This window comes from Kitasatospora sp. NPDC028961, assembly GCF_055564815.1.
The window spans coordinates 96573-150764 of the sequence record NZ_JBVHVO010000016.1; the positions used below are offsets into that span (position 1 = coordinate 96573).

Consider the following 54192-nt stretch of genomic DNA (forward strand, 5'->3'; position numbering starts at 1 on the left):
AAGGAAGAGGGGGGGGGGGGGGGGGCGGGGTTCTGGGGTATTGTGGACCTTTCCCCCCCCCCCCCCCCCCCCCCCCCCGGGGGGGGGGGGGGGGGGCTCCCCCCCCCCCCCCCCCCCGACCGGCCGGCCGCCCAGAGCCGGGCACGGGGCAGGGACGACGGGTCGGAGGCGCGGACGGTCGGGCACGCTTCGTGCGCGGGCCTGTGCTTATCGTCAGAGAGACGACTATGATCGTCGCCATGTCGCGTTATGACCCGTCGGCCTTCCCCCCGTTCGCTGTCACGGTTGACCTGGTGGTCCTGACGGTGCGGGACCACGCGCTGTGCGCCCTGCTGGTCCGACGGGGCGAGCCCCCCTTCCAGGGCTACTGGGCCCTGCCGGGCGGCTTCGTCCGCCTGGACGAGGGCCTGGCCGAGGCGGCGTCCCGGGAGCTGGCCGAGGAGACCGGTCTGCGCGCCTACTCCGCTCCCGGCCAGGACGCGGCGGGCCCCGGTGCGGCCGGCGCCCACCTGGAGCAGCTCGCGACCTACGGCCACCCACAGCGCGACCCCCGGATGCGGGTGGTCAGCGTGGCCTACCTCGTCCTGGCGCCCGACCTGCCGACCCCGCGGGCCGGCGGCGATGCCAGCGGCGCCCGCTGGGCCCCGGTCGCCGAACTGCTCGGACCGAGCCCGGTCGACGGCGTCCCGCTCGCTTTCGACCACGGGCTGATCCTGGCCGACGGCGTGGAGCGGGCCCGGTCCAAGATCGAGTACTCCTCACTGGCCACGGCGTTCTGTCCGCCCGAGTTCACCGTAGGCGAGCTGCGCCGGGTCTACGAGGCGGTCTGGGGCGTGGTGCTCGACCCGCGGAACTTCCACCGCAAGGTCACCGGCACGCCCGGCTTCCTGCTGCCCTCCGGCGGCACCACCACGCGCCAGGGCGGCCGCCCCGCGCAGCTGTTCACCCCCGGCGGCGCCACCGTGCTCAACCCGCCCATGCTGCGTCCGGAGTCCTGAGCGGGCATCCCGTCCAGCCCCGCGCCCGCGCCCACGCCCGCCATCCCGGCCGCCGGGCTACCGGTGCTCGCGGCGCCCGACATCCGCTGTGCCCGACATCTGCAGTGCCCGACATCCGCGGCGCCCGACATCCGCTGTGCCCGGAACAACCGCAACGCCCGGAACCGCTCGCCCGATCGGCGCGACGGTGACTCCGTCGCAGGATCGGATTGTCCCCTGATCGGGTGAGGTGCGTGGGCGGCAGGCCCGTGCCGCTCCCGTAATGCCCGGAATCGCCGCTCCGGCCCCCTAATGTGCTGGCGCGGGGCCGTGCGGGCACGGCCCCGTGTCGCGCAGACCAGGTCGGCCGAGGGCACGGGAGCAGCCAGCGATGATCCAGATCACCGGACTGACCAAGGTCTACCGCAGGGGTGTCCCGCCGGCGGTGCTCGACCTGACCTTCGACGCCCGCCCCGGCTCCGTGACGGCACTGCTGGGCCCCGAGGACGCGGGCAAGTCAACCGCGTTGCGGCTGATGCTCGAACTCGAACGCGGCCAGGGCGTCACGCTCTTCGACGGCCGCACCTACCGTCGGCTCCGCCGCCCGGAGCGCGAGGTCGGCGTACTGCTGCCGGGCCCGGGCGGTGCCGGCGGCGCGGTCGCCGGGCACCCCGGCCGAAAGGCCGTCAGCCACCTCCGGATGCTGGCGGCGGCGGTCGGAGTCCCCGCCCGGCGGGCCGACGAACTGCTGGAGCAGACCCGGCTGGCGGCCGTGGCCGGGCAGCGGCTGCGCAGCTTCTCGCCCGGCATGCACCGGCGGCTCGCCCTCGCCGCGGCGCTTCTCGGCGACCCGGGCACCCTGATCCTCGACGCGCCCACCGAGGGGCTCTCGCCGCGCAATGTGGAGTGGTTCCACTCCTTCCTCCGCTCGTTCGGGGTCGCCGGCGGCACGGTCCTGGTCACCACCCGCACGCCGCAGGAGGCCTCCCGGCTCGCGGACCGGGTGGTCACGCTCGACCAGGGCCGCCTGGTGGCCGATCAGCCGGTGGAGGAGTTCTGCCGCACCCGGCTCAGCCCCGAGGTCGCCGTGCGCGGGCCGCAGATGGCCCGGCTCGCCGATCTGCTGGCGGCCCAGGGCGCGGCGGTGCGCCGGGACGGCGGGGCGGGCCTCGCGGTGGCGGGGATCGATCGTACCGAGATCGGTGAACTCGCCTACCGGCACGGCATCCTGCTGCACGAGCTCGCCGACCAGGTGGTCGAGCAGCCCGCTCCCCGCGCCACCCTGCCCACGGCCTCGGGGCGGTCGGGTCGGCTCCGGGTCAGGTCGGCGCAGGCCGAGGACCGCCCGACCGATCCCAGGTCCGGGCGCCTGGCGGAGCCCCGCCCGGCGGAGGCGGCGGCGGAGCCCGAGGCCTCCCCGAGCGAGTCGGCGCAGGTGCCCAGGCCGGCCGCGAGCGCGGCGGGCACCGGCGCGCTGCCGGTCCTCGCGCTGCCTTCGTCGTCCGCCGCGGCCGCGGCCGCCGGTACCGTCGCGGTCGCCGCCGCGACGGCCCTGTCGGCGGTCGCCGCGCGGGCCACCCGGCGCACGCCCCAGCAGGGCCAGCAGGGCCAGCAGGGCCAGGAAACCCGGCAGGGCCGGGAAGGCCGGCAGGACGGGAAGTCACGGTCGCCCCGGGACCCCCACCCGCCCCGCCGACCCGAGCCGACAACCGCCGAAGCTCCGAACACCGGCCGCACTCCCGAGGGCGCCGACACCCCCGCGACCGCCGGTACCCCCAACACCGCCGGCACCCCCGCAACCGCCGAGACCCCCGACACCGGTGGGGTCATCGAGAGCGCCGACACCGCGCCGACGGTCGTCGTGGACCGCCTCTTCCGGGACGGCCTCCGCGGACTGGCCCGGTCCGGCAGCGCCCCGGACCCCGGTGCCCGCGCCCGGCGCGAGGACGCCGGTGTCGGCGACCTGATGACCGCCGACACCGTCCGGCTCGGCCGACCACTCCCGGGCACCGCCCCGGACACCCCCACCACCCCCACCACCCCCACCACCCCCGACCACCGGAGCGAGTGAACCGTGCGTGTACTGGCCTACGAGCTGCGCCGGCTGCGCGGCCTGCGCTCCACCTGGCTGCTCCTCACCGCCGTGCTGCTCTGCGACGCCGCGGTGGCCGCGGTGCTGGCCGCCCAGACTCCCGCCGGGCCGCTGGCCGGGTCGGCCGGCGTGCGGCTGCTGACGGCGACCGTGCCGCTGATCCCGCTGCCGTTCGCGGCGCTCGGCGCCGGGTTGCTGGGCGCGCTCTCCTACGGCCACGAGGTGCGCCACCCGGGGCTGGCGGCCTCGCAGGTGTCGTATCCGCGCCGGGTGCGGCTGCTGCTGGCCAAGCTGGTGGTGATCGCCCCGGTGGCCGGGCTGCTGGCGCTGGTCACCCTGCTGATCGACATCGTGGTCGTGCACTTCGCGCTCCCGGACGGGGTGGCGGTGGCCGCCTGGTCGGAGCCGGCCGCCCTGTCGGGCCGGGTGTCCGAGGCGCTCGCCTCGGCCGGCTTCAGCGGGCTCGCGGACCTGCCCGGGGCTTTCGCCCCCGCCGCCCTCGCGGCCGGCCAGGGGGTGCCCGCCGCCCTGCTGGCCTTCGTCCTGCTGGTGGTCGTGGCGGGCTGGACGGGGGTGCTGACGGCCTCGCTGACCCGCAGTGCCGCCGCGGGGGTGCTGCTGCTCTGCGCGTTGCCGCCGCTGCTGGAGTCCGGGGTGGCCCTGGTGCTCCGGCAGACCGGCACCGCCTGGCCGGCCCGCGCGACCGAACTGCTGCCGTTCCAGTCCGGCGTCGAGTGGGCGTACGGATGGGTGTACGGCGGGGACGACCGGGTTGCGGAGGGCGGTTCGGTGCTGACCGACCCGGCGCTGCTGGCAGCGGTCGCGGCGCCGGCGCTGGTGCTGCTGCTCGTCTCGCTCCTGGTCCAGGCCCGGCGGCGGGCGCTCTGAGGCGACGGGCGGGCGTGCGGACCGGTCGGGAGCCCGCCCGCGCGGCTCCCGGCGGAGCCCGGTCGAAAGCCTCGCCGAGGGCCGGGAAGCCACCGGGAAGCCACCGGGAAGCCCCTCGCAAGGCCCGGACCGTCGCTGACGGTCTGCCAAGATCGACCAGCAGTGGCCGTAATGTGCGGTTCTTCCTGATAAGAAGTCAATTATCCAGTCACGGTCGATCACCCTTTCGTGTGCTTTTCACGAGAATTCTCAAGCTGCGCCCGCCGATCGCCGACAAAGGACTTGTGAGTACCCTTGCGCACCCCACCATGACCCCCGCCCGTTCCGCCGAAGGTGCCATCCCCGGCGCCGGCGACCTGGACCGCTTCTCGTACGCCGACCGGCCGACCCCGCCGGCGCCCCGCTGGGAGGGCGCCGAGTCGGATCTGGGCCGGGTCGGCCGCAAGACCACCAGCAGTCGTGGCCGAGGCCTGCACGGCCAGCTCGTGCAGCAGCTCGGTCAGATGATCGTCTCGGGCGACCTCGGTGCCGACCGCCCGCTCGTCCCCGAGGAGATCGGCCAGCGCTTCGAGGTCTCCCGCACCGTCGTCCGCGAGTCGCTGCGCGTGCTGGAGGCGAAGGGCCTGGTCAGTGCCCGGCCGAACGTCGGCACCCGGGTCCGGCCGGTCGGCGACTGGAACCTGCTCGACCCGGACATCATCGAGTGGCGCGCCTTCGGCCCGCAGCGCGACGAGCAGCGCCGGGAGCTGTTCGAGCTCCGCTGGGCGATCGAGCCGCTGGCCGCCAGGCTCGCCGCGGGTCACGGCCGGGAGGACGTCCAGCAGCGCCTGGTCGAACTGATCGAGATCATGGGCCACGCCGCCGCCCAGGCCGACCTCTCCACGTTCTCGCGGGCCGACGCCGAGCTGCACGCCCTGGTCCTGCAGATGGCGGGGAACCGGATGCTGGAGCACCTCTCCGGGATCGTCTCCTGCTCCCTCCAGGTGTCGGGCGGCCCGCCCACCTCCTGCGAGCGCCCCTCGGAGGCCTCGGTCAGCCTGCACGCCCGGCTGGTGGACGCCCTCGGCACCGGCGACGGCACGGCGGGCGAGGCCGCGGTGCGGGCGCTGCTCACCGTCCACCCGGAGATCGAGCCGTCCGTCCCCGCTCCCCGGGAGCACTGAGTCGCCCACCCGGCGATCGAGCGGCCCCGCGAACTCCCGGCCCTCCGGCTGCACCGCACGGCGCAGCCGGAGGGCTTCTTCACGCCCGGGCCCGGCCGTCGGACGCCCGCCCCGCCGTGAACCGCTGTGTTTCGCCGTGAACCGCCGTGATCCGGCATCCGCACGCCCTGCGGCAGCTGCCCCGGCCGCGGTGGTCTGCCCATGCCAAGAGCTCGGTCGCGAGTGAGGGATGATGGAAGTCGGCCCCGGGCCGCGGGCGCCGAGTGGTGTGACCCGCGACACGAAGGCCATGCGTAACACTTGACGAGTAGCAGCGATGTGTCCTGAGCGGAAGCAGCTCCGGAATACCCCAACATGTCAGAATGCTGTGTTGGTCTGCGGCGCTGCTGCCGTCCTGCAAACCCAGTCCTCAAGCCCGAGTCGGTCGGAATCGACACCGCGCGTCCGACGCGCGATTTCCTTCCCCGCCCGCTCGGGCGGCCGGTACGGGTTCGAGTCCACTCATCGTCCGAGAGGTTGTTCGTGTCGGCCAGCACATCCCGTTCGCTTCCCCCCGAGATCGCCGAGTCCGCGGCTCTGCTGGCGCTCATCGAGCGGGGCAAGGCCCAGGGGCAGATCGCCGGTGACGACGTGCGCCAGGCGTTCGAGGCGGACCAGATCCCGGTCACCAAGTGGAAGAACGTCATGCGCAGCCTCAACCAGGTTCTGATTGAGGAGGGGGTGGACCTTATGGTCAGCGCGGCCGAGCCGGCCGGTGCCAAGCGCAAGAGCGTCGCTGCCAAGAGCCCCACCAAGCGCACTGCCACCAAGGCGGTCACCACCCGGAACCCGGCCGCTCCGGCGGCCCCGACCAAGCCCCCCGTGCGCATCGCGCCCGGCGCGACCATCTCCGTTCCGGCGGTCGCGGCCGCCGCGGCGTCGGTCGGCACGGTGTCCGCCGAGATCACCGAGGCGGGAGCCACGCTCTCCGCCGAGGCGAAGGCGCCTGCGGCGAAGAAGGCCGCCCCGGCGAAGAAGGCGGCCGCCAAGAAGACCGCCGCGCCGGCCAAGAAGACCGCTGCCAAGAAGACCGCCGCCGGTAAGGCGGGCAAGGGCGACGAGGAGGTCGGCGGCGAGGAAGAGCTGATCGAGGACGTCGCGCTGCCCGGCGACAAGGCGGGCGAGGAGGCGGAGCCCGAGGAGGAGTCGCAGGGGTTCGTCCTCTCCGACGACGACGAGGACGACGCGCCTGCCCAGCAGGTCGCCGTCGCCGGTGCCACCGCCGACCCGGTCAAGGACTACCTGAAGCAGATCGGCAAGGTCCCGCTGCTCAACGCCGAGCAGGAGGTCGAGCTCGCCAAGCGCATCGAGGCCGGCCTGTTCGCCGAGGACAAGCTCTCGGCCGCCGACAAGCTGGCGCCGAAGCTCAAGCGCGAGCTGGAGATCATCGCCGAGGACGGCCGCCGCGCCAAGAACCACCTGCTGGAGGCCAACCTCCGCCTGGTGGTCTCGCTGGCCAAGCGCTACACCGGTCGCGGCATGCTCTTCCTGGACCTCATCCAGGAGGGCAACCTGGGCCTGATCCGTGCGGTCGAGAAGTTCGACTACACCAAGGGCTACAAGTTCTCCACCTACGCCACGTGGTGGATCCGCCAGGCGATCACCCGCGCGATGGCCGACCAGGCACGCACCATCCGTATCCCGGTGCACATGGTCGAGGTCATCAACAAGCTGGCCCGCGTCCAGCGCCAGATGCTCCAGGACCTGGGCCGCGAGCCCACCCCGGAGGAGCTGGCCAAGGAACTCGACATGACCCCCGAGAAGGTCATCGAGGTCCAGAAGTACGGTCGCGAGCCCATTTCGCTGCACACCCCGCTGGGTGAGGACGGCGACAGCGAGTTCGGTGACCTGATCGAGGACTCCGAGGCGGTCGTGCCGGCCGACGCGGTCTCCTTCACCCTGCTCCAGGAGCAGCTGCACTCGGTGCTGGACACCCTGTCCGAGCGCGAGGCGGGCGTCGTCTCGATGCGCTTCGGCCTGACGGACGGTCAGCCGAAGACGCTGGACGAGATCGGCAAGGTGTACGGGGTCACCCGTGAGCGCATCCGCCAGATCGAGTCCAAGACCATGTCGAAGCTGCGCCACCCGTCGCGCTCCCAGGTGCTGCGCGATTACCTGGACTGATCCGCGACCGGCGGGACCGCCGCCGGACCACCCGGTCCGGCCCGGTCCGGCGATCCGCACCGTGAGAAGGCCCGGAGCACTGCGCTCCGGGCCTTCTCCGTGTCCGGCGTGACTCGGGGGGGGGGGGGGCGATAGAGCGACAGGGCGATAGGGCGCGTCAGCGTCCGGGTGGCTGTTGTCGCTCGTCCGGGTGGCGGTGCGGCGGTAACCGGTCGCGGAACGTAGCCGATCACCTACGCTGTGCCGGTTGCCCGCTACCGAGCCAACTGGAGACACGGTGCTGCCCAACCCGGATCGCGCGGACCTGCCGACCGTCGCCTCGCCCTCGGCCTGCCCGGCCACCCGGCCGGTGCGTCGCCGCTACCGGGCGGCCGTCCTGGGCCTGCTCGCCGCGCTGCCCGCGACGCTGGTCGCGTTCGGCCCGGCCGCACCGGCCGAGGCCCAGCGGCGGGTGATCGGCGGCGCCGTCGTGAGCACCGCCGACCATCCGTGGATGGTGGCGGTCGCCAGCCGCCAGCAGTTCGGCAACGGTCGCTCGGGGCAGTTCTGCGGCGGTGCGCTCGTCACTCCGACCAAGGTCGTGACGGCGGCGCACTGCTTCTACGACGAGGCCAAGGGCCGGCGGGTGGAGCGGCCGGGGCTGAAGGTCGTGGTGGGCCGGGACGACCTGCGCGGCTCGGCCGGCCGTGAGGTGCCCGTCGAGGCGGTCTGGATCCACCCCGACTACGCCTTCGCGGCCAACATGAACGATGTGGCGGTGCTCACGCTCACCGAGTCGCAGGGTGCCCGCCCGGTGATCGACCTGGTCGGCCAGGGGGACACCGAGCCGTACCGGGAGGGGAACCGGGCGCAGGTCTACGGCTGGGGGGACACCTCGGGCAAGGGCGACTACTCGCCCACGCTCCGTGGCGTCGACGTGTCGGTCATCCCCGACCGGACCTGTGCCCAGGCCTACCCGGGTGGGTCGGACGGGCACTTCGACGCCCGCGGCATGGTCTGCGCCGGGGCGGAGAAGGGCGGGAAGGACGCCTGCCAGGGGGACAGCGGTGGCCCGCTGGTCGTCGCCGGACGCCTCGCCGGGCTGGTCTCCTGGGGGACGGGCTGCGCGGAGGCGGCCCACCCGGGTGTCTACACCCGCGTCGCCGCGGTCGCCGACGCGGTACGCTCCGTCCTGTAGTCGCACGATCACGTTCTGACGTCGCGTCGCCCGGACCGTCGGGCGGCGCGACGGCCCGTACCGAAACCGCGGTGGGCCCGGCCGGATCGCAGCCGGCCCGATCGCGGCCGGAAACAGCAGAGCCGGACGACCGGCCCCCGTCAGGGGACCCGCCGCCCGGCTCGCCGGTCGCGCGCGGTGCGCGGCCGGACACAGCTCGTTGGCCTGCTGTTGCTGGGGCGCCCGGTATCAGCGCTCTTCGTCGGCGGCCGTGGCGTTGGTGCTGAGCCGGCCGCTCTCGTCCTGTATCTCCACGGCGATCTTCTTGAGCTCGGGCTCGAACTTCCGGCCGTGGTGGGCACAGAAGAGCAGCTCTCCGCCGCTGGCGAGTACGACGCGCAGGTAAGCCTGGGCGCCGCAGCGGTCGCAGCGGTCAGCCGCGGTGAGCGGGCTCGCAGGGGTCAGAACAGTAGTCACGTCGCCTCTTCTCTAGCTCGACGAGCTGTCGTACCAGGGTCAACATCCAACCAGGCCGAAAACGTTCCCGCTCGTGGCTTTTCTTCTTTGAGGATTCTGCTGTGTTGATGAGGACGTGCCCCGGGGGCCGGTGGTTCATGCGTACCGAATCCCAGGATCCGCCTGTCCCTCGAACGCCCGATCGGGACGGGGTGCGAGGTCCGCGTAGCATAATCCTCTGCTGGGTTGGAGCATAAGCCCCGTCCTGGGCCCCGGTAGCCTGCATAACGGCAGTTCCGGAGCCTGTGCCCGGTCCCACGATCCGCCAGGACCGGTGGTACCGGGAGGAGATGGCGCTCCGGTGCGCGGAATCCGGCGCGGTGCGTGTTCGCGCAGCGCGTACAAGCTGCGCGGGACCGGCTCGTCGTGCTGTGACCCAGCGCAGGGGCGTGCACACGTGGCGGAGCTGTTGTCGGTGCGGTGTGCTGCACTGGCGGACGTTCCGGCTGTGCCCGGATGTGACCGATGAGACAGAACTTCACCGAGGAGAGTGCCGCGTGAGTGCCGAATCGACCGTGCCGTCCGCACTGCTGGCCGGGGACGACGGCTCCAACTACACCGCTCGGCACCTGCTCGTCCTGGAGGGCCTGGAGGCGGTTCGCAAGCGCCCCGGCATGTACATCGGCTCCACCGACAGCCGGGGCCTGATGCACTGCCTCTGGGAGATCATCGACAACTCGGTCGACGAGGCCCTCGGCGGCCACTGCGACCGCATCGACGTCGTCCTGCACGACGACTCCTCGGTGGAGGTGCGCGACAACGGCCGCGGCATCCCGGTGGACGTCGAGCCCAAGACCGGGCTCTCCGGTGTCGAGGTCGTGATGACCAAGCTGCACGCCGGCGGCAAGTTCGGCGGCGGCTCCTACGCGGCCTCGGGCGGCCTGCACGGCGTGGGCGCGTCCGTCGTCAACGCCCTCTCGGCCCGGCTGGACGTGGAGGTGGACCGCGGCGGCCACACCCACGCGGTCAGCTTCCGCCGGGGCACCCCGGGCATCTTCACCGAGGGCGGCCCGGACGCCCCCTTCGAGCCCGCCAACGGCCTCAGCAAGGCCCGCAAGGTGCCGAAGGCCCGCACCGGCACTCGGATCCGCTACTGGGCCGACCGGCAGATCTTCCTCAAGGACGCCCGGCTCTCCCTGGAGCACCTGCACAACCGGGCCCGGCAGACCGCCTTCCTCGTCCCCGGCCTCACCATCGTCGTCCGTGACGAGCGGCTGACCGAGAGCGACGTGGTCGAGGAGTCGACCTTCCACTACGACGGCGGCATCGCCGAGTTCTGCGAGTTCCTCGCGCCGGACAAGCCGGTCTGCGACGTGCTGCGGCTGCACGGCGAGGGCACCTTCAAGGAGACCGTCCCCGTCCTGGACGAGGTCGGCCACATGACGCCCACCGAGGTCACCCGCCACCTCGGCGTGGACATCGCGCTGCGCTGGGGCGCCGGCTACGACACCACCCTGCGCTCCTTCGTCAACATCATCGCCACCCCCAAGGGCGGCACCCACGTCACCGGCTTCGAGCGCTCGCTCGCCAAGACCGTCAACGAGGCGCTGCGCGCCGCCAAGCTGCTGCGCGTCGCCGAGGACGACATCACCAAGGACGACGCCACCGAGGGCCTCACCGCCGTGGTCACCGTCCGGCTCGCGGAGCCGCAGTTCGAGGGGCAGACCAAGGAGGTGCTGGGCACCTCGGCGGCCAACCGGATCGTCGCCGCGGTGGTCGCCAAGGAGCTCAAGGCCTTCCTGACGTCCGCCAAGAAGGACGAGAAGCTCCAGGCCAGGGCCGTCCTGGACAAGGTCGTCGCGGCCGCCCGCACCCGGGTCGCCGCCCGCCAGCACAAGGAGGCCCAGCGCCGGAAGACCGCGCTGGAGACCAGCTCGCTGCCGGCCAAGCTGGCCGACTGCCGCAGTGACGACGTCGAGCGCAGCGAACTCTTCATCGTCGAGGGGGACTCCGCGCTCGGGACCGCCAAGCTGGCCCGCAACTCCGAGTTCCAGGCGCTGCTGCCGATCCGCGGCAAGATCCTCAACGTGCAGAAGGCGTCCGTGAGCGACATGCTCAAGAACACCGAGTGCGCCGCGATCATCCAGGTGATAGGGGCCGGTTCGGGCCGCACCTTCGACATCGACCAGGCCCGTTACGGCCGGGTCATCTTCATGGCCGACGCCGATGTCGACGGCTCGCACATCCGCTGCCTGCTGCTGACGCTCTTTCAGCGCTACATGCGGCCCATGGTCGAGCAGGGCCGGGTCTTCGCCGCCGTCCCGCCGCTGCACCGGATCGAGCTCACCAACCCCAAGCGCGGCCAGGACAAGTACCACTACACCTACTCCGACGCCGAGCTGCGCTCCACCCTGCTGGAGTTCCAGCGCAAGAACATGCGCTGGAAGGACCCGGTCCAGCGGTACAAGGGCCTCGGTGAGATGGACGCCGACCAGCTGGCCGAGACCACCATGGACCCGCGCCACCGCACCCTGCGCCGGATCAACCTGGGCGACCTGGAGCAGGCCGAGAAGATCTTCGACCTGCTGATGGGCAACGACGTCGCCCCCCGCAAGGAGTTCATCGTCGACTCGGCGGCCACCCTGGACCGCTCGCGCATCGACGCCTGAGCGCACCGCCGCACGGCAGGGGCCCTCCACCCTCGGGTGGAGGGCCCCTGCCGTGCCGGCTCCACCCCCGGTCCACCCCGGCGCCGATCAGCGGGGGGCGCCGGATCCGTAGCGTCGGAGAGGTCAGCAAGCCCTCCTGTCGGAACGGAGAATCCGATGACCGGCCTCGTCAACGTCCTCGTGATCATCGCGGTGGTCGCCCTGGTGCTCCGCCGCCAGCTGAGCCCGCAGCGCCTCGACACCGAGCGCCGGTTCTGGGTGCTGCCGCTGGTCCTCGCCGTGCTCGCGCTCCGCGACCCGGGCCTGGTCGACGGCGCCCACCGGGCCCTCTCGATCGGGCTGACCGCCGCCTCGCTGCTGGTGGTGCTGGCGATGGGCTGCGTCTGGGGCTGGACCGTCCGGATCTGGCGCGGCGAGGACGGCGCGCTCTGGACCCGCGCCACCAGGGCCACCGGGGCGGCCTGGGCCGGCATGATCGCCGTCCGGATCGGTCTGTACGGACTGGGCGCGGCGCTGCACGTCCACCAGAGCGGTAGCGCGCTGATGCTCGGGCTCGCCGCGCTGCTGGTGGTTCGGACCGTCGTGGTGAACTGGAGGGCGCGGGAGCTGGCGACGCCGTACCGCGCCGGCGTGGCCGGCTGACCGGCCGGCCCGCACGTGACCACACCGAGGAGAGGGAGGCCCGTGCCCGGGTGGAGCTGGACCGGCTGGCCGGCCCGCGAGGGGCTGGAGAGGGACGCGGAGAGTCCGGCCCGGCGGGTCCTGACGCTGATCGGCCGGACGGTCCTGCTCGTCACCCTGGGCTGGGGGACTTTCTCCCGCGGCGGGTACACCGGCTGGGCGGTGGCCGCGGCGGCGGCCGGGCTGGCCGCGGTGGTCCTGCTGACGGCCGCCTTCCTGCGGGCCGCCCGCGCGCAGCTGCTGCGGCCCGCGCTCGCCCTGGCCGCCGCCCTGATCGGCACCGCCTGGGTCGCCGAGTGGGGGAGGGCCCACCTGCTGGCCGACTTCGTCTGGGGCGGGCTGGCCCTGACCGCGCTGGTCCGGCTGCCCGCCGGTGCCGCGCTGGCGACGGCGGCGGCCGCGTTCGGCAGTTACACGGCCGCCAGCTGGGAGAGCCGGCTGGGGATCCTCGCCACGGTGGGCGGCCTCACCCTGCTCGGCTACCTACTGCGGATGGACGGCGAGGCACGTGGCACCGCCCGGCGGCTGCTGGCCCAGGAACGGGCCGCGCGGGCCGCCGAGGCGGAGAGCGCGGCGCTCGCCGAGCGGGCCAGGATCGCCCGCGAGATCCACGACGTCCTGGCGCACAGCCTCTCCGCGCAGCTCGTCCACCTGGAGGCGGCCCGGCTGATGCTGGACGCGGGCACCGACCGGGAGCAGGTCCGCGAACGGGTGGTGGCGGCGCGGCGGATGGCGCAGGACGGCCTGGCCGAGACCCGGCAGGCGCTTTCCGCGCTGCGCGGCGAGTTCACCCCGGTCGGCGAGTTCCTGGTGGAGCTGACCGGGCGCGAGCGGGCGGCGTTCACCGTCACCGGGACCCCGCGCCCGCTCCCCGCCGAAGCGGGGCTCGCGGTCCGGCGCACAGCGCAGGAGGCTCTGACCAACGTGCGTAAACACGCCCCCGGCGCACGCTGCGCGCTGGAATTGCGCTACCTGCCCGACGCGGTGGAGCTGGAGGTGCGCAACACCCGCCCGGGCCGCGGCGAATCGGCCGGTGGGCTGGCGGCCACCGGCAGCGGGTACGGTCTGCTGGGGATGCGCGAACGCGCGGAACTGCTCGGTGGCACCCTGCTGGCGGGCCCGGACGAGGGAGGGTGGCGCGTGCTGTTGCGGGTGCCGGTGTGACCGGGGCGGAGCCGACCAGGGTGCTGGTCGCGGACGACCAGACGGTGGTGCGCGAGGGCATCGTGATGCTGCTCGGCCTGCTGCCGGGCATCGAGGTGGTGGGCGCCGCCGCCGACGGCGAGGAGGCCGTCGAGCTGGTCGAGCGGCACCGCCCGGACGTCGTCCTGATGGACCTGCGGATGCCGCGCTGCGACGGGGTCGAGGCCACCCGCCGGATCCGGGCGGCGCACCCGGAGACCGAGGTCGTCGTGCTCACCACCTACGCCGACGACGAGTCGCTCTTCCCCGCGCTGCAGGCCGGGGCGCGCGGCTACCTCACCAAGGACGCCGGCGGCGACGAGATCGCCCGGGCCATCGCGGACGTCCGCTCGGGCGCCGCCGGGCTCTCGCCGCAGGTGCAGCTGCGCCTGCTGGAGCGGCTGGCGGGCGGTGCGCAGCAGGCCACCGCGCCGGGCGGGTGGGACGCGTCGCACGGCGGCGGGCGTGGCGGTGGCGGTGGTGCGGGCCGGTCCGGTCCGGCCGGGCCCGGAGCGGGGCGCCCGGCGGAGCTGCCGGACGGGTTGACCGCCCGCGAGGCCGAGGTGCTGGCACTGATCGCGGAGGGCCTCTCCAACACCGAGATCGCCCGTCGGCTCTTCGTCAGCCCGGCCACCGTGAAGACGCACATCAACAATCTGTTCGCCAAGACCGGGGTGCGGGACCGCGCCCAGGCGGTCGCGTACGCCTTTCGCCACGGGTTCACCGGTACGCAGCAGTAGTCGGATGAGCACCTGTCGGATCATCGATCACCTCATCGAGTGAACGTATCTGCAATGGGAGTTGGCGGGCTCCGCGGGCCTCCATCATGGGTTCGGTCAGAGCCCCGCCGGTCCAGGAGCAGTAGTGCCACAGCAGCAGACGAGCAGTCCCGGACAGGGGCAGCGATTCGACTGGTGGGCCGCTCCCGCCGCGGCCCCCCAGCCCGACCGGCCCGCGCCGCCGGCCCCCGCCGTGCCGCCGCCGGCACCACCGGTGCCGTCCGCGCCGCCCGCGGCCCGGATGGAGGCCGCCCCGCCCGCCCGGCCGCTCGCGTCGGCTCCCGTGCCGCCGGTCGAGGCCCCGTCGGCCGTCGACAGCAGCGAGGTGTACCGCGCCGTCCAGGGCAGCGACGCGTTCCAGGAGATCAAGCGCAGCTACCGGGCCTTCGTCCTCCCGGTCAGCGGGGCGTTCCTCGGCTGGTACCTGCTGTACGTCGCCGCCCAGGCAGGCGCGCCCGGGCTGATGCGCAGCCAGGTCGCCGGCCCGGTCAACGTGGCCTGGCTGCTCGGCCTGCTGCAGTTCGCCTCGACCTTCCTGCTCACCTGGCTCTACGCCCGCAACGCCCGCACCAAGCGGGACCGGGCCGCGCTGGGCCTGCGCTGGGACACCCAGGACCAGCTGCGATGAGGACCGCGACCCCGCCTCCCGTCGCCCCCGCCGGCGACCACCACGACCTGGCCATCGTGCTCTTCGCCGTCATCGTCCTGGTCACCCTGGGCATCACCCTCTGGGTGGGCCGCCGGGGCAGCGCCGCCGAGGACTTCTACGCCGGCGGCCGTGACTTCACCCCGCTGCAGAACGGCTTCGCGCTCTCCGGCGACTACCTCTCCGCCGCCTCCTTCCTCGGCGTCGCCGGGCTGATCGCGCTTTACGGCTACGACGGCGTGCTCTACAGCATCGGCTTCCTGGTCGCCTGGCTGGTGGTGCTGATGCTGGTCGCCGAGCTGGTCCGCAACGCCGGCCGGTACACCCTGGCCGACGTGCTGGCGCTGCGCCTGCGGCGGCGCAAGGTCCGGGCGGCGGCCGGCGGCGCCAGCGTCGTCGTTACCCTGCTCTACCTGGTCGCCCAGATGGTCGGCGCGGGCAGCCTGGTCGCCCTGCTGCTCGGCACCAGCAGCACCCAGGCCCGGACCTGGACCATCGTGGCGGTGGGCGGTCTGATGATTGTCTACGTCACGGTCGGCGGGATGCGGGCCACCACCTGGATCCAGATCGTCAAGGCCTTCCTGCTGATCGCGGGCTCGGTGCTGCTCACCGTGCTGCTGATGGTCCGCTTCCACGGGGACGTCGGTGAGCTGATGCGGCAGGCCGCCCAGCACAGCGGCGCCGGGCAGCGGTACCTGGAGCCGGGGCTCAAGTACGGGGCGAGCTTCACCAGCCGGCTGGACTTCTTCAGCCTCGGCCTCGCCCTGGTGCTGGGCACCGCGGGCCTGCCGCACATCCTGTCCCGCTTCTACACGGTGCCCACCGCCCGGGCCGCCCGGCGCTCGACGATGTGGGCGATCGGGCTGGTCGGCGGCTTCTACCTGATGGCCATCGCGCTCGGCCTGGGCGCCACCGCGCTGGTCGGCTCGGCGGAGGTCCGGCACGCCAACGCGGCGGGGAACACGGCCGTCCCGCTGCTGGCCCTCGTCCTCGGCGGCGGCAACGGCAGCACCGGCGGGGTGGTGCTGTTCGCGCTGATCTCGGCGATCGCCTTCGCCACCATCCTGGCCGTGGTCGCCGGGCTGACGCTCGCCTCCTCGGCCGCGTTCGCCCACGACATCTGGGCGGGCGCCTGGCGGGGGCGCCCGCGCCGTCGGCGGGGCGGCGTGCCGGCCTCCCGGCGGGCCCGCCGGGAGGCGTCCGAGCGCGAGGAGGTGGGCGTCGCCCGGATCGCGGCGGTGGGGATCGGGGCGGTCGCGATCGCGCTCAGCCTCTTCGCCCAGCAGCTGAACGTGGCCTTCCTGGTCGGCCTGGCCTTCGCCGTCGCCGCCTCGGCCAACCTGCCGGTGCTGCTGTACACGCTGTTCTGGCGGCGGTTCACCCCGCGCGGCGCGGTCTGGTCGGTGTACGGCGGGCTGATCCCGGCGATCGTCCTGGTGACCTTCTCGCCGGTGGTCTCCGGCACCAAGGTGGCGCTCTTCCCGGGGGTGGACTTCCACTGGTTCCCGCTGGAGAACCCGGGCATCGTCTCCATCCCGCTGGGCTTCCTGGCGGGCTGGATCGGCACCCTCACCTCGCCCGAGCCGGCCGACCCGGACCGCTACGCCGAGCTGGAGGTCCGCTCCCTCACCGGAGCCGGCGCGGCCTGAGCCGCGGCGGGCGCCGCGCGGCGCGCACGGAACCCCGACGGGCCTGGGACCCGTCGGGGTTCCGCCGTGAACGGCAGCGTTCGGCCCGGGGCGGCCCTCAGGCCCGGACGGCCAGCACGTAGCGGTGCTCGGGCCGCCCGGTGTCGCCGTAACGCAGGGTGAGCCGCAGCCGGCTGTCCCGCTCCAGCTGCTTGAGGTAGCGCTGCGCGGTGGAGCGGCTCAGCCCGGTGGCATCCGCGACCTCCTGGGCGCAGAGCGGGCGGCCCGCGCGGCGGAGCACACCGAGCACCAGGTCGGTGGTGGGCGCCGAGTGGCCCTTGGGCAGGGCGGCCGCGGGGGCCGCCGTGCCGCGCAGGGTGGCGAAGAGCCGGTCCACCTCGTCCTGGCCCGCCTCGCGCGCGGCCGGTCCGGCCAGCGCGTGCCGCAGCTGCGCGTAGGCGACCAGCTTCTCCCGCAGCCCCGCGAAGCTGAACGGCTTGACCAGGTACTGCAGGGCGCCGTGCTGCATCGCGGCGTGCACCGTGGAGACGTCCCGGGCGGCCGTCACCATCATCACGTCGCACGCCACCTGCCGTTCACGCAGGCGCCGCACCAGGGCGAGGCCGGTCTCGTCCGGCAGGTGGTGGTCGAGCAGCAGCAGGTCCACCGGGCGGCGTTCCAGCGCGGCGAGCGCCTGGCCGGCCGAGTGCGCGGTGCCGGTGACCCGGAAGCCGGGCACCTTGGCCACGTACGCGGCGTGCACGTCGGCGACCCGGAAGTCGTCGTCCACCACGAGTACGTCGATCATCGGGCCTCCACGAGCGGTGCGGGGACGGGCGGTGCGGGGACTGGTGGTGCGGGGGCGACCGCGGCCGGGGGGTCGTCGTGCAGGGCCTCGGGGAGCTCGACGGTGAACCGGGCGCCGCCGAGCGGCCCGGTATCGAGCACGATCCGGCCGCCGGTCCGTTCGACCAGCCGCCGCACCATCGCCAGCCCCAGCCCGCGCGGCCGGTGCGCGGGCGCGTCCTTGCTGGTCCACCCCTCCTCGAAGACCCGCTCGCGCAGGGCCGCCGGCACCCCCGGCCCGCTGTCCGCGACCTCGGCCAGCAGGGTGGACCCGGCCGCCGCCAGGGTCACCGCCACCTGACCGCCGCCGCCCGGAGCCACCGCGTCGACGGCGTTGTCGATCAGGTTGCCGAGCACCGTGACCAGCGCCCGGGTGTCCACCACCGCGTCCGGCAGGTGCGCCGCCGGGGCGACCGCCAGCCGGACGCCGCGCTCGGCCGCGACCGCCGCCTTGCCGGCCAGCAACGCCGCGACGTGCGGGTCCCGCACCCGCTCGCCGATCCGGGCCACCGCCGCCGCGTGCGAGCCCGACTGCTCGGAGATGAACGCCACCGCCTGGTCGTGGCGGCCGAGTTCCAGCAGGCCGAGCAGGGTGTGCATCCGGTTGGCGTGCTCGTGGTCCTGGGCCCGCAGGGCCTCGGTGAGGCTGCGGGTGGTGTCCAGCTCACGGACCAGGGACTCCAGCTCGGTGCGGTCGCGCAGGGTCACCACCGCGCCGCCCTCGGCCGTCGCCATCCGGTTCACCACCAGCACCCGGTCGTCCCGGACGGCCGGCAGGTCGGCGCCGGTGATCCGCCCGGCCAGCACGTCGGCCAGTCGGCCCGGCGGCAGCACCTCGTCGATCGGCCGCCCGGCGAACTCCTCGGGGAGGCCGAGCAGCCGCCCCGCCTCGTCGTTGGCGAGCCGGATCCGGCCCCGTTCGTCCAGCGCCACCATGCCCTCCCGGATGCCGTGCAGCATCGCCTCCCGCTCCACCAGCAGCGCCGAGATGTCGGCCAGTGCGATGTTGTGGGTGCGGCGCTTCAGCCGGCGGGCCAGCGCCAGCGTGGCGACGGTGCCGGCGGTCAGCCCGGCGCCCGCGCAGAGCAGGATGCCGGTGAGCATCTTCAGCAGCCGCCGACGGATCGAGTCGTCGCTGATGCCCACCGAGACCTCGCCGACGATCCGCCCGTCGGCGACCCGCAGCGGGACCTTGCCGCGCGCGGTACGGCCCAGGGTGCCCTCCTGGATGGCGGTGACGCTGCGCCCGGCGAGGGCGGGCTCGGGATCGGTGGAGACCCGCTGGCCGATCCGGCCGGGATCGGTGTGCGAGAGCCGGATGCCGTCCAGGTCGGTGACCACGACGAAGCTGGCGCCGGTGGCCGTCCGGATCTGCTCGGCGTTGCGCTGGGCGGTGGCGGCGTCGCGGACCTCGGCGGCCCGGGCGATCGTCTCGTCGCCGGCGGTGGCCTGGGCGATGGACAGCGCGCGCTGCATCGCGTCGTGGTCCAGTTCGGCGCTGACCGGTGCCAGGAACAGGCCGGCGGTGAGGACGGTGACGCCGACGGTCACCACGGTCTGGCTCAGCAGCAGCTGGGCGAAGACCCGGCGGGGCCAGTGGGGGTGTTTCATCCGGGCCTCCTCTCGGGGGCGTCCGACCGGCCGCGGTCGACGGGCGAGGGGGATCAGGGCGGGGCGGGGAGTCGGGGGGATCGGGCGGGGCGGGGGGATCGGGCGGAACCGGGTGGGTGGCGGGTCGGTGGTCGGCACACCCTATGTTTCCGGGGTGGTTCTGTCAGCCGTGCCCCCGCTGTTGTAGCGGAAGCAAAACGAGCAGAACAGCCCTCAACGCGGAGAACCCGCAGTTCGCCGAGAAGTCTCCCGCCGCCGCCCCCGCCGCTCCTAGCCTCCCGGGGCAAGCACAGAGCACCCCGGGAGGTTCCATGAGCACAACCCCGGCGACCGGGCCGGCGCCGGCCCCGGCGATCGAGTTGACCGGCGCCACCAAGCGGTTCCGCACCCCGTCCGGCGCCCTGCACACCGCCGTCCGCGACCTCGACCTGACCGTCGCGCAGGGCGAGTTCGTCGCCGTCGTCGGCCCCACCGGCTGCGGCAAGTCCACCACGCTGACCCTGGTCAGCGGCCTGGAGGAGCCCACCGAGGGCGAGGTCCGGGTGTACGGCCGGCCGGTCGACGGTATCGACCGGAAGGTCGGCTTCGTGTTCCAGCAGGACGCCGTCTTCCCCTGGCGGACCGTGCTGTCCAACGTCATGGCCGGCCCGCGCTTCCGCGGCGTGCCGGCCACCGAGGCCAGGGAGCGGGCCCGCGACTGGCTGGCCCGGGTGGGCCTCGGCGACTTCGAGGACCGCTACCCGCACCAGCTGTCCGGCGGTATGCGCAAGCGCGTCGCGCTCGCCCAGACCTTCGTCAACGACCCCGGCATCCTGCTGATGGACGAGCCGTTCTCGGCGCTGGACGTGCAGACCCGCGCCCTGATGTCCGACCAGCTGCTGGAGTTGTGGGCCGGCACCGGGTCGTCCGTGGTCTTCGTGACCCACGACCTGGACGAGGCGATCGCGCTGGCCGACCGGGTCGTGGTGATGACCGCCGGACCGGCCACCGTCAAGGAGGTCTTCACCGTCGACCTGCCCCGCCCGCGCACCGTGGAGGCGGTCCGGCTGGAGCCGAGGTTCGTCGAGTTGTACCGGGAGATCTGGGCGTCGCTCGGCGAAGAGGTGCGCATCACCCGGGAGAGAGGAGCGGGTCGTGCCGCTTGAGACCGCGCCGGCCGTCGCCGGAAAGGCCCCGGTGGCCACCGCCACCAGGACGGAAGCCCGCGAACGGGCCGCCCGGAGGCGAAGGCTGGGCATCTACGGAGCCCGGATCGCGGTGCTGGTGGCCTTCCTCGGACTCTGGGAGCTGTGCGCCCGCACCGAGGTCGTCGATCCGTTCAACTTCTCCCAGCCGACGAGGATCTGGGACCAGATCTGGCAGTGGATCACCCACGGCACGGCCCAGGGCTCGCTTGGCGAGCAGATCGGCTACACCCTCTACGAGGCCCTCACCGGCTGGGTGATCGGTGTCACCGGAGGCGTGCTGCTGGGCATCGCCCTCGGCCGGATCCGCTTCCTGGCCGACGTGTTCGGGCCCTACATCAAGGTGCTGAACGCCATCCCGCGCATCGTGCTGGCCCCGATCTTCCTGATCTGGTTCGGCCTCGGCCCGGCCTCCAAGGTGGCCTCGGCGGTGGTGCTGGTGTTCTTCCCGGTCTTCTTCAACGCCTTCCAGGGCGCCCGCGAGGTCGACCGCAACCTGGTCGCCAACGCCCGCATCCTGGGCGCCGACAACCGCCGGGTCACCCTTCAGGTGGTCATCCCCGCCGCCACCACATGGATCTTCACCAGCCTCCACGTCAGCTTCGGCTTCGCGCTGATCGGCGCCATCGTCGGCGAGTACATCGGCGCCACCAAGGGCCTCGGCCTGCTGGTCGCCGCGGCCCAGGGCACCTTCAACGCGGCCGGTGTGTACGCCGCGATGACCATCCTCGCCGTCGTCGCGCTGTTCACCGAGGGGCTGCTGACCTTCGCCGAGAAGAAGCTGTTCCGCTGGAAGCCCGCCGACTCCGGCGACGGCCGCTGACCCCCACCCCGTTCCACCGCAGAGAGGCACCCCCACCCATGCGCCCGAACCCGACCGGCAGAGCTGCCGCCGCCCTCGCCGCCGTCCTGCTGTTCCCGCTCGCCGCCTGCGCCAACGACGCCGCCTCCGTCTCCCACAGCGGAGCCGCCCCGGCCGGGCAGAAGGTCGACGGCCCCAAGGTCAAGATCATGGTCGGCGGCCTGGACAAGGTCATCTACCTGCCCGCCATGCTCACCCAGCGCCTCGGGTTCTTCGCCGAGGCCGGGGTCAACGTCGAGCTGCTGAGCGAACCGGCCGGCGTCAACGCCACCACCGCGCTGCTCGCCGGGGACGTCCAGGGCGCGGTCGGCTTCTACGACCACACCATCGACCTCCAGGCGAAGGGCAAGAACGTCGAGTCGGTCGTGCAGTTCTCCCAGGCACCGGGCGAGGTCGAGATCGTCTCCGCCAAGCAGGCCGACGCCATCACCTCGGGCGCCGACTTCAAGGGCAGGAAGCTCGGCGTCACCAGCATCGGCTCCTCCACCGACTTCCTCACCAAGTACCTCGCCGTCAAGAACGGCACCGCGGTCAGCGAGTTCAGCCCGATCGCGGTCGGCGCCGGCCAGACCTTCATCGCCGCGCTCCAGCAGGGCAGCATCGACGCCGGCATGACCACCGACCCGACCGTGGCCGCCGTTCTCGACAAGGGCCTCGGTAAGATCCTCTACGACATGCGGACCCCCGAGGGCTCGCGCGCCGCACTCGGCGGGCTCTACCCCTCGTCCTCGCTCTACATGAGCTCCGAGTGGGTGGAGAAGAACAAGGACACCACCCAGAAGCTCGCCAACGCCTTCGTCAGGACGTTGAAGTGGATGGCCGCGCACACCCCGGCGGAGATCGCCGAGAAGATGCCCGCGGACTACGCGCAGGGCGGCGCCGAGCAGTACGCGGCGGCGATCGGGGCGACCCTGCCGATGTTCACCACGGACGGGGTGATGCCCGCCGACGGGCCGAAGACCGTCCTCGCGGTGCTCGCCGCCTTCCACCCGGACGTCAAGGGCAAGGAGGGCTCCATCGACCTGGCCCGCACCTACACCACGGAGTTCGTCGGCAAGGCCGCCACGGGCTGACCCCGCGCCGGCGGTCCCGCGCCCACCCCCACGGGCGCGGGGCCGTCACCGGTCCTGGACCGACAGCGCCCGGACCGCCGCCACGTCCATCCGCGACGGCGTGCCCGCCGCCTTACCGCAGCTCTCCGGGCGGGCCGGCTCGCTCGCGCCCTCGACCACGTCCACCTCCCAGGCCCGGCCGTCCCGGTGCCGCACGGTCACCAGCCAGCGCCCCGCGCCGGCGGAGCGCTGGCTCAGGGTCAGCGCGTCCACCTCGGTCTCGCCGGTGGCCAGCCGGACGGCGTGGTCGGCCGCCTGGCCCGGGCGCTCCCAGCCCGAGCAGCCCCGCGACCACTCCGGCACCATGTGCCCGGACGCCGTCGCCGCCAGCACCTCCTTGGCGCTCTCCGCCGTCAGCCGCCCGTAGGCGAAGCCGTACGGCAGCACCAGCATGGTGGGGGAGAAGCGGTGCCCGCCCAGGTGGGTCACCTCCCACACCTCGCTGTGCCCGGCCGCCGTCAGCTGGGCGGCCAGCGGCCGGCCCAGCAGCGCGCAGCAGCGGTCCCGTCGGCCGTTGGTGCACACCAGGGCCACCGGTCCGCCGACGTGCTCCGCGCCGAACCCGCCGTGCTCGCCCGCCCCCAGCGCCCCGAAGTCCAGCCCGAGCAGCTCCGCGGGGTCCGTGACCGCCCCCCGGCGCACCCAGCCGCGACCCGGCACAGTGTGCGCGAGGAACACCTCGTGCCGCGCGGTCGGCAGGCAGTCGGCGTGCCGGCCCGGCCGCCGGATCAGCGCCACCCGCACGCCCGTCCCGGCGGCGGCCGCCTCCAGGGCCCGCCCCACCGCGGCGTCCAGATGGCTCTCCGCGAGCGCCTTCGCGCCCCACGGCCCGGTCTGCTCGATCAGCAGCCAGGTGGTGGCGGTGGCCGCCGTGGCGGCCAGCGGCTCCGACAGTTCACGCGACACGGTCGCACAGGTGCTCACGCAGGCAAGGCTACCCTTGGCCCCCCGGGCCACCGGGGCTTGGCACCCGCTTGGCCCCCTCGGCTCCCCGGGCTCCCCGTTCGCGGCTCCTGCGACCCGGCCCGGACGCGAGAGAGGGGCGCCGGACTCCGGCACCCCTCCCACGACCTGCGGCCGGCCGCTGTCACACCGGGCCGCCGTTACACCGTTCCGCCCTTACACCGGGCCGGCCACCACACCGATCGGCGCCGTCACCGGCGTGCCGGAACCGTCACGACGCGGGTCGCGCTCCGGCAGGTCGACCGGAGCCCCCTTGGCGCCGGCCGCGCGGGCCGGCGCGGCACCCGCCCAGGCGAAGGACAGCACGTCCTCGCCGCGCAGGAACCGCTGGCAGCGCACGCCACCGGTGGCCCGGCCCTTGCGCGGGTACTGCTCGAACGGCGTGACCTTCCAGGAGCTCTGCTCCTCGCCCGTCAGCGTGCCCGAGGCACCGGCCACCGAGACCACCACCGCGTCCACGGCCGGGTCCACGGCGGTGAAGGAGAGCACCCGGGCGCCGTCCGACAGCTTGATCCCGGCCATGCCGCCCGCCGGTCGGCCCTGCGGACGCACCTGGCCCGCCGGGTAGCGCAGCAGCTGGGCGTCGGAGGCGATGAAGACCAGGTCCTCCTCGCCGGTGCGCAGCTCGACCGCGCCGACCACCTCGTCACCCTCCTTGAGGGCGATCACCTCGAACTCGTCCTTGTTCGCCGGCCACTCCGGCACCACCCGCTTCACCACACCCTGCGCCGTGCCCAGCGCCAGACCCGGCGAGGACTCGTCCAGCGTGGTCAGCGCCAGCGCCCGCTCGCCCGTCTCCAGCCGCAGGAACTCGCCCACCGCGGCGCCGCCAGCCAGCGTCGGCGACGGCGTCGGCGGCAGCGCCGGCAGGTCGATCACCGGCAGTCGCAGCACCCGGCCCGCCGACGTCACCACACCGATGTCCGCCCGCGCCGTGGCCGGCACCGCCGAAACGATCACATCGTGCTTGGAGCGCTTCTCCGACACCTCGAACGGCTCGCCGTCCGCCGTCCGCGCCAGCAGGCCCGTCGAGGAGAGCAGCACCCGGCACGGGTCGTCCGCCACCTCCAGCGGAACGGACAGCGCCGCCGACGGGGCCGCGCCCGCCTCCAGCAGCACCGTCCGCCGCTCGGTGCCGAACTGCTTCGACACCGCGGCCAGTTCGCCCGACACGACGTTGCGCAGCCGGGTGTCCGACTCCAGGATCTCGGTCAGCTCCGCGATCTCGGAGTTGAGCTTCGCCTGCTCCTCCTCCAGCTCCACCCGGTCGAACCGGGTCAGCCGGCGCAGCGGCGTGTCCAGGATGTACGCGGTCTGCGTCTCCGACAGCGAGAAGCGCTCCATCAGGCGCTCCTTCGCCCGCGCCGCGTTGTCGCTCGACCGGATGATCGCGATGACCTCGTCGATGTCGATCAGGGCCACCAGCAGGCCCTCGACCAGGTGCAGCCGCTCCTGGCGCTTGCGCCGACGGAACTCGCTGCGCCGGCGCACCACCTCGAAGCGGTGGTCGACGTAGACCTCCAGCAGCTCCTTCAGACCCAGCGTCAGCGGCTGGCCGTCCACCAGGGCCACGTTGTTGATGCCGAAGGTCTCCTCCATCGGCGTCAGCTTGTAGAGCTGCTCCAGCAGCGCCTCCGGCACGAAGCCGTTCTTCACCTCGATCACCAGCCGCAGCCCGTGCTCGCGGTCGGTGAGGTCCTTGACGTCCGCGATGCCCTGCAGCTTCTTCGCGTTGACCAGGTCCTTGATCTTCGAGATGACCTTCTCCGGGCCGACGTTGTACGGCAGCTCGGTGACCACGATGCCCTTGCGGCGGGCCGTCACGCTCTCGATCGTCGTCGTCGCACGGATCTTGAAGGTGCCGCGGCCCGACTCGTACGCGTCCCGGATGCCCGACAGGCCGACGATCCGGCCGCCGGTCGGGAGGTCGGGGCCGGGCACGAACCGCATCAGCGTGTCCAGGTCGGCGTTCGGGTGCTTGATCAGGTGCCGGGCCGCCGCCACCACCTCGGACAGGTTGTGCGGCGGCATGTTGGTCGCCATCCCGACCGCGATCCCCGTCGCGCCGTTCACCAGCAGGTTCGGGAAGGCGGCCGGCAGCGCCAGCGGCTCCTGCTCGCTGCCGTCGTAGTTCGGGCCGAAGTCGACGGTGTCCTCGTGGATCGACTCCACCATCGCCATCGAAGCCGCCGTCAACCGCGACTCGGTGTACCGCATCGCGGCCGGCGGGTCGTCGTTGCCCAGCGAACCGAAGTTCCCGTGCCCGTCGATCAGCGGCAGCCGCATCGAGAACGGCTGCGCCATCCGGACGACCGAGTCGTAGATCGACGCGTCACCGTGCGGGTGCAGCCGGCCCATCACCTCGCCCACCACACGGGCGCACTTCACGTGCGCGCGGTCCGGCCGCAGGCCCATCTCGTTGGCCTGGTACAGGATCCGCCGGTGCACCGGCTTCAGGCCGTCCCGTGCGTCGGGCAGCGCACGCGAGTAGATCACCGAGTAGGCGTACTCCAGGAAGGAGCCCTGCATCTCGTCCACGACGTCGACGTCGAGGATCCGCTCCTCGAAATCTCCGGGCGGCGGGGTCTGCGAACTGCGGCGGGCCATCGCGGCGGGGCTCCCTTACGTCTCGCTTGCGTCTCGTCGTCGTCAGTCGTCGTCTGCGTCTGCCGTCGTGTGCTGTCCTCGTCGGCTGTCGTCAACAGGGCCCAGCGCCCCCATTGTGGACCCTCGCGCCGACACTCCGAGCCAGCGCCCCTCTTCCGCCCCTGGCGAACGCCCGGTCCGCGCGGACACATCCGAGCCCTCCCCGCGTTGCACCACAATGGGGGACGCCACACGAACCCCCGACATCGACGACGGGAAGGACCCGAGCGCATGGCCAACCCGGCCCCCGCATCCGCCTCCACCGGAGGAACTGGCGCTGCCATCGCCATCACCGAGCACCGCCTGGCCAACGGCCTGCGCGTCGTCCTCTCCGAGGACCACCTCACCCCGGTTGCCGCCGTCTGCCTCTGGTACGACGTGGGCTCCCGCCACGAGGTGAAGGGCCGTACCGGTCTGGCCCACCTGTTCGAGCACCTCATGTTCCAGGGCTCCGCCAGCGTCTCGAACAACGGCCACTTCGAGCTCGTGCAGGGCGCCGGCGGATCGCTCAACGGCACCACCAGCTTCGAGCGCACCAACTACTTCGAGACCATGCCCGCCCACCAGCTGGAGCTCGCCCTCTGGCTGGAGGCCGACCGGATGGGCTCGCTGCTCGCCGCCCTGGACGACACGTCCATGGAGAACCAGCGCGACGTCGTCAAGAACGAGCGCCGCCAGCGCTACGACAACGTGCCCTACGGCACCGCCTTCGAGAAGCTCACCGCGCTCTCCTTCCCCGACGGCCACCCGTACCACCACACCCCCATCGGCTCCATGGCCGACCTCGACGCCGCCACCCTGGAGGACGCCCGCGCGTTCTTCAGCACGTACTACGCGCCGAACAACGCCGTCCTCTCCGTCGTCGGCGACATCGACCCCGAGCAGACCATCGCCTGGGTGGAGAAGTACTTCGGCTCCATCCCCGGCCACGACGGCAAGCAGCCCCCGCGCGACGGCACCCTGCCCGACACCTTCGGCCGGGAGATCCGCGAGCACATCCACGAGGACGTCCCGTCCCGCGCCCTGATGGCCGCCTACCGGCTCCCGCACGACGGCACCCGCGAGGCCGACGCGGCCGACCTGGCCCTCACCATCCTCGGCAGCGGCGAGTCCAGCCGCCTCTACAACCGCCTCGTGCGCCGCGACCGCACCGCCGTCGCCGCCGGCTTCGGCCTGCTCCGCCTCGCCGGCGCCCCCAGCCTCGGCTGGCTCGACGTCAAGACCTCCGGCGACGCCACCATCGAGCAGATCGACGCCGCCGTCGACGAGGAGCTCGCCCGCTTCGCCGCGGAGGGGCCCACCGCCGCCGAACTGGAGCGCGCCCAGGCCCAGATCGAGCGCGAGTGGCTCGACCGGCTCACCACCGTCTCCGGCCGCGCCGACGAACTCTGCCGCTACGCCGTCCTGTTCGGCGACCCGAAGCTGCTGGGCAGCGCCCTGGCCAAGGTGCTCGACGTCACCGCGGAGGAGGTCCAGGCCGTCGCCCAGGCCCGCCTGCACCCGCGCAACCGGGCCGTCCTGGTCTACGAGCCCACCACCGGCGACGACACCGACGCCGACGAGACCGCCACCGACGCCACCGAAGAGGAGGGCGCTGCCGCATGAGCACCGACTACGTCCCCGCCATGACGTTCCACCCCAAGCCCGAGCCCGGCACCGCGGAGCCGTGGGCGTTCCCCGCCCCCGAGCGCGCCGCCCTCGGCAACGGCATCACCGTCCTGCACTGCGACCGCCCCGGCCAGCAGCTCGTCGCCGTCGAGGTCCAGCTCGACGTCCCGCTCGCGGCCGAGCCGGAGGGCCTCGACGGCATCGCCACCATCCTGGCCCGCGCCTTCAACGAGGGCACCGACACCCTCACCGCCGAGGAGTTCGCCGCCGAACTGGAGCGGGCCGGCGCCACCCTCGACGCGCACGCCGACCACCCCGGCCTCCGGGTCTCCCTGGAGGTGCCGGCCTCCCGGCTCCAGCGCGGCCTCGGCCTGCTCGCCGACGCGCTGCGCGCGCCCGCGCTGCCCGAGGACGAGATCGAGCGCCTGGTCGCCAACCGGCTCGACGAGCTCGTCCACGAGGCGGCCAACCCCGCCCGCCGCGCCGCCAAGGCCCTCTACGCCGAGCTCTTCGACGGCGCCGACCGGCTCTCCCGCCCCCGCGGCGGCACCGCCGACACGGTCAAGTCCATCGACCGGGCGGCCGTCAAGGCCTTCTACGACGCCCACGTCCGCCCCTCCACCACCACCGTCGTGGTGGTCGGCGACCTCACCGGCACCGACCTGCCCGCGCTCCTGGAGGCCACCCTCGGCACCTGGACCGGCACCACCGCGGAGCCCACCGTGCACGCCCCGGTGACCGGCGACGACACCGGCCGCGTCGTCATCGTCGACCGCCCCGGCTCGGTCCAGACCCAACTGCTCATCGGGCGCGTCGGCCCGGACCGCCACGACCCGGCCTGGGCCGCCCAGATCCTCGGCACCTACTGCCTCGGCGGCACCCTCACCTCCCGCCTGGACCGCGTCCTGCGCGAGGAGAAGGGCTACACCTACGGCGTCCGGGCGTTCGCCCAGCCGCTGCGCTCCGCCGCCGACGGCTCCGGCCGTGCGCTGATCGCGATCAGCGGCTCGGTGGACACCGCGTCCACCGCGCCGGCGCTCGCCGACACCTGGACCATCCTGCGGACCCTCGCCGCCGAGGGCCTCACCGACGCGGAGCGCGACGAGGCCGTGCAGTTCCTGGTCGGCGTGGCCCCGCTGAAGTACGAGACCGCGGGCTCCGTCGCCGGCACGCTGGCCGACCAGGTCGAGCAGGACCTGCCGGACGACTACCAGGCCGAGGTCTATCGCAGGCTCGCCGAGCTGCCGACGGCGGAGGCCACCGAGGCCGTCGTCGCGGCGTTCCCGGCGGACCGCCTGGTCACCGTCCTGGTCGGCGACGCCGCCACGATCGCCGACCCGGTGCGCGAGCTGGGCATCGGCGAGGTCACCGTGATCACCGCCTGATCAGCGCCTGATCCCCCCGGTACGGGCTGGGGCCCGGTGGAGCACTCCGCTCCACCGGGCCCCCGCGTTTTATCCCGTTGCGGGCCCCGGGCGCCGCGTGGGTAGATGTTCCCCGGCACACACGAACGGGAGGAGGCGGTCACCATGCGGGTCGAGCGAACTGCACGACGCTCCCCAAGGCCGTTCTCCCGCTGTGCCCAGGGCGTCTGAGCCCCACCCCCGGAACTTCCCCGAGCCGCGCCGGGACTCTTCGCGCGGCACCCCACCTAGGCTTGAACCAGCCGACCTTTGGAGGTCGTTCAACCATGTCGTACACCGAGGTACCCGGCGTCCGCGTGCCGATCCGGATGTGGACCGACCCGGCCACCGTCGAGGGCCAGGCCATGCAGCAGCTGCGCAACATCAGCTCGCTGCCCTGGCTGCACGGCCTCGCCGTGATGCCCGACGTCCACCTGGGCAAGGGCGCGACGGTCGGCTCCGTGATCGCGATGAAGGGCGCCGTCTGCCCGGCGGCCGTCGGCGTCGACATCGGCTGCGGGATGAGCGCCGTCAAGACCTCGCTCACGGCCGGGGACCTGCCCGACGACCTCTCGCGACTGCGCTCCAAGATCGAGCAGGCCATCCCGGTCGGCCGCGGCCTGCACACCGACCCGGTCGACCCGACGAAGCTCCACGGCTTCGCCACGGCGGGCTGGGACGACTTCTGGGAGCGGTTCGACGGCGTGGCCCACGAGGTCAAGTGGCGCCGCGAGCGGGCCATGCAGCAGATGGGGACGCTGGGGTCCGGCAACCACATGATCGAGCTGTGCCTCGATACGACGGGCGCGGTGTGGCTGATGCTGCACTCCGGATCGCGAAACATCGGCAAGGAGCTGGCCGAGTACCACATGGGTGTGGCCCGTTCGCTCCCGCACAACCAGGGTCTGGTCGATCGAGACCTTGCGGTGTTCATCGCGGACACCCCGCAGATGGCGGCCTACCGGCAGGACCTGTACTGGGCGCAGGAGTACGCGAAGAACAACCGCGCCGTCATGATGGCGATGTTCCAGGACGTGCTGCGCCGAGAGTTCGCCCGGAAGAAGGTCGCTTTCGACGGGGTGATCAGCTGCCACCACAACTACGTGGCGGAGGAGCGGTACGACGGTGTCGATCTGCTGGTCACCCGTAAGGGGGCGATCCGCGCCGGGAGCGGCGAGTACGGGATCATCCCCGGCTCGATGGGGACGAGTTCCTTCATCGTCCGTGGCCTCGGGAACACGGCGGCGTTCAACTCGGCCTCCCACGGGGCCGGTCGCAAGATGAGCCGCTCGGCGGCGAAGAAGCGATTCACCGTCCGGGATCTGGAAGAGCAGACCCGGGGAGTGGAGTGCCGCAAGGACAGTGGCGTCGTCGACGAGATTCCCGGTGCGTACAAGTCGATCGAAAAGGTCATGGAGCAGCAGCGCGACCTGGTCGAGATCGTCGCCCAGATCAAGCAGGTCATCTGCATCAAGGGCTGACCCGGTACGAGGCGGGCCCGGACATGAGCCGGGCCCGCCTCGTTGTCCGGGCTACCGGATTCGTGCTCGCGCCCGCTCAGGACCGACGAGCCGCCACTTGCGAAGGCTGCAGCTCGTGCGGGTGCGTCCGAGCTGGACGGCGACGGCGTCGAGGCTCGGCGCCCGCAAGAGCACGTCGTCCTCCTGCGGTGTCCACCGTCGTCTCGGCGGTGCCACCGCCATGTCGGCAGGGCGGATCCAGGCGGCCGCCCGTTCGGCGCTCGCCAGTTTGCGGGGAATCGCCAGGCACCCGGAATAGTAGAGGTCGGCGGAGACCGCCAGTGCGTTCTCCTTGGTGTAGAGGATGTTGTAGACCGCGTCCCGCTTGTTCCGGTTGAGCGTTCGCCGCGCGCCACAGAGCCGCTCGACGTAGCCGGAGCAGAACGCGGCAAGATCGTCACTCCGGGTGGTGAAGCTGATGAAGGGGAGTCCCTTGGCCGTGACGCCCACCGAACCGTCGGCGTCGATCAGGCCTCGGAGGTAGTCCCGCTCGGAGAACAGCGCACCCGGGGGTCCGACGATGTCGGACTTCCGGCCCACCGGCAGTCCGAGTACCTGCAGTTCCTCCCGGAACTCGCGAGCGCAGACCGTCCACGTCACCGAGGTGTGGTCCGCCTTGAAGTTCGTGCTGCGCGTCCGGTGGCGGATGCTGCTGTTGTACGGGCAGAGCCGCTGGAACTCCTCAAGGACCGGGGCGTCGCAGGCGGAGAGTTCGACACTGAGCCGGCCCCGGTTGCGGGACTGCCGGCTGAGGTGTCCGTCCGCCTGGAGGAAGGCGAACATGTAGGCGTGGTCGGGGCGCTCAAGGTCGAGGAACGTCATGCGGCGAGCATCTGTGCGGCCTGCCGTTCGAGCGGGTCGAACGGCCCGAAGTTCGCTCGATGGTATCGACGCGATCGAATACGCGAACAGAAACGCCCGGCGGTGCTATGACTGCCGGGCGGTTCTGTATTCGACTACTCGCTCAGGCGGCGGCCGGCAGCTCGTCGAGGCCTTCCTGGACCAGCTGGGCGAGGCGGTCCAGGGCCTCGTCCGCGCCCTCGGCGTCGGAGGCGAGGATGACCTCCTCGCCGCCCTGGGCGCCGAGGCCGAGCAGGCCGAGCATGGAGGCGGCGTTGATCGGGGTGCCGCCGGGCTTGGCGATGGTGATCGGCACGCCGGTGGCCGTGACGGCCCGGACGAAGACGGAGGCGGGACGGGCGTGCAGGCCCTCGGCCCAACCGATGGTGACGCGGCGCTCAGCCATGAGACGTGCCTTTCCGGTGAAGCTGGTCATGGCCGGGGCAGGGGGGTTCCTTCGACCATGTTGTCTAGACCAGTGTTGCACGCAGGCAACCCCTGCGAGCCGCCGCGTTCAGGACTTGTGATTGTTTCTTTCGGGGGCATAACCCCCGGCCAGTGGCCGTCTCCACCCTGCCGCGACGACACGTCCGGCGCCATTCGGCTCGCCGCCGGATAACCTGACGAATGTGGACGACTCCGCGGTACCGCACCCCGAGCAGACCCCGCAGGATCCGCAGAACCGGCCGGCTCCCCAGCCCCGGCAGTCCCAGGACGCGGACTACCCGCAGCACTGGGAGGCCGACGTCCTGCTGCGTGACGGCGGCACGGCCCGGATCCGGCCGATCACGCCCGCCGACGCCGGCCGGCTGGTCGAGTTCTACGAGCAGGTGTCGGACCAGTCCAAGTACTTCCGCTTCTTCGCGCCCTACCCGCGGCTCTCCGACAAGGACGTCCGCCGCTTCACCCACCACGACTTCGTGAACCGGGTCGGCCTCGCCGTGGTGGTCCGCGACCGGTTCATCGCCACCGTCCGCTACGACCGGATCGACGCCGACGGCCGCCCCTCGGAGACCGGCACCGACGCCGAGGTGGCGTTCCTGGTGCAGGACGCCCACCAGGGCCGCGGGGTCGCCTCCGCGCTGCTGGAACACATCGCCGCGGTGGCCCAGGAGCGCGGCATCCGCCGCTTCCAGGCCGAGGTGCTGCCGGAGAACCGCAAGATGGTGAAGGTCTTCACCGACGCCGGCTACACCCAGCACCGCAGCTTCGCGGACGGTGTGGTCCACCTGGAGTTCGACCTGGAGCCGACCGCCGCCTCGCTGGCCGTGATGCGGGCGCGCGAGCACCGGGCCGAGGCGCGGTCCGTGCAGCGGCTGCTCACCCCGCGCTCGGTCGCGGTGGTGGGCGTCTCCCGCCACCCGCAGACCGTCGGCCGGGCGATCCTGCGGGACCTGCTCGGCGGGCTGCCGCACGGTGACGACCGCCGCGTCTACGCGGTGAACCGCAACGCCCCGCCCGGCACCACGCTGGACGGCGTCCCGGTGCACCGCTCGGTGCTGGAGATCCCCGGCCCGGTGGACCTCGCCGTGATCGCCGTCCCGGCCGCCGCCGTCCCCGCCGCCGTCGCCGACTGCGGCGCGCACGGCGTGCAGGGCCTGGTGGTGGTCACCGCCGGCTACGCCGAGACCGGCCCGGAGGGCCGCGACCGCCAGCGCGCCCTGGTCCGCCAGGCCCGGGCGGCCGGCATGCGGGTGATCGGCCCGAACGCCTTCGGCCTGATCAACACCGACCCCGCGCTCCCGCTCAACGCCTCGCTCGCACCCGTCCTGCCGCGCCGGGGCGGCTTCGGCATCTTCTGCCAGTCCGGCGCGATCGGCGTCGCCCTGCTGGAGGCCGCCCACCGCCGGGGCCTCGGCGTCTCCTCCTTCGCCTCGGTCGGCAACCGCTCCGACGTCTCGGGCAACGACTTCCTCCAGTACTGGGCGGAGGACCCGGCCACCGACGTCGTGCTGCTCTACCTGGAGTCCTTCGGCAACCCCCGCAAGTTCACCCGGATCGCCCGCCGGCTCGCCGCCGTCAAGCCGATCGTGGTCGTCAAGGGCGCCCGCCACACCGGCAGCCTGCCGCCCGGCCACGCCATCCCGGTCACCGCCAGCGGGCTGCGCGACGCCACCGTCGACGCCCTGTTCGAGCAGGCCGGCGTCACCCGGGTGGAGACCATCACCGAGCTGTACGACACCGGGGAGCTGCTCGCGCTCCAGCCGCTGCCGCCCGGCGACCGGGTCGCCGTGGTCGGCAACTCCGACTCGCTCGGCCTGCTCACCCACGACGCCTGCCTCAGCGCCGGTCTGCGCCCCCGCACCCCGGTCGACCTCACCACGGCCGCCACCGGCGAGAACTTCCGGATCGCGCTGGACGTCGCACTCGCGGACCCGGCCGTGGACGCGGTGATCGCCGTCGCGATCCCGCCCATCGGCACCTCCGCGCACGCCTTCATGGGCGGCCGGCTGACCGGCCCGGACGATCCCGAGATGGGCTCCGACGACCCCGAGATCGCCGCCGCCCTGCTCGAAGCGGGCGAGCGCGCGAGGGAGTTGGGCAAGCCGCTGGTGCTCGCCCACCTGGCGCTGACCGACCTGCCGAGCCGGCTCCGCCCGGGCGGCATCCCCGCCTACCCGGCACCGGAGCGCGCCGTCCGCGCCCTCGCGCACGCCGTCCACCACGCCGAGTGGCGGCGCCGGACGGCCGAGGCGGAGGAGACCGCCCGCGTCCCGGAGCTGGACCGGATCGACGAGGGCGGCGCCCGCGACCTGGTCGAGGCGGCGCTCAGCACCCGGACCGCGATCGCCGCCCGCACCCAGCCCGGCGGTGCGCGGATCACCCTGCCGGAGGCCGGCACCACCGCGCTGCTCGCGCACTACGGCATCGACGTCTCCCCGACCCTGCCCGCGCCCGACGAGGAGTCCGCCGTCCGCGCCGCCGCGACGCTCGGCTACCCGGTGGCGCTCAAGGCGACCGCCCCGCACCTGCGCCACCGCCCCGACCTCGGCAGCGTCCGCCTCGACCTGACCGGCGAGCCGGGGCTGCGCCGCGCCCACCGCGAGCTGGACGCGCTGCTCGGCGGGGCCGCCCAGGCCGAACTCGTCGTGCAGCGCCTGGCCCCGCGCGGTGTGGACACCGTGATCGGGGCCACCGTCGACCCGGCGGTGGGCGCGATCCTCTCCTTCGGTCTGGCCGGCGCCCCGGCCGAGCTGCTCGGTGATGTTGCCCACCGTCTGGTCCCCGCCACCGACCAGGACGTCGCCGGTCTGATCCGCGAGGTCCGGGCGGCCCCGCTGCTGTTCGGCTGGCGCGGCGCCGAGGCGGTGGACACCGCCGCGCTGGAGGAACTGCTGCTGAGGGTGTCGCGGCTGGTCGACGATCTCCCGGAGGTCGCCTCGGTGGACCTCGAACCCGTGGTCGTCGCCCCGCACGGACTGGCGATCCTGGGGGCGCGGGTGCGGATCGCGCCCCTGCCCGTCCGCAGCGATCTGGGCCCGCGCGCGATGAGCACGCTGTAACCTTCCTTGGTTGCGCCCTGTCCGGGGGCGCTGTCGTCCGGAAGCTCGGCGCCGCGCCGCCCGCTTCGTCGGCGGACCATGCCAGGATGGAGTTATGGCGAAGACCGGTACCACCACCACTCAGGACCTGCGCTCGGCGATCGAGCGCAGCGGCTACTACCCGGCCCTGGTGTCCGAGGCGGTCGAGTCCGCGGTGGGTCCCGAGCCGATCAGCTCCTACCTGGTGCACCAGGAGACCACCTTCGACGCCAACGAGGTGCGCCGGCACGTCACCGTGCTGGTGCTGACCCCGACCCGTTTCGTGGTGAGCCACACCGACGAGCAGTCCGGCGGCGAGGCCGGCCCCGCGGTGCCCTACGCCACCACCTCCACCGAGAGCGTCCGGCTGGACCGGATCGGCTCGGTCGTGGTGAGCCGGATGGTCGCCAACCCGGAGACCTACACCCCCGGCACGCTGCCCCGCGAGGTCGTGCTGACCATCGGCTGGGGTGCCGTGCAGCGCCTGGACCTGGAGCCGGCCGGCTGCTCGGACCCGAACTGCGAGGCCGACCACGGCTACACCGGATCGGCCACCGCTGACGACCTGTCACTGCGGGTCAGCGAGGCGGGTGACGGCCCGGAGACGGTCGCCCAGGCCCTGGTGTTCGCCCGGGCGCTCTCCGACGCCACGATCAGCAACGGTCCGCGGGTCTGAGCCGACGCACCGGAAGCCAGGAAGTCAGCCTCTCACCCATGTCCTTCGCACCCGACGCCCACGACGCCTTCGAGATCCTCGACCCCGCCGCCGCCCCGGCCCCCCTGTACGGCGGCGGCTCGCTCTGTGACCTGCTGCCCTCGGTGGCGGCCGGACTCGGCGTGCCCGGCTTCACCGCCGCACTGCCGATCGCCCCGGCCGACCGGGTGGTGGTCTTCCTGGTCGACGGACTCGGCTGGGAGCTGCTGCTGCGCCACCCCGAGTACGCGCCGTTCCTCTCCTCGCTGATCGGCAGCTCGCTCGCCGGTACCGGCCGCCCGCTGACCGCCGGCTTCCCGTCCACCACCGCCACCTCGCTGGCCTCGGTCGGCACCGGGACCCCGCCCGGCCTGCACGGCCTGGTGGGCTACACGGTCGCGGTGCCGGGCGCCGGCCACCTGATGAACCAGCTGCGCTGGCAGCCGCCGGTCGCCCCGCACACCTGGCAGCCGTACCCGACGGTGTTCGAGCAGACGCACGCCGCCGGGGTGGCGACCGCCCAGGTCTCCTCGCCGCTGTTCGCCCAGACCCCGCTGACCCGGGTGGCGCTCTCCGGCGGCAGCTTCCTCGGCCGCACCACCGGCGAGGAGCGGATGGACCAGGCCGCCCGCTGGCTGGCCGAGCACGACCGCGCCCTCGTCTACACCTACGTGAGCGAGCTGGACGGCGCGGGGCACCGGTTCGGGGTGGACTCCGACGACTGGCGGATGACGCTGGACGCGGTGGACCGCCTGGCCCGCCGCCTGGCCGAGCAGCTGCCGCCGCGGTCGGCGATGTACGTCACCGCCGACCACGGCATGATCGACATCGCTCCGGAGGACCGGATCGACTTCGACGAGGACTGGGAGCTGGGCGCCGGCGTCGCCCTGCTCGGCGGCGAGGGCCGGGCCCGGCACGTCTACGCGGTGCCCGGCGCGGCCGCCGACGTGTACACGGTCTGGAGCGAGGTGCTGGGCGACCGGATGTGGGTGGCCACCCGGGACGACGCGATCGCGGCAGGCTGGTTCGGACCCTCCGTGGACGAGCGGGTCTACCTGCGGATCGGCGACGTGGTCGCCGCCGCCCGGGACGACGTCGCGGTGACCGCCTCCCGCAACGAGCCCGGCGAGTCCGCGATGATCGGTCTGCACGGCTCGATGACCCCGGTCGAGCAGTTCGTGCCCCTGCTCGAAGTCCGCACGTGAACCCCCTTGAAGTGAAAGGCCTTCGCACCACCCATGGCTGAACTGGTGTTCTTCTCGGGCACGATGGACTGCGGGAAGTCGACGCTCGCGTTGCAGATGGACCACAACCACGCCGCGCGCGGCCGGCAGGGGATCATCCTCACCCGCAACGACCGGGCCGGCGCGGCCACCATCTCCAGCCGGCTCGGCCTGCAGGCCGAGGCGGTCGAGGTGGCGGACGAGTTCGACTTCCACGCCCACGTCGTGCACCGGCTCTCGGCCGGCGGCCGGGTGGACTACCTGATCTGCGACGAGGCCCAGTTCTTCGCCGCCGAGCAGGTCGACCAACTGGCCCGGGTGGTGGACGAACTCGGCATCGACGTCTTCACCTTCGGCATCACCACGGACTTCCGCACCCGGCTGTTCCCCGGTTCCCAGCGGCTGATCGAACTGGCCGACCGGGTGGAGGTCCTCCAGGTCGAGGCGCTCTGCTGGTGCGGCGCGCGGGCCACCCACAACGCCCGTACGGTGGGCGGCGTGATGGTGGTCGAGGGCGCCCAGGTCGTGATCGGCGACATCACGGTGCGCGAGGACGAGGTCGGCTACGAGGTGCTCTGCCGCCGGCACCACCGCCGCCGGCTGACCGCCGCCACCGCCCGTGTCTCGGTGCTCTCCCCGGACGTGCTGCCCTTCGAGGAGCAGCAGGCCTGACCCGCTCCTACCGGAGTCCCGCCTGCAGCACCGAGAAGTGCCCGCCCTGCGGGTCCGCCAGTCGCGCCACCGGTCCGCGCCCGCTCTCGTGCGGCTCCAGCAACACCCGGCCGCCCAGCCGGATGGCCCGACGGACCGTCAGTTCGACGTCCTGGACGGCGAAGTGGACTCGCCAGCGCGGCGGGTGGCCGCGCAGCTCGGCGCCGTGCCGGATGCCCGCCACCGGCCGGCCGTCCACCAGCAGCGCCGACTCGCCGCCGGCGGGTGCCACCGGCCGCCCGAGCACCGCGCCGTAGAACACCGCGGCGCCCTCCTCGTCCGGCGTGAGCAGCTCGGCCCAGGCCGGTCCGCCGGGCTCGGGTCCGGCCTCGCGGCCGATGTGCTCCTCGCCCTGCCAGAGGCCGAAGACCGCGCCGGAGACGTCGGCCGCGATCGCCAGCCGCCCGGCCCGCTCGGCCTGGAGCGGCCCGACCGCCACCGTTCCGCCGCACTCGTGCACCAGTTGGGCCGTCCGGTCGGCGCTGTCCACCGCGAAGTAGGTGGTCCACTGCACCGGGAAGCCGGGCACCGCGGAGACGCCGAGGCCGGCGACCGGCGCACCTCCTGACTCGGCCCGGACGTAGTCACCGAGCTCGGTGGGGCCGGGGGTGTACGTCCAGTCGAGCAGCTCGCCGTAGAACGCGCGGGCGCCGGCCAGGTCGTCGGTCATCAGGCTGACCCAGCACGGCGTGCCCTGGGCCAGCCGGAGTGTCACCGCGGGCATGCGGGCCTCCTCACGGGGCGGTCGGCGCACGGACCTGCGCACGTGAGGGTGATGGTTCCACCCTGGCGCGCGCCGAACCCTCGGGCCGCGCGGAAAGTCCGGCAAAGACCGCACAAAGAGCGTTGAGTTGGTGGTGCTGCGCGAGAATGACCGCCATGACGACCTCTCACGATGACTCCCCGCTGGTGTCGGTGGCCGGCCTGCGGGAGGCGCTCGCCTCGGCGCGCCCGCCCGTCCTGCTCGATGTGCGCTGGCAGCTCGGCGGCCCTCCCGGCATCGAGGACTACGCGGCGGGCCATCTGCCCGGTGCGGGCTTCGTCGCGCTGGACACCGACCTCGCCGCTCCGGCCGGGCCGCCCGGGCGCGGTGGCCGTCACCCGCTGCCCGACCCGGAGGAGTTGGGCGCCGCGCTGCGTCGCCTCGGGGTCCGCGCCGACCGTCCGGTGGTGGTGTACGACGGTGCGACCTCGCTGGCGGCGGCGCGTGCCTGGTGGCTGCTGCGCTGGGCCGGTCACCCGGACGTGCGGGTGCTGGACGGCGGGTTCGCCGCGTGGCAGGCGGCCGGGCTGCCGGTGACCACCGAGGTGGAGAGCCCGGAGCCGGGTGACTTCAAGCCGGTGCCCGGGCAGTTGCCGACGGTCGACGGGGACGGCGCGGCCGCGCTGGCCCGGACCGGTCTGCTGCTGGACGCGCGGGCGGGCGAGCGCTACCGGGGCGAGACCGAGCCGATCGACCCGCGGGCCGGCCACGTGCCGGGGGCGCTCTCCGCGCCGACCACCGAGAACGTCGGCCCGGACGGGCGGTTCCGGCCGGCCGCCGAACTGGCCGAGCGGTTCCGCGCGCTGGGCGCCGCCGAGCGGGAGACCGCGGTGTACTGCGGGTCCGGGGTGACGGCGGCCCACCAGATCCTCGCCCTGGCGGTGGCCGGGCTGCCGGCCGCGCTGTACCCGGGCTCGTGGAGCGAGTGGTCGAGCGACGAGAGCCGCCCGGTGGCGGTCACCGGGCAGCCCGGCTGATCGACGGAACGGGAGAGGGGTGGGGGGGGGGGGGGGGGGCCCCCCCCCCCCCCCCCCACCCCTCGTTCCACGTCTGCCTACTCCTGCTTCTTGCGCCGGCTGCCGAAGACGATCTCGTCCCAGCTCGGCACGGTGGCCCGGCGCCCGGGCCGGACACCGTCCGCCTCGGCCTGCCGGTCCGTGGTGCCGACCAGCCGCTCCCGGTGCGGGGCGACCGCACGCGGCATCAGGATGTCGGCGTACGCCGAGCCCGCGCCGACCGCGGGTGCGGCCGCGGCGGCGGGCTCCTCGGTCTCCTCGGCGACCTCGACGGGCGGCGCCGGTTCGATCGGAGCGGCGCCGACGGCGAGGTCGCCCCGGAAGGCGGGGACCACGTCGAGCAGGCTGGTCAGCGAGTCACGGGACTCGGCGGTGGCCTCCCGGGACTCCCGCACCTCGCGGGAGGACATGATCCGGTCGGCCGAGGGCCGGTCGATCATCGGGCGGGGCGGCCGCTCCTGGGGGAGCCGGGCGATCCGCGGGATGAACGGGAAGACCGACTCCTCCTCGCGCTCGACGTTCTCGCCGATCAGCGCGCGGGCCTCGTCGTCGTTCGGCTGGACCAGGCGCCGCGGCGGGTCGTACGTCCAGGACGCGCTGCGGCCCTCGCCGTCGGCCCGGTAGTAGAGGATGACCTCCCACGTGCCGTCGTCGCGCCGCCAGGAGTCCCAGCGCTCGGTGTCCTTCTCGGCGCCGCGCAGCGCGAGCCGCTCGGCGACGGCCTCGCCCAACTGGGGGCCGGAGGACTCGCCGTGGCGGCGGATCGCGGTCTTGCGGGCCCGCTCGGCCATGAAGGCGCGCTCCGCGAGCACCGGCCCTTCGAAGCGGCGGACCCGGTCCACGGAGATACCGGCCGCCTGCGCGACCTCCTCGGCGGAGGCACCGGCTCGTATCCGCGCCTGGATGTCTCTGGGGCGGAGGTGGCTCTCGACCTCGATCTCGATCTGGCCGAGGCGTGGACGGTCACCACGGATGGCGGCGCGCAGCCGCTCGTCGATGGGGAGGGTGTACTCCGTGCTGTCGGCGGCCTTGAGCACCAGCCGTGTGCCGTCGTTGCTGACGGCCACAACCCGCAGTTCGGGCACGGTTACCTCCCGGGTGGTGCCTGCCGACGTCACCTGCGTCGCTGCTCCCGTACTGAGTGTGGCCTGCCCGCTCGCGACTGGCCACAACCTTGCTGAGTTCCCCGGCGTGTCGGGCTTACGCCCGGTCACACCGCTGTGGCACGGTTGCCTTTTTGCCACGTCATCCGTCGACGTCGCGCCTGGGTGTCCCGGCCGTCCTCGCACGCGCAGTGACGCGACGATCCGGGACGGGCGTCGCCGTGCGTGCCTGTTCCGTGGCTCTTCGTCAATCTGCCGGTTGATAGGCAGTCGACAAGTCGACCCAAGGCTCAGGCTTTACGAACAGTACTCCATTCGTGGCATCCAAAGGGGCGGCTCGCCGCTCAAGTCTCCCGCGATTCACGGGAATCTCAAGAGCGCGCACCCCCAATGGCCGACGGCCGACCGATGCACGGTGATCATCTTCACATATATCCCCCGCACAGAACCGCATTTTCGACCCTTGTGTCCTTCTTTGGGCAAGATGGAGTGACTTGTTCGAAGACCAGTCGTACTGACCGAGGGATGTCGATGCCGGAGCAGAAGCCCGCCGAGGAGGGCGGCAAGGAAGGTCGCAGGCGAATTGACCTGAGTGTGGCTCAGGTCGCGGCGAGTGCGCTGGCCACCGTGGTGGGCGCCCTGCTCGCCTCCGAACTCGGCGTCTACGGAACCATTCTGGGCGCGGCCGTGGTCAGCATCGGCGCGACCACCGGCGGTGCGGTGTTCCAGCACGTCTTCCGGCGCACCGGTGAGCAACTGCGCGGGGCGGTGGACCGCACCGGCCCGGGGCCGGTGGTGAACGGGTTGCGCCAGGTGCCGGATTCCGACACGCGGGGGCCGGTGATCTCCCCGGCGTGGAACGGACCCCGGGTGGTGCGGGCGCGCCGGCGCTGGACCTGGAAGTCGTACGGGGCGGTGTCCGCGTTGGTCTTCGTGCTGGCGATGACGCCGATACTCGCCTTCGAGCTGGCGACCGGGCAGCCGGTCTCGGCGACGGTGAAGGGGGAGTCGGGCAGCGGCACCTCGCTGGGCGGGACGGTCGCCCCCAAGCCGGCCGACCCGCCGGCGGGCGATCACTCGGGCGGGCCGTCGGGCGGGCCGTCGCGGGGCACCGGTGGTGCTTCGCCCTCGCCGTCGGCCGGGAGCGGTGGTGCGGCCTCGGAACCGGCGGCCCCGGGCGGCAGCCCGAGTAGGGGGAGCGGCGGCACGGCCTCGCCCTCGGCGGGCCCGAGCGGGACGCCGTCCGGGTCGCCCTCCACCGGTCCGTCCGCCAGTCCGTCCACCGGTCCGTCCGGAGGTCCGTCCGGCGGGTCGTCCGCGCCGACCGGGCCGGCCGCCGGCTGAGGGCGGTCAGGCGCCCAGGACCCGCCGCAGGTAGTCGTTGCCGAAGACCCGCCGCGGGTCGACCTCGTCGCGCAGCGCGGTGAAGTCGGCGAAGTGCGGGTAGACCTCGGCGAGGTAGCCGGCGTCGCGGGTGTGCAGCTTGCCCCAGTGCGGCCGGCCCCGGTGGGCGGTCATCAGCTTCTCCACCTCGGTGAAGTAGCCCTGCTCGGCGGTGCCCCGGTAGAGGTGGACGGCGATGTAGGCGGTGTCCCGGCCGCTCGCGGTGGAGAGCCAGAGGTCGTCGGCGGGGGCGAACCGGACCTCGACGGGGAAGCTGATCCGCCAGTCGGAGCGCTCGATCATGGCCTTGAGCTCGCGCAGCACCCCGGCCAGCTCCTCGCGCGGCACCGCGTACTCCATCTCGGTGAAGCGGACCTTGCGCGGGCTGGTGAACACCTTGTGGGCGGTGTCGGTGTAGCTGCGGTCCGACCAGGCGCGGCTGGCCAGCGAGGCGATGGTCGGGACGCTGCGGGGGAAGCGCCGGCCGACCCGGCAGGCGCCCTCCCAGACCGTGTTGGAGAGGAAGTCGTCCTCCAGCCAGCTCTTGAAGCGGGGCAGCGGGGCGGCCGGACCCTGGCTGCGGTTGTTGCGCTTGGTGGAGCAGCGGTCGGTGTGCGGGAACCAGTAGAACTCGAAGTGCTCGTTCACCGCGGTGAGGTCGTCGAGCCGGTCGAGCACCTCGTCGAAGCGCATCGGCTGCTCGTGGGCGGTGAGCAGGAAGGCCGGTTCGACGGCGAGGGTCACCGCGGTGATCACGCCGAGGGCGCCGAGGCCGAGCCGGGCGCCGTGGAAGAGCCGCGGGTCCTCGGTGGGCGAGCAGTGCCGGACGCTGCCGTCGGCGAGGACGATCTCCAGGGCGCGGATCTGGGCGGCGAGCGAGCCGGAGTCCCGGCCGGTGCCGTGGGTGCCGGTGCTGGTCGCGCCGGCCACCGTCTGCACCTCGATGTCGCCCATGTTGGTGAGCGAGAGCCCGGCGGCGGCCAGCACGCGGTTGAGCCGGGCGAGCGGGAGGCCGGCCTCGACGGTGACGGTCCCGGCCTCGCGGTCGATGGCGCGGACGGCGGTCATCGCGTAGGGGCGGACCAGGACGCCGCCCTCGGCCGAGGCGATCGCGGTGAAGGAGTGGCCGGAGCCGACCGCCTTGACGCCCTGCCCCTGGTCCGCGGCCCGGGTGATCTCCTTGGCCAGTTCCTCCGCCGTGCCGGGCGTGACCACCTTGGCGGGGTGCGCGCTCTGGTTCCCGGCCCAGTTGGTCCAGCGGGTACGGGGTGCGGTACTGGCCTGGGGCATGCGGTGCCTCCTGCTCCGTGGCCGAACGGTGTCGGCGCGCTCCCGGGCGGTGGGGGCCGCCCGGGTGTCCCTACCCGCGGGTAGGACCCGCGAGTAGGCAGGAGAGTAGTCAGTTCACCGTTCGAGGTCTACGGTCTCGGCGGCCGGCTGCCCGGCCGAGGCGGCGGCCAGGCCCGTTCCGAGGCGCCGCAGGCCGACCAGGGCGGTCAGTACGCCGAACACCCCGGCGGTCACCGGCACCCAGTATCCGGCGGCGGCGCCGGAGGCGTCCACCACCCAGCCGCCGGCCGAGGAGCCGAGGGCGACGCCGAGGGCGAGCCCGGTGGTGGTCCAGGTCATGCCCTCGGTGAGCTGGGAGGCCGGGACGAGCCGTTCGACCAGGGCCATCGCGGTGATCAGGGTGGGGGAGATGGCGATGCCGGCGACCAGCAGGGCGGCGCCGACCGCGATCAGTCCGCCCACGCCCCGCACGGACTCGGCGGCCAGCAGCAGCGGCACCATGCTGACGGCCATGAACAGGACGCCGCCGAAGAACCGGGCGGCCATCGAGCCCTTGAGCCGGAGGGTGCCGAACACCACGCCGGCCAGGCAGGAGCCGAACGCCCACAGGGCCAGGATCACGCTGGCGACGGACTTGTGGCCCTGGGCCTCGGAGAAGGCGACGGTGACGACCTCGACCGAGCCGAAGATCGCCCCGGTCGCGACGAAGGTCAGGATCAGTACCTGGAGGCCGCGGTTGCGGATCACCGAGCTGCCGGCGTGCCGGGCGGCCGGGTGGACCGGGGGCTCGGTGGAGCGCTGCCCGGCGAACAGCACCACGCCGACCATGAGGAAGAGCCCGGCGAGCAGGACCCCGGCCTCCGGGAAGACGGCGGTGGCCAGGCCGATCGAGAGGATCGGGCCGACGATGAAACAGATCTCGTCGACCACGGCCTCGAAGGAGTACGCGGTGTGCAGCTTGGGCGCGTCGTCCCGGTAGAGGTGGGCCCAGCGGGCGCGGACCATCGCGCCGGTGCTCGGCATCACGCCCATCCCCGCGGCGAAGAGGAACAGCGTCCAGTCCGGTGCCTCCAGCCGGGCGCAGAGCAGCAGGCCGACGGCGGCCAGCACGGTGACCGCGGTGGCCGGCAGGACGATCCGGCGCTGTCCGTGGCGGTCCACCAGTCGGGAGACCTGCGGCCCGAGCACGGCCGCGGACACCGCCAGCGTCGCCGAGACCAGGCCCGCCACCCCGTAGGAGCCTCTCAGCTGGGAGAGCATGGTCACGATGCCGATGCCGGTCATCGAGATCGGGAGCCGGGAGACGAAGCCGGTGGTGGAAAAGGCCAGAGTGCCGGGGGCGGCGAATATCTGGCGGTAGCTGGACAGCACGGGAGCTCCGCAGGAGTAAGGAACGAGGCTGGACTACACAGCTTACGTACCTTGGCAAACCGTATTTTCCGGACACCGGTGCGATCCCGGCGTCGCGGTCCGGCCCCTCAATGGCAGGATCGGTCCCATGTCCGACGTGCGCAATCCCTCACCCACCGGGGCCGCTCCCTACGACGCCCTGCTCCTGCTCTCTTTCGGCGGGCCCGAGGCCCCCGAGGACGTCGTCCCCTTCCTGGAGAACGTCACCAGGGGACGCGGCATCCCCAAGGAGCGGCTCAAGGAGGTGGGCAAGCACTACTTCATGTTCGGCGGCGTGAGCCCGATCAACGAGCAGAACCGCGAGCTGCTCGCCGCGCTGCGCAAGGACTTCGCCGAGCACGGGCTGGACCTCCCGGTCTACTGGGGCAACCGCAACTGGGCGCCCTACCTGACCGACACCCTGCGCGAGCTCGCCGCCGACGGGCACCGCCGTGTCGCCGTCCTCGCCACCAGCGCCTACGCCGGCTACTCCGGCTGCCGCCAGTACCGGGAGAACCTCGCCGACGCGCTGGCCCGGCTCGCCGAGGAGGGGCTGTCCGGACTCCGGGTCGACAAGCTCCGGCACTTCTACAACCACCCCGGCTTCGTCGAGCCGATGATCGACGCCACGCTGGCCGCGCTGGCGCGGCTGCCCGAGGCGGTGCGGGCCGGCGCCCGGCTGGCGTTCACCACGCACTCCGTCCCCGACACCATGGCGCAGACCTCCGGCGCGCCGGACGACCCGGCCCGGGGCCGGCCGGGCGGCGCGTACGTCGCCCAGCACCTGGACGTCGCCGGGCTGATCGCGGCGGCCGTCGCCGAGCGGACCGGGGTCGCCGACCGCCCCTGGGAGCTGGTCTTCCAGAGCCGCAGCGGCGCCCCGCAGACCCCGTGGCTGGAGCCCGACATCTGCGACCACCTGGAGGCGCAGCACGCGCAGGGCGCGCCCGCCGTCGTGATGGTCCCGATCGGCTTCGTCTCCGACCACATGGAGGTCAAGTACGACCTGGACACCGAGGCGGTGGCGAAGGCCGCCGAGCTCGGCCTGCCGGTCGCCCGGGCGGCCACCGTCGGTGCCGACCCCCGGTTCACCGCCGCCGTGCGGGAACTGGTCCTGGAGCGGGCCGCCGCCGAACGCGGCGCGCCCGTGAGCCGCTGCGCCCTCGGCGCGCTCGGCCCCAGCCACGACGTGTGCGCGGTGGCCTGCTGCCCGAACCCGCGCGCCCCCCGCCCGGCCGCCGCCGAGCGCTGACCCCGCACCGAGGAGACCCCGTGCCCAGCCCCGGACCCGCCGCCCCGCCCGCCGCCCTGCTGGACGAACTGCTCGACGTCGCCCTGGACGCCGCCCGCCGGGCCGGCGCCCTGCTGCGCGACAGCCGGCCCGCCGACCTGGGGGTCGCGGGCACCAAGAGCAGCCCGGTCGACGTGGTGACCGAGATGGACCTCGCCTCCGAGAAGCTCCTCCTGGAGCTGATCGCCGCCCGCCGCCCGGACGACGGCTACCTCGGAGAGGAGGGGTCCGAGCGGCCCGGCACCAGCGGGGTCCGGTGGGTCGTCGACCCGCTCGACGGCACCGTCAACTACCTCTACGGGCTGCCCTCCTGGGCCGTCAGCGTGGCCGCCGAGCTGGACGGCCGGGCGGTCGTCGGCGTGGTCTACGCCCCCGCGCGCGGGGAGCTCTTCGAGGCGGTGCTGGGCCGGGGCTCCCGGCTGGACGGCCGGCCGGTGTCGGCCCGCCCGGCCCCGCCGTGGGGGCAGGCGCTGATCGGCACCGGCTTCAACTACGTGCAGGCGGTGCGCGTCCGGCAGGCCGAGGTGCTGCTCGCGCTGATGCCGGAAGTCCGTGACATCCGGCGCGGCGGCGCCGCCGCCGTTGACCTGTGCGACGTCGCGGCCGGGCGCCTGGACGGCTACTACGAGCGCGGACTGGCCCCCTGGGACCGCGCGGCCGGCTGTCTGATCGCCACCGAGGCCGGCGCCCTGGTCGGCGGCCGCCCCGGCGAGGGGCCGGACGGCGAGCTGACCGTCGCGGCCGCGCCGGGGGTCTACGAGCCGCTCCAGGAGCGGCTGGCGCGGCTGCGCGCCTGGGCCGACTGACCCGCCCCGGCCGGGGGGCGGGCAGCGAAGAGCCCTGGCATACGGGGAATGCCAGGGCTTGAGGTTTCGCACGGCCCCCACAGGGCCGCTGGTGCCGGAGTCCGGCGTCGGGTCGGCAGGTCGGTCAGGCAGCGCTGCGGTGGCGCTCCAGCACCGTGTCGACGCCGTGTTCGGCGGCGAGTCGGCGGAGGTCGTCCAGCTCGGACTGCTCCACCTCGGCGAGGAACTCGTCCCCGGCCTCGATCGCGCGGTGCAGGTCCTGCTCGGCGTTGGCTATGCGCTGCAGGATTCCGGCGGTGAAGGCGTCCATACGGGCCCCCTTACTGTGTCGGACGTGCACGTTCGTGCGTCCCCCGCCCCAGGATCGTGGTAGCCAGCGGAAGCGTCCGATCCGGTAGGTCGTGATCTCCGGTCGGGCGCGGAGACGGCCCCTCGGCCGCTCCCGGTGACGCCCCAGCCCCAGGGCCGGCGCGGATGAACGCACGGCGGGTGGGTGCGATCGGCCGTCAGCCGGATCGCGGGTGTGCAGCTGTCCTCCCCAGCCCCTGGTCGGGGAAACCTCCCCGGGCGAGAAAGTTGCCCGTGTCACAGTCCAAGCGGAGTGTTCCCGGCACGAATCGGGACGGAGGCCGTCGTCGCGGCGGCGGTCGCGCCCCCGGGCGCTCCTGCCTCCGGGGCAGCTTATCGCTGCTTTACCGCACGACCAGGCAGGATGGAGGCACCGTCGGAGCCGCGCGTCCGCTTCCGGGGCCGGCCTGGAGAAGGGACAACGACCGTGCGGGTTCTCGTCGTCGAGGACGAGCAGCTGCTCGCCGAGGCCGTCGCCACCGGCTTGCGCCGCGAGGCGATGGCCGTCGACGTGGTGTACGACGGGGAGGCCGCGCTCCAGCGCATCGCGGTCAACGACTACGACGTGGTGGTGCTCGACCGGGACCTGCCACTGGTCCACGGCGACGACGTCTGCCGCAGCGTGGTCGACCAGGGCCTGGCCACCCGGGTGATCATGCTGACCGCCTCGGGCGACATCAGCGACCGGGTCGAGGGTCTGGAGATCGGTGCGGACGACTACCTCCCCAAGCCCTTCGCCTTCAGTGAACTCGTCGCCCGGGTAAGGGCGCTGGGCCGCCGCGCGACCGTCCCGCTGCCGCCGGTGCTGGAGCGCGCCGGCATCTCCGTCGACCCCGGCCGCCGCGAGGTGATCCGCGACGGGCGGCCCGTCCAGCTCGCTCCCAAGGAGTTCGCCGTCCTGGAGGTGCTGATGCGGGCCGGCGGCGCCGTGGTCTCCGCCGAGCAGCTCCTGGAGAAGGCCTGGGACGAGCACACCGACCCGTTCACCAACGTCGTGCGCGTCACCGTGATGACGCTGCGCCGCAAGCTCGGCGACCCGCCGGTGATCGTCACCGTGCCGGGCTCCGGCTACCGGATCTGACCGGCTCCGGCCGGACACCCGCGGGCCCCACCCCCACCACGCGACCGCCCCGGCGGACGCCCCGAGAGGACGATCATGACCACCCCGCCCCCGGCCGGCGGGCCCTCCGGCGCGCCCGCCGGCGGCCCGCGCGCCGTACCGCCCGGGCCCGTGCCGCCGAAGCCCGCGCACGCACCGCGGGCGCCCCTGCTCCACCACGCGTCGCGCGACACCTACGTGCCCGGCGACGGGATGCTCGCCTGGCTGCCGTTCCGCCCGACCATCCGGATCCGCCTCACCCTGCTCTACGGCGGCATGTTCCTGATGGCCGGCGTCGTCCTGCTGCTGCTGATGTACTTCTTCGTCCGGCAGGCCCTGCACGACGTCCAGCCGCCGCCCTTCCTGTTCGGCAAGGACATCACCGTCAACGGCGTGCCGATGAGCAGCGAGCAGTTCAACCAGTACCTCGCCAGCCGGCACGAGGTCGCCTCCAACGCGGCCCTCAACACGCTGCTGCGCAAGGCCCTCACGGTGCTGGTCTGCCTCGCCGTGATCGCCTTCGCCGCCGGCTACGCGATGGCCGGCCGGGTGCTGCGCCCGCTCGGGCGGATCACCCGCACCGCGCGCGAGGTGGCCTCGTCCGACCTGCACCGGCGGATCGAGCTCGACGGGCCGGACGACGAGCTCAAGGAGCTCGCCGACACCTTCGACGACATGCTCGACCGGCTGGACCGCTCCTTCGACTCCCAGCGCCGCTTCGTCGCCAACGCCTCGCACGAGCTGCGCACCCCGCTGGCGATCAACCGGACCCTGCTGGAGGTCCAGCTCTCCGACCCGGCCGCCTCGGCCGACCTCCAGCAGCTCGGCAAGACCCTGCTGGCCACCAACGAGCGCAGCGAGCAACTGGTGGAGGGCCTGCTGCTGCTCGCCCGCAGCGACAACGAGCTCACCGACCGCCGGCCGGTGGAGCTCTCCGAGGTCGCCACCCGCGCCCTGGTGCAGACCCGCGCCGAGGCCGACCGGCGCGAGGTCGAGCTGCGCGCCACCCTGAACCCGGCCGTGGTCTCCGGCAACGGCGTGCTGCTGGAGCGGATCGCGCTCAACCTGCTGCAGAACGCCGTGCGCTACAACTCCGCCGACGGCTGGGTCGAGATCGCCACCGCCGAGGTGCCCGGCGGCGGCGAGCTGGTGGTGTCCAACACCGGCCCGGTGGTCCCCGGCTACGAGCTGGAGCACATCTTCGAGCCGTTCCGCCGGGTCAAGGGCGCCGACCGCACCCGCAGCGACAAGGGTGTCGGACTCGGCCTGTCCATCGTCCGCTCGGTGGTCCGGGCGCACGGAGGCACCATCGAGGCCACCCCGCGCTCCGGGGGCGGCCTGACCATGCGGGTCCGGATCCCGGCGGCCTGAGCACCCCCACAGGCCCGTCTCGCCCCCGCTGCGCCGCCCGTCCCGCCCGCGCTCCGTGCGCTGACCGATCCCGCCGCCCCCGCCAGGCCCGTCAAGACGACATAAGGCCTGGCGGGGGCGGCTTGTCATTTCCGGTCCGAGCAACTTACGGTGTCGTAACCTACGCAACCGTAAGTGCGTCCCGACTTCGGTGTCCCCGACGTGCCCGCCCAACGCGCCCGTCCCGCGCGTGCCCGTCCCCCTGGAGCAACACTCGTGACCATCGCCCCCGTGCAGCGCACCGCCCCGACCGGTTCCAGCGCCTGGACCGATGCGCGGCTGATCATGGCCCTCGAAGAGGTGGTGGAGACCGAGCTCAACCGCCACCTGAAGGTCGCCAAGGACTGGATGCCCCACGAGTTCGTCCCGTGGAGCCAGGGCCGCGACTTCGACGGTGTGCTGGGCGGGGAGCCCTGGTCGCTGGAGCAGTCGCAGGTGACCCCGCTCGGCCGGGTGGCGCTGGTGGTCAACCTGCTGACCGAGGACAACCTCCCCAGCTACCACCACGAGATCGCCACCATGTTCGGCCGCGAGGGCGCCTGGGGCACCTGGGTGCACCGCTGGACGGCCGAGGAGGGCCGGCACGGCATAGCCATCCGCGACTACCTGCTCGCCACCCGGGCCGTGGACCCGAACGAGCTCGAGCGGGCCCGGATGAGCCACATGTCGGAGGGCTTCGAGTCCGACAACTCGCACAGCATGCTGCACTCGGTCGCCTACGTGGCCTTCCAGGAGCTGGCCACCCGGATCTCGCACCGCAACACCGGCCACTCCGCCGGCGACCCGCTCTGCGACCAGCTGCTCGCGAAGATCGCCAACGACGAGAACCTGCACATGGTCTTCTACCGCAACCTGCTGAAGGCCGCCCTGGAGATCGCCCCCGACCAGGCCATGCGCGCGATCGCCGACGTGGTCACCGACTTCCGGATGCCCGGCCACGGCATCCCCGGCTTCGAGCGGGCCGCCGCCCAGATCGCCATCGGCGGCGTCTACAACCTGCGCATCCACCACGACGACGTGCTGCAGCCGGTGCTGCGCCACCTCAAGGTGATGGAGGTCGGCGGCCTCGGTCCGGTCGGTCTGCGGGCCCAGGACGAGCTCGGCGTCTTCCTCGGGGGGCTGGACGCGCAGGCGACCAAGTTCGACGAGCGGCAGGCCGCCCTGCTGGCCCGCCGGGCCGCCCGCAAGGCCGCCCAGTAGCAGCCGGACACGAACCGCAGGACGCGCCGGGCCGTGGACCCGGCCGTTCCTGTTGGGTGGATTTTCCGTGGTTTGCCCCGGAAGATTCGGAACGTGAGCAAGGTCACACCGTGTCGCTCCACGGGGTGGGGCGGTCTCGGAGCGTGATCATGGTCGAGGCCGCTCCGGTTGCGTTCCGTGACCGGGTTCGGGGTCGATGCGGTCCGGGCGGATCGGCCGGGATCCCTGGTGGGCAAGGGAACGATCGAGTGGTCGCAAGGCCTCTGATGACTGAGCGTGTCCGGTGGGCGGGCCCGGCCGCCGGTCGGTGATGGCCCAGCGTGAGGCCTCCCGCGCCCGATCGGATCACTCCAACGGACCCCTGGGTGAGTGTCGATTGAGTAACAGGGCTTGAAGTAAGGCAAAATCTCCGCCTCGGGTCGGGCACAAGACCGGCCCCCCATGCGTTACGTGCGCTGGAGATACCGCACACACCGCACAACCCGGAGGGGGAGAGCGAAAACATGGCAACTGACTACGACACCCCACGCAAGACCGATGACGACCTCAACGAGGACAGCATCGAGGAACTCAAGGCCCGGCGGAACGAGAAGAGCACCAGCTCGGTCGACGTCGACGAGTTCGAAGCGGCGGAGGGCCTTGAGCTCCCCGGCGCGGACCTCTCGAACGAGGAGCTCTCGGTCCGGGTGCTGCCGCGCCAGGCCGACGAGTTCACCTGCATGAGCTGCTTCCTGGTCCACCACCGCAGCCAGCTGTACAGCGAGAAGAACGGCAACCCGATCTGCCGGGACTGCGGCGCCTGAGTATCAGGGCGGCCATGGGCCCGGGCTCGCGGAACCTCGTGAGACCGGCACACCGCCCCTTCCGGCCCCGGGCAGCGGGGCCGGACGGCAGTACCGGCGACGGCCGTCGAGGCGGGCGTACCGGCAGTACCGCGTCGATTCGTACCGGCGCGGTACCGCGGACTGCGCGGCGTGGCAGCAGCTCGTGCAGTACGGAGACATCTGGGACGGTCCCGCATCGCGGAACCGTCCCTCTCCGTTCTCCGGGCCGGATCCGGTCCGGAGAACGGAGCCGAGTCAGGCGCGGGCGCCGCGCCGGGCCTCGTCCAGCGCCTCGGCCAGCTTCATCGGCGAGCGCGTCGACAGGTAGAGGTACGGGGTCGGGTCGGCCGGGTCGCTGACCTCGACGCGCAGGGCGGTCGGGACGTAGCTGCGCAGCAGCATGAAAGCGCGCGGGTCCGACTTCGGGCCGCGCCAGGCCATCGCCTCGGCGGGGCTCAGCGGGTGCGCGGCGCCGAGCGCGTCGACCGGGATCCGGGCCTGGCCGGCCACCAGGGAACCCTGCACCACCCGGATCCGGGCGGAGCCGTAGCTGCTGATCGCGGCGGCGCCGGCGGCGATCCCGACCACCAGCCCGACCAGCGCGCCCACCGCGCTGAGACGCAGCAGGATCAATGCGAGCGTGAGCCCGATCGCGACCGGGAGCAACCACCAGGAGCGCGGCACGGTGAGGCGTTCGTCGTACATGCCCCCATTGTGGTCGCCGTGACGGCCGGCGGCGGACGGCACCCCCGGGCCCGGACCGGCTACCGGTCGGTAGGGTTGGGAGCCGTGACCGGTTCCGTAGCCCCAGCCTCCCCGTCCGAGCGGCCGGCGCCGCCCCTGCCGCTCTCGCCCACCACGCCCCCGCCGGGCGCCGTCCTGCCGCCGCGCGCCCCCGAGGCTCCGGCCCCGGGCACCCGGCTCGGCTCGCACTACGAGCACTGCTTCGGCTGCGGCCCGGAGCACCCGGGCGGGCTGCGGATCGACGCGGTGGCGGGCCAGGGCCTCGACGTCACCGCCGAGTTCGCCGTCCGCTCCGCCCACCAGGGCGGCCCCGGCCTGGCCCACGGCGGGCTGCTGACCACCGCGATGGACGAGACGCTCGGCACGCTGAACTGGCTGCTGCACGCCCCGGCCGTCACCGGCCGGCTGGAGACCGACTTCGTCCGCCCGGTGCCGGTCGACTCCGTGCTGCACCTGCGCGCCTGGATCACCGGCGTGCACGGCCGGAAGATCTACAGCGCCGGCGAGGCGCGGATCGGCGGGCCCGACGGCCCGGTCGCGCTCCGCGCCCAGGCACTCTTCATCCAGGTGAAGCTGGAACACTTCACCAAGCACGGTCGTCCCGAGGACATCGAGAAGGTCCTCGACGACCCTGATCTGATGAAGCGCGCCCGAGCCTTTGAGGTGAACCCTTGAGCAGCACCCCCCGTCCGCCGGTAGACGTCCTGATCAGGCGAATCGACACCGAGCTGCCGCTGCCCGCGTACGCGCAGCCCGGTGACGCGGGCGCCGATCTGCGGACCGCCGTCGACGCCGAACTGGCCCCCGGTGAGCGGATCGTCCTGCCCACCGGCATTGCCATCGCGCTGCCGGACGGCTACGCGGCGTTCGTCCACCCGCGCTCCGGGCTCGCAGCTCGTTGCGGAGTTGCTCTGGTGAACGCCCCAGGGACGGTCGATGCCGGGTACCGTGGAGAGATCAAGGTGATCGTCGTCAACTTGGACCCGCGCGAAGCCGTCAGCTTCCGCCGAGGGGACCGGATCGCCCAGCTGGTGATCCAGCAGGTCGAGAAGGCCCGCTTCCACGAGGTGGCCGAACTGCCCGGGTCGGCACGAGCCGAGGGCGGGTTCGGGTCGACCGGCGGCCACGCCGCGGTCTAGGCTGCCCGCGGCCTCGTAGGAAGCCGAGCAGGTATTCGCATCGGTCTTGGACCGGGAAGGACAGTGACCGTGTTCCGTCGTCGCCAGAAGAGCGAGGACGCTGTCGAGCAGCTCGCCGACGACGCCATCAGCGCCGACGAGCCGGCCGATGACGTCGAAGGTTCCGCCGAGAGCGAGAACGTGACCGAACTGGACCCGGCGGAGCGGGTCGGCCTGCCGCCGGCTCCGCGTCCGGACGGTCCGTGGGACCACTCCGAGCTGGAGCAGCCGGAGGAAGGCCGGGTCGATCTCGGAGGCCTGCTGGTCCCCGGTGTCGAGGGCATGGAACTGCGCGTCGAGGTGGCCGGGGACGCGATCGTGGCCGCGACGCTGGTCCTCGGCAACAGCGCCATCCAGCTCCAGGCCTTCGCGGCTCCCAAGTCCGAGGGCATCTGGGGCGAGGTCCGTGAGGAGATCGCCAACGGCATCACCTCGCAGGGCGGCCTCATCGAGGAGGAGGAGGGCCCGCTCGGCTGGCACCTCCGGGCCCAGGTCCCCGTGCAGCTGCCGGACGGCACGCAGGGTGTCCAGCTGGTGCGCTTCGTCGGCTGCGACGGGCCGCGCTGGTTCCTGCGCGGTGTGATCTCGGGCCAGGCCGCGGTGCAGCCGGAGATGGCCGGGATCCTGGAGCAGGTCTTCCAGCAGACCGTCGTCGTCCGTGGCGAGACCCCGATGGCGCCGCGCGACCCGATCGTGCTGAAGCTTCCCGAGGACGCGCAGATGGTGGCCGACGGTGGCGGGGCAGCCGCCGCTGCCGGAGAGAGCGACAGCAACCGCTTCGGCGGCGCCGCGCTCGACCCGTTCGCCCGCGGCCCGGAGATCACCGAGGTCCGCTGAGCAGGCGCTGAGCCGGCGCCGAGCCGGCCGACCGCTCTTCGATCGCCCCCGCCCGGATGCCCGGACGGGGGCGATTTGCATGTGGCGGGCCGGTCCCCGTACAGTTCCGGAGTCGCACCGAGAGGGGCGGCGGAATGCGAATCCGATGAATGAAACTCCGGAAAACGGAGCGGAAAACATCTGATAAGCTTCAAACACGAAAGAACGAAGCGCCCGGAGGGCCCGCTGGAAGGCGGTCCGAAGGAAGTGTCCGTTCCTTGAGAACTCAACAGCGTGCCAAAAGTCAA

General features: G+C 73.3%; 45 protein-coding genes and 1 pseudogene. 33 read left to right on the forward strand and 13 right to left on the reverse strand.

From position 1 onward, the window contains the following. Positions 1-239: 239 nt before the first annotated feature. The 6 genes from ACZ4UX_RS24985 to ACZ4UX_RS25010 all read left to right on the forward strand — a co-directional run bounded on the left by ACZ4UX_RS24985 (position 240) and on the right by ACZ4UX_RS25010 (position 8460). Positions 240-998: an NUDIX hydrolase gene (locus tag ACZ4UX_RS24985; protein WP_465708293.1), complete on the forward strand. Its 759-nt coding sequence runs from the start codon at positions 240-242 to the stop codon at positions 996-998. 370 nt (positions 999-1368) lie between these two features. Further along, a complete protein-coding gene (locus ACZ4UX_RS24990) occupies positions 1369-3048 on the forward strand; it encodes an ATP-binding cassette domain-containing protein (protein WP_465708294.1) in 1680 nt (559 codons plus the stop codon). Between the two features lie 3 nt (positions 3049-3051). Further along, positions 3052-3957 carry a hypothetical protein gene (locus ACZ4UX_RS24995; protein WP_465708295.1) on the forward strand — a complete coding sequence of 302 codons (906 nt, stop codon included), beginning with the start codon at positions 3052-3054 and terminating at the stop codon, positions 3955-3957. A gap of 230 nt (positions 3958-4187) precedes the next feature. Beyond that, a complete protein-coding gene (locus tag ACZ4UX_RS25000; RefSeq protein WP_465708296.1) occupies positions 4188-5120 on the forward strand; it encodes a FadR/GntR family transcriptional regulator in 933 nt (310 codons plus the stop codon). 522 nt (positions 5121-5642) lie between these two features. After that, positions 5643-7283, forward strand: a complete 1641-nt coding sequence (locus ACZ4UX_RS25005; protein ID WP_465708297.1) for an RNA polymerase sigma factor — start codon at positions 5643-5645, stop codon at positions 7281-7283. Between the two features lie 394 nt (positions 7284-7677). Next, positions 7678-8460, forward strand: coding sequence for a S1 family peptidase (locus tag ACZ4UX_RS25010; RefSeq protein WP_465708315.1), 783 nt, complete (start codon positions 7678-7680; stop codon positions 8458-8460). Between the two features lie 228 nt (positions 8461-8688). Here ACZ4UX_RS25010 and ACZ4UX_RS25015 read toward each other — a convergent pair whose 3' ends face one another. Continuing rightward, complete coding sequence (locus ACZ4UX_RS25015) at positions 8689-8916, reverse strand: DUF7455 domain-containing protein (protein WP_465708298.1); 228 nt, start codon at positions 8914-8916, stop codon at positions 8689-8691. Positions 8917-9452: 536 nt separating this feature from the next. Here ACZ4UX_RS25015 and ACZ4UX_RS25020 point away from each other — a divergent pair. The 6 genes from ACZ4UX_RS25020 (at position 9453) to ACZ4UX_RS25045 (ending at position 16501) form a co-directional block, all read left to right on the forward strand. Continuing rightward, positions 9453-11564, forward strand: a complete 2112-nt coding sequence (locus tag ACZ4UX_RS25020; protein WP_329489867.1) for a DNA gyrase/topoisomerase IV subunit B — start codon at positions 9453-9455, stop codon at positions 11562-11564. 156 nt (positions 11565-11720) lie between these two features. Then, positions 11721-12206: a DUF1453 domain-containing protein gene (locus ACZ4UX_RS25025; protein WP_465708299.1), complete on the forward strand. Its 486-nt coding sequence runs from the start codon at positions 11721-11723 to the stop codon at positions 12204-12206. A gap of 42 nt (positions 12207-12248) precedes the next feature. After that, entirely contained in the window at positions 12249-13409 is a 1161-nt protein-coding gene (locus ACZ4UX_RS25030; RefSeq protein WP_465708300.1) for a sensor histidine kinase, read from the forward strand. A gap of 65 nt (positions 13410-13474) precedes the next feature. Beyond that, positions 13475-14167 carry a response regulator gene (locus ACZ4UX_RS25035; protein WP_465607246.1) on the forward strand — a complete coding sequence of 231 codons (693 nt, stop codon included), beginning with the start codon at positions 13475-13477 and terminating at the stop codon, positions 14165-14167. A gap of 124 nt (positions 14168-14291) precedes the next feature. Beyond that, a complete protein-coding gene (locus tag ACZ4UX_RS25040; protein WP_465708301.1) occupies positions 14292-14834 on the forward strand; it encodes a DUF485 domain-containing protein in 543 nt (180 codons plus the stop codon). Next, positions 14831-16501 carry a solute symporter family protein gene (locus ACZ4UX_RS25045; RefSeq protein WP_465708302.1) on the forward strand — a complete coding sequence of 557 codons (1671 nt, stop codon included), beginning with the start codon at positions 14831-14833 and terminating at the stop codon, positions 16499-16501. The genes ACZ4UX_RS25040 and ACZ4UX_RS25045 overlap by 4 nt, the downstream gene beginning before the upstream one ends. A gap of 97 nt (positions 16502-16598) precedes the next feature. Here ACZ4UX_RS25045 and ACZ4UX_RS25050 read toward each other — a convergent pair whose 3' ends face one another. Next, positions 16599-17288 (reverse strand): response regulator, encoded by a 690-nt coding sequence (locus ACZ4UX_RS25050; protein WP_329489873.1) that lies wholly within the window; start codon positions 17286-17288, stop codon positions 16599-16601. Then, entirely contained in the window at positions 17285-18937 is a 1653-nt protein-coding gene (locus ACZ4UX_RS25055) for an ATP-binding protein (protein ID WP_465708303.1), read from the reverse strand. Before ACZ4UX_RS25055 ends, ACZ4UX_RS25050 begins: the two co-directional genes overlap by 4 nt. Positions 18938-19248: 311 nt before the next feature. On the opposite strand from ACZ4UX_RS25055, the gene ACZ4UX_RS25060 reads away from it, so the two are divergent. The 3 genes from ACZ4UX_RS25060 to ACZ4UX_RS25070 are packed head-to-tail and all read left to right on the forward strand — an operon-like array spanning position 19249 to position 22056. Continuing rightward, positions 19249-20082, forward strand: a complete 834-nt coding sequence (locus ACZ4UX_RS25060; RefSeq protein ID WP_465708304.1) for an ABC transporter ATP-binding protein — start codon at positions 19249-19251, stop codon at positions 20080-20082. A gap of 31 nt (positions 20083-20113) precedes the next feature. Continuing rightward, positions 20114-20944 carry an ABC transporter permease gene (locus ACZ4UX_RS25065; protein ID WP_380388628.1) on the forward strand — a complete coding sequence of 277 codons (831 nt, stop codon included), beginning with the start codon at positions 20114-20116 and terminating at the stop codon, positions 20942-20944. Between the two features lie 38 nt (positions 20945-20982). Continuing rightward, positions 20983-22056: an ABC transporter substrate-binding protein gene (locus ACZ4UX_RS25070; RefSeq protein WP_465708305.1), complete on the forward strand. Its 1074-nt coding sequence runs from the start codon at positions 20983-20985 to the stop codon at positions 22054-22056. A gap of 45 nt (positions 22057-22101) precedes the next feature. On the opposite strand, the gene ACZ4UX_RS25075 is transcribed toward ACZ4UX_RS25070, so the two are convergent. Both ACZ4UX_RS25075 and ACZ4UX_RS25080 read right to left on the reverse strand, forming a co-directional pair. After that, positions 22102-23019, reverse strand: a complete 918-nt coding sequence (locus ACZ4UX_RS25075; RefSeq protein ID WP_465708306.1) for a sucrase ferredoxin — start codon at positions 23017-23019, stop codon at positions 22102-22104. A gap of 195 nt (positions 23020-23214) precedes the next feature. After that, positions 23215-25665: a DNA gyrase/topoisomerase IV subunit A gene (locus tag ACZ4UX_RS25080; protein WP_352294216.1), complete on the reverse strand. Its 2451-nt coding sequence runs from the start codon at positions 25663-25665 to the stop codon at positions 23215-23217. 270 nt (positions 25666-25935) lie between these two features. Here ACZ4UX_RS25080 and ACZ4UX_RS25085 point away from each other — a divergent pair, with 270 nt between their 5' ends. The 3 genes from ACZ4UX_RS25085 (at position 25936) to ACZ4UX_RS25095 (ending at position 30196) form a co-directional block, all read left to right on the forward strand. Further along, positions 25936-27309 carry a M16 family metallopeptidase gene (locus ACZ4UX_RS25085; RefSeq protein WP_352294214.1) on the forward strand — a complete coding sequence of 458 codons (1374 nt, stop codon included), beginning with the start codon at positions 25936-25938 and terminating at the stop codon, positions 27307-27309. A 20-nt stretch (positions 27310-27329) separates the two neighbouring features. Then, positions 27330-28697, forward strand: a complete 1368-nt coding sequence (locus tag ACZ4UX_RS25090; RefSeq protein WP_352294251.1) for a M16 family metallopeptidase — start codon at positions 27330-27332, stop codon at positions 28695-28697. Positions 28698-29002: 305 nt separating this feature from the next. Further along, positions 29003-30196 (forward strand): RtcB family protein, encoded by a 1194-nt coding sequence (locus ACZ4UX_RS25095; RefSeq protein WP_465708307.1) that lies wholly within the window; start codon positions 29003-29005, stop codon positions 30194-30196. 51 nt (positions 30197-30247) lie between these two features. Here ACZ4UX_RS25095 and ACZ4UX_RS25100 read toward each other — a convergent pair whose 3' ends face one another. Continuing rightward, positions 30248-31057, reverse strand: a complete 810-nt coding sequence (locus ACZ4UX_RS25100; protein WP_465708308.1) for an LAGLIDADG family homing endonuclease — start codon at positions 31055-31057, stop codon at positions 30248-30250. Positions 31058-31199: 142 nt separating this feature from the next. Continuing rightward, complete coding sequence (locus ACZ4UX_RS25105) at positions 31200-31481, reverse strand: HPr family phosphocarrier protein (protein WP_352294211.1); 282 nt, start codon at positions 31479-31481, stop codon at positions 31200-31202. A 223-nt stretch (positions 31482-31704) separates the two neighbouring features. Between ACZ4UX_RS25105 and ACZ4UX_RS25110 the strand changes: the two genes are divergently transcribed. From ACZ4UX_RS25110 to ACZ4UX_RS25125, 4 genes are all read left to right on the forward strand, one after another. Continuing rightward, positions 31705-34578, forward strand: coding sequence for a bifunctional acetate--CoA ligase family protein/GNAT family N-acetyltransferase (locus tag ACZ4UX_RS25110; RefSeq protein WP_465708309.1), 2874 nt, complete (start codon positions 31705-31707; stop codon positions 34576-34578). 94 nt (positions 34579-34672) lie between these two features. Then, positions 34673-35272 (forward strand): DUF5998 family protein, encoded by a 600-nt coding sequence (locus tag ACZ4UX_RS25115; RefSeq protein ID WP_329489885.1) that lies wholly within the window; start codon positions 34673-34675, stop codon positions 35270-35272. Positions 35273-35310: 38 nt separating this feature from the next. Beyond that, positions 35311-36495 (forward strand): alkaline phosphatase family protein, encoded by a 1185-nt coding sequence (locus ACZ4UX_RS25120; RefSeq protein WP_352294209.1) that lies wholly within the window; start codon positions 35311-35313, stop codon positions 36493-36495. Positions 36496-36528: 33 nt separating this feature from the next. Next, positions 36529-37185 (forward strand): thymidine kinase, encoded by a 657-nt coding sequence (locus ACZ4UX_RS25125; protein ID WP_329489887.1) that lies wholly within the window; start codon positions 36529-36531, stop codon positions 37183-37185. A 7-nt stretch (positions 37186-37192) separates the two neighbouring features. Here ACZ4UX_RS25125 and ACZ4UX_RS25130 read toward each other — a convergent pair whose 3' ends face one another. Then, positions 37193-37948, reverse strand: coding sequence for a VOC family protein (locus ACZ4UX_RS25130; protein WP_380388608.1), 756 nt, complete (start codon positions 37946-37948; stop codon positions 37193-37195). A gap of 155 nt (positions 37949-38103) precedes the next feature. Here ACZ4UX_RS25130 and ACZ4UX_RS25135 point away from each other — a divergent pair, with 155 nt between their 5' ends. Beyond that, complete coding sequence (locus ACZ4UX_RS25135) at positions 38104-38964, forward strand: sulfurtransferase (protein ID WP_352294205.1); 861 nt, start codon at positions 38104-38106, stop codon at positions 38962-38964. Between the two features lie 77 nt (positions 38965-39041). Here ACZ4UX_RS25135 and sepH read toward each other — a convergent pair whose 3' ends face one another. Next, a complete protein-coding gene (gene sepH, locus ACZ4UX_RS25140; RefSeq protein ID WP_465708310.1) occupies positions 39042-40121 on the reverse strand; it encodes a septation protein SepH in 1080 nt (359 codons plus the stop codon). Between the two features lie 516 nt (positions 40122-40637). Between sepH and ACZ4UX_RS25145 the strand changes: the two genes are divergently transcribed. Next, positions 40638-41450 (forward strand): hypothetical protein, encoded by an 813-nt coding sequence (locus ACZ4UX_RS25145; protein WP_465708311.1) that lies wholly within the window; start codon positions 40638-40640, stop codon positions 41448-41450. Positions 41451-41456: 6 nt separating this feature from the next. Here the strand turns inward: ACZ4UX_RS25145 and ACZ4UX_RS25150 are convergent, their stop codons facing one another. Beyond that, on the reverse strand, positions 41457-42779 hold the full coding sequence (locus ACZ4UX_RS25150) for a D-arabinono-1,4-lactone oxidase (RefSeq protein ID WP_359840084.1): 1323 nt from the start codon (positions 42777-42779) through the stop codon (positions 41457-41459). Between the two features lie 114 nt (positions 42780-42893). Next, positions 42894-44150, reverse strand: coding sequence for an MFS transporter (locus ACZ4UX_RS25155; RefSeq protein ID WP_329489893.1), 1257 nt, complete (start codon positions 44148-44150; stop codon positions 42894-42896). A 127-nt stretch (positions 44151-44277) separates the two neighbouring features. Here ACZ4UX_RS25155 and ACZ4UX_RS25160 point away from each other — a divergent pair, with 127 nt between their 5' ends. Beyond that, positions 44278-45420 carry a ferrochelatase gene (locus tag ACZ4UX_RS25160; RefSeq protein WP_465708312.1) on the forward strand — a complete coding sequence of 381 codons (1143 nt, stop codon included), beginning with the start codon at positions 44278-44280 and terminating at the stop codon, positions 45418-45420. Positions 45421-45440: 20 nt separating this feature from the next. After that, positions 45441-46265: an inositol monophosphatase family protein gene (locus tag ACZ4UX_RS25165; RefSeq protein ID WP_465708313.1), complete on the forward strand. Its 825-nt coding sequence runs from the start codon at positions 45441-45443 to the stop codon at positions 46263-46265. A 124-nt stretch (positions 46266-46389) separates the two neighbouring features. Here ACZ4UX_RS25165 and ACZ4UX_RS25170 read toward each other — a convergent pair whose 3' ends face one another. After that, positions 46390-46575, reverse strand: coding sequence for a hypothetical protein (locus tag ACZ4UX_RS25170; protein WP_329489896.1), 186 nt, complete (start codon positions 46573-46575; stop codon positions 46390-46392). Between the two features lie 465 nt (positions 46576-47040). On the opposite strand from ACZ4UX_RS25170, the gene ACZ4UX_RS25175 reads away from it, so the two are divergent. The 4 genes from ACZ4UX_RS25175 (at position 47041) to ACZ4UX_RS25190 (ending at position 51125) form a co-directional block, all read left to right on the forward strand. Beyond that, positions 47041-47694 carry a response regulator transcription factor gene (locus ACZ4UX_RS25175; RefSeq protein ID WP_329489897.1) on the forward strand — a complete coding sequence of 218 codons (654 nt, stop codon included), beginning with the start codon at positions 47041-47043 and terminating at the stop codon, positions 47692-47694. A 75-nt stretch (positions 47695-47769) separates the two neighbouring features. After that, positions 47770-49083 (forward strand): sensor histidine kinase, encoded by a 1314-nt coding sequence (locus ACZ4UX_RS25180; protein ID WP_380388621.1) that lies wholly within the window; start codon positions 47770-47772, stop codon positions 49081-49083. A gap of 255 nt (positions 49084-49338) precedes the next feature. Further along, on the forward strand, positions 49339-50322 hold the full coding sequence (locus tag ACZ4UX_RS25185) for an acyl-ACP desaturase (RefSeq protein ID WP_329489898.1): 984 nt from the start codon (positions 49339-49341) through the stop codon (positions 50320-50322). 503 nt (positions 50323-50825) lie between these two features. Beyond that, positions 50826-51125 (forward strand): DUF4193 domain-containing protein, encoded by a 300-nt coding sequence (locus tag ACZ4UX_RS25190; protein WP_073924890.1) that lies wholly within the window; start codon positions 50826-50828, stop codon positions 51123-51125. Between the two features lie 276 nt (positions 51126-51401). On the opposite strand, the gene ACZ4UX_RS25195 is transcribed toward ACZ4UX_RS25190, so the two are convergent. After that, a complete protein-coding gene (locus ACZ4UX_RS25195; protein WP_329489899.1) occupies positions 51402-51851 on the reverse strand; it encodes a DUF3093 domain-containing protein in 450 nt (149 codons plus the stop codon). A 135-nt stretch (positions 51852-51986) separates the two neighbouring features. On the opposite strand from ACZ4UX_RS25195, the gene ACZ4UX_RS25200 reads away from it, so the two are divergent. The 3 genes and pseudogenes from ACZ4UX_RS25200 (at position 51987) to ACZ4UX_RS25210 (ending at position 53905) form a co-directional block, all read left to right on the forward strand. Then, positions 51987-52565 (forward strand): PaaI family thioesterase, encoded by a 579-nt coding sequence (locus ACZ4UX_RS25200; protein WP_465708316.1) that lies wholly within the window; start codon positions 51987-51989, stop codon positions 52563-52565. Then, positions 52562-53096: pseudogene (dut, locus tag ACZ4UX_RS25205) on the forward strand (dUTP diphosphatase). The gene ACZ4UX_RS25200 and the pseudogene dut overlap by 4 nt, the downstream one beginning before the upstream one ends. A gap of 2 nt (positions 53097-53098) precedes the next feature. Beyond that, on the forward strand, positions 53099-53905 hold the full coding sequence (locus ACZ4UX_RS25210; RefSeq protein ID WP_329489901.1) for a DUF3710 domain-containing protein: 807 nt from the start codon (positions 53099-53101) through the stop codon (positions 53903-53905). Positions 53906-54192 lie beyond the last annotated feature (287 nt).

Excerpts from the sequence above, each read along its gene's own strand:
- ACZ4UX_RS24990 (WP_465708294.1), top strand. The coding sequence starts at position 1,369 with ATGATCCAGATCACCGGACTGACCAAGGTCTACCGCAGGGGTGTCCCG.
- ACZ4UX_RS25105 (WP_352294211.1), bottom strand. The coding sequence starts at position 31,481 with ATGGCTGAGCGCCGCGTCACCATCGGTTGGGCCGAGGGCCTGCACGCC.
- ACZ4UX_RS25045 (WP_465708302.1), top strand. The coding sequence starts at position 14,831 with ATGAGGACCGCGACCCCGCCTCCCGTCGCCCCCGCCGGCGACCACCAC.
- ACZ4UX_RS25070 (WP_465708305.1), top strand. The coding sequence starts at position 20,983 with ATGCGCCCGAACCCGACCGGCAGAGCTGCCGCCGCCCTCGCCGCCGTC.
- ACZ4UX_RS25035 (WP_465607246.1), top strand. The coding sequence starts at position 13,475 with ATGCTGCTCGGCCTGCTGCCGGGCATCGAGGTGGTGGGCGCCGCCGCC.
- ACZ4UX_RS25025 (WP_465708299.1), top strand. The coding sequence starts at position 11,721 with ATGACCGGCCTCGTCAACGTCCTCGTGATCATCGCGGTGGTCGCCCTG.
- ACZ4UX_RS25085 (WP_352294214.1), top strand. The coding sequence starts at position 25,936 with ATGGCCAACCCGGCCCCCGCATCCGCCTCCACCGGAGGAACTGGCGCT.
- ACZ4UX_RS25120 (WP_352294209.1), top strand. The coding sequence starts at position 35,311 with ATGTCCTTCGCACCCGACGCCCACGACGCCTTCGAGATCCTCGACCCC.
- ACZ4UX_RS25150 (WP_359840084.1), bottom strand. The coding sequence starts at position 42,779 with ATGCCCCAGGCCAGTACCGCACCCCGTACCCGCTGGACCAACTGGGCC.
- ACZ4UX_RS25135 (WP_352294205.1), top strand. The coding sequence starts at position 38,104 with ATGACGACCTCTCACGATGACTCCCCGCTGGTGTCGGTGGCCGGCCTG.
- ACZ4UX_RS25190 (WP_073924890.1), top strand. The coding sequence starts at position 50,826 with ATGGCAACTGACTACGACACCCCACGCAAGACCGATGACGACCTCAAC.
- ACZ4UX_RS25195 (WP_329489899.1), bottom strand. The coding sequence starts at position 51,851 with ATGTACGACGAACGCCTCACCGTGCCGCGCTCCTGGTGGTTGCTCCCG.
- ACZ4UX_RS25130 (WP_380388608.1), bottom strand. The coding sequence starts at position 37,948 with ATGCCCGCGGTGACACTCCGGCTGGCCCAGGGCACGCCGTGCTGGGTC.
- ACZ4UX_RS25050 (WP_329489873.1), bottom strand. The coding sequence starts at position 17,288 with ATGATCGACGTACTCGTGGTGGACGACGACTTCCGGGTCGCCGACGTG.
- ACZ4UX_RS25145 (WP_465708311.1), top strand. The coding sequence starts at position 40,638 with ATGCCGGAGCAGAAGCCCGCCGAGGAGGGCGGCAAGGAAGGTCGCAGG.
- ACZ4UX_RS25170 (WP_329489896.1), bottom strand. The coding sequence starts at position 46,575 with ATGGACGCCTTCACCGCCGGAATCCTGCAGCGCATAGCCAACGCCGAG.
- ACZ4UX_RS25080 (WP_352294216.1), bottom strand. The coding sequence starts at position 25,665 with ATGGCCCGCCGCAGTTCGCAGACCCCGCCGCCCGGAGATTTCGAGGAG.
- ACZ4UX_RS25125 (WP_329489887.1), top strand. The coding sequence starts at position 36,529 with ATGGCTGAACTGGTGTTCTTCTCGGGCACGATGGACTGCGGGAAGTCG.
- ACZ4UX_RS25100 (WP_465708308.1), bottom strand. The coding sequence starts at position 31,057 with ATGACGTTCCTCGACCTTGAGCGCCCCGACCACGCCTACATGTTCGCC.
- ACZ4UX_RS25160 (WP_465708312.1), top strand. The coding sequence starts at position 44,278 with ATGTCCGACGTGCGCAATCCCTCACCCACCGGGGCCGCTCCCTACGAC.
- ACZ4UX_RS25095 (WP_465708307.1), top strand. The coding sequence starts at position 29,003 with ATGTCGTACACCGAGGTACCCGGCGTCCGCGTGCCGATCCGGATGTGG.
- ACZ4UX_RS24985 (WP_465708293.1), top strand. The coding sequence starts at position 240 with ATGTCGCGTTATGACCCGTCGGCCTTCCCCCCGTTCGCTGTCACGGTT.
- ACZ4UX_RS25090 (WP_352294251.1), top strand. The coding sequence starts at position 27,330 with ATGACGTTCCACCCCAAGCCCGAGCCCGGCACCGCGGAGCCGTGGGCG.
- ACZ4UX_RS25055 (WP_465708303.1), bottom strand. The coding sequence starts at position 18,937 with ATGAAACACCCCCACTGGCCCCGCCGGGTCTTCGCCCAGCTGCTGCTG.
- ACZ4UX_RS25115 (WP_329489885.1), top strand. The coding sequence starts at position 34,673 with ATGGCGAAGACCGGTACCACCACCACTCAGGACCTGCGCTCGGCGATC.
- ACZ4UX_RS25060 (WP_465708304.1), top strand. The coding sequence starts at position 19,249 with ATGAGCACAACCCCGGCGACCGGGCCGGCGCCGGCCCCGGCGATCGAG.
- ACZ4UX_RS25180 (WP_380388621.1), top strand. The coding sequence starts at position 47,770 with ATGACCACCCCGCCCCCGGCCGGCGGGCCCTCCGGCGCGCCCGCCGGC.